Annotated in this window: 55 protein-coding genes, 1 tRNA gene and 1 pseudogene (2 of these 57 cut by a window edge); 31 read left to right on the forward strand and 26 right to left on the reverse strand. The window is 59.5% G+C overall.

The genetic code is table 11. The features are described from left to right. Positions 1-50 carry the final stretch of a phenylacetate-CoA oxygenase subunit PaaJ gene (paaJ, locus tag IPJ76_17990; GenBank protein ID QQR86452.1) on the forward strand. It extends 436 nt beyond the left edge of the window, so the window shows 50 of its 486 coding nt (coding positions 437-486); its start codon lies off the left edge, out of view; it ends in the stop codon at positions 48-50. Between the two features lie 13 nt (positions 51-63). Here the strand turns inward: paaJ and IPJ76_17995 are convergent, their stop codons facing one another. Continuing rightward, a complete protein-coding gene (locus IPJ76_17995) occupies positions 64-426 on the reverse strand; it encodes a T9SS type A sorting domain-containing protein (GenBank protein ID QQR86453.1) in 363 nt (120 codons plus the stop codon). Between the two features lie 72 nt (positions 427-498). Next, a tRNA-Ala gene (locus IPJ76_18000) sits at positions 499-572 on the reverse strand. Positions 573-669: 97 nt separating this feature from the next. Between IPJ76_18000 and IPJ76_18005 the strand changes: the two genes are divergently transcribed. Continuing rightward, complete coding sequence (locus tag IPJ76_18005) at positions 670-1,350, forward strand: hypothetical protein (protein ID QQR86454.1); 681 nt, start codon at positions 670-672, stop codon at positions 1,348-1,350. A 119-nt stretch (positions 1,351-1,469) separates the two neighbouring features. On the opposite strand, the pseudogene IPJ76_18010 reads toward IPJ76_18005, so the two are convergent. Next, positions 1,470-2,666: pseudogene (locus tag IPJ76_18010) on the reverse strand (IS256 family transposase). A gap of 288 nt (positions 2,667-2,954) precedes the next feature. Here IPJ76_18010 and IPJ76_18015 point away from each other — a divergent pair. The 3 genes from IPJ76_18015 (at position 2,955) to IPJ76_18025 (ending at position 7,570) form a co-directional block, all read left to right on the forward strand. Continuing rightward, the gene (locus IPJ76_18015; GenBank protein QQR88503.1) at positions 2,955-4,175 is read left to right on the forward strand and encodes an RHS repeat-associated core domain-containing protein; all 1,221 of its coding nucleotides are present in this window, start codon (positions 2,955-2,957) and stop codon (positions 4,173-4,175) included. Positions 4,176-4,892: 717 nt separating this feature from the next. Continuing rightward, positions 4,893-6,902, forward strand: coding sequence for a hypothetical protein (locus IPJ76_18020; protein ID QQR86455.1), 2,010 nt, complete (start codon positions 4,893-4,895; stop codon positions 6,900-6,902). A gap of 557 nt (positions 6,903-7,459) precedes the next feature. After that, complete coding sequence (locus IPJ76_18025) at positions 7,460-7,570, forward strand: hypothetical protein (GenBank protein ID QQR86456.1); 111 nt, start codon at positions 7,460-7,462, stop codon at positions 7,568-7,570. Positions 7,571-7,769: 199 nt separating this feature from the next. Here the strand turns inward: IPJ76_18025 and IPJ76_18030 are convergent, their stop codons facing one another. Continuing rightward, the gene (locus tag IPJ76_18030) at positions 7,770-9,287 is read right to left on the reverse strand and encodes a T9SS type A sorting domain-containing protein (GenBank protein QQR86457.1); all 1,518 of its coding nucleotides are present in this window, start codon (positions 9,285-9,287) and stop codon (positions 7,770-7,772) included. 242 nt (positions 9,288-9,529) lie between these two features. Between IPJ76_18030 and IPJ76_18035 the strand changes: the two genes are divergently transcribed. Beyond that, positions 9,530-11,068, forward strand: coding sequence for a hypothetical protein (locus tag IPJ76_18035; GenBank protein ID QQR86458.1), 1,539 nt, complete (start codon positions 9,530-9,532; stop codon positions 11,066-11,068). A gap of 127 nt (positions 11,069-11,195) precedes the next feature. Continuing rightward, positions 11,196-11,660 (forward strand): helix-turn-helix transcriptional regulator, encoded by a 465-nt coding sequence (locus IPJ76_18040; protein QQR86459.1) that lies wholly within the window; start codon positions 11,196-11,198, stop codon positions 11,658-11,660. On the opposite strand, the gene IPJ76_18045 is transcribed toward IPJ76_18040, so the two are convergent. The 7 genes from IPJ76_18045 to IPJ76_18075 all read right to left on the reverse strand — a co-directional run bounded on the left by IPJ76_18045 (position 11,632) and on the right by IPJ76_18075 (position 17,954). Next, complete coding sequence (locus IPJ76_18045; protein ID QQR86460.1) at positions 11,632-12,051, reverse strand: hypothetical protein; 420 nt, start codon at positions 12,049-12,051, stop codon at positions 11,632-11,634. The two genes, IPJ76_18040 and IPJ76_18045, sit on opposite strands and share 29 nt — an antisense overlap. A 229-nt stretch (positions 12,052-12,280) precedes the next feature. Beyond that, on the reverse strand, positions 12,281-12,625 hold the full coding sequence (gene rplT, locus IPJ76_18050; protein QQR86461.1) for a 50S ribosomal protein L20: 345 nt from the start codon (positions 12,623-12,625) through the stop codon (positions 12,281-12,283). A gap of 86 nt (positions 12,626-12,711) precedes the next feature. Continuing rightward, a complete protein-coding gene (gene rpmI / locus IPJ76_18055) occupies positions 12,712-12,903 on the reverse strand; it encodes a 50S ribosomal protein L35 (GenBank protein ID QQR86462.1) in 192 nt (63 codons plus the stop codon). A gap of 75 nt (positions 12,904-12,978) precedes the next feature. Further along, the gene (locus tag IPJ76_18060) at positions 12,979-13,500 is read right to left on the reverse strand and encodes a translation initiation factor IF-3 (protein QQR86463.1); all 522 of its coding nucleotides are present in this window, start codon (positions 13,498-13,500) and stop codon (positions 12,979-12,981) included. Positions 13,501-13,612: 112 nt separating this feature from the next. Then, on the reverse strand, positions 13,613-15,556 hold the full coding sequence (gene thrS, locus IPJ76_18065; GenBank protein ID QQR86464.1) for a threonine--tRNA ligase: 1,944 nt from the start codon (positions 15,554-15,556) through the stop codon (positions 13,613-13,615). 70 nt (positions 15,557-15,626) lie between these two features. Then, the gene (locus IPJ76_18070) at positions 15,627-16,004 is read right to left on the reverse strand and encodes a PUR family DNA/RNA-binding protein (protein ID QQR86465.1); all 378 of its coding nucleotides are present in this window, start codon (positions 16,002-16,004) and stop codon (positions 15,627-15,629) included. Between the two features lie 75 nt (positions 16,005-16,079). Continuing rightward, the gene (locus IPJ76_18075; protein ID QQR86466.1) at positions 16,080-17,954 is read right to left on the reverse strand and encodes an ABC transporter ATP-binding protein; all 1,875 of its coding nucleotides are present in this window, start codon (positions 17,952-17,954) and stop codon (positions 16,080-16,082) included. Between the two features lie 161 nt (positions 17,955-18,115). On the opposite strand from IPJ76_18075, the gene IPJ76_18080 reads away from it, so the two are divergent. From IPJ76_18080 to IPJ76_18105, 6 genes are read left to right on the forward strand one after another with little or no spacing between them, the layout of a single operon-like run. After that, a complete protein-coding gene (locus IPJ76_18080) occupies positions 18,116-19,216 on the forward strand; it encodes a Glu/Leu/Phe/Val dehydrogenase (GenBank protein ID QQR86467.1) in 1,101 nt (366 codons plus the stop codon). Positions 19,217-19,222: 6 nt separating this feature from the next. Beyond that, on the forward strand, positions 19,223-20,173 hold the full coding sequence (locus IPJ76_18085; protein ID QQR86468.1) for a transcription antitermination protein NusB: 951 nt from the start codon (positions 19,223-19,225) through the stop codon (positions 20,171-20,173). Between the two features lie 2 nt (positions 20,174-20,175). Then, complete coding sequence (locus tag IPJ76_18090; GenBank protein QQR86469.1) at positions 20,176-20,652, forward strand: DUF1573 domain-containing protein; 477 nt, start codon at positions 20,176-20,178, stop codon at positions 20,650-20,652. A 15-nt stretch (positions 20,653-20,667) separates the two neighbouring features. Further along, positions 20,668-20,994, forward strand: a complete 327-nt coding sequence (gene yajC, locus IPJ76_18095; GenBank protein QQR86470.1) for a preprotein translocase subunit YajC — start codon at positions 20,668-20,670, stop codon at positions 20,992-20,994. A gap of 5 nt (positions 20,995-20,999) precedes the next feature. Beyond that, positions 21,000-21,596 (forward strand): dephospho-CoA kinase, encoded by a 597-nt coding sequence (locus tag IPJ76_18100; GenBank protein QQR86471.1) that lies wholly within the window; start codon positions 21,000-21,002, stop codon positions 21,594-21,596. Beyond that, on the forward strand, positions 21,593-21,871 hold the full coding sequence (locus IPJ76_18105; protein ID QQR86472.1) for a hypothetical protein: 279 nt from the start codon (positions 21,593-21,595) through the stop codon (positions 21,869-21,871). Before IPJ76_18100 ends, IPJ76_18105 begins: the two co-directional genes overlap by 4 nt. On the opposite strand, the gene IPJ76_18110 is transcribed toward IPJ76_18105, so the two are convergent. Next, positions 21,872-22,435 (reverse strand): 3'-5' exonuclease, encoded by a 564-nt coding sequence (locus tag IPJ76_18110; GenBank protein QQR86473.1) that lies wholly within the window; start codon positions 22,433-22,435, stop codon positions 21,872-21,874. Positions 22,436-22,596: 161 nt separating this feature from the next. Here IPJ76_18110 and IPJ76_18115 point away from each other — a divergent pair, with 161 nt between their 5' ends. From IPJ76_18115 to IPJ76_18130, 4 genes are all read left to right on the forward strand, one after another. Further along, positions 22,597-22,995: a hypothetical protein gene (locus tag IPJ76_18115; protein QQR86474.1), complete on the forward strand. Its 399-nt coding sequence runs from the start codon at positions 22,597-22,599 to the stop codon at positions 22,993-22,995. Positions 22,996-23,191: 196 nt separating this feature from the next. Continuing rightward, on the forward strand, positions 23,192-23,740 hold the full coding sequence (locus IPJ76_18120; protein ID QQR86475.1) for a 1-acyl-sn-glycerol-3-phosphate acyltransferase: 549 nt from the start codon (positions 23,192-23,194) through the stop codon (positions 23,738-23,740). 40 nt (positions 23,741-23,780) lie between these two features. Next, the gene (locus IPJ76_18125; GenBank protein ID QQR86476.1) at positions 23,781-24,305 is read left to right on the forward strand and encodes a hypothetical protein; all 525 of its coding nucleotides are present in this window, start codon (positions 23,781-23,783) and stop codon (positions 24,303-24,305) included. A gap of 183 nt (positions 24,306-24,488) precedes the next feature. Next, positions 24,489-25,055 carry a peptidylprolyl isomerase gene (locus tag IPJ76_18130; protein ID QQR88504.1) on the forward strand — a complete coding sequence of 189 codons (567 nt, stop codon included), beginning with the start codon at positions 24,489-24,491 and terminating at the stop codon, positions 25,053-25,055. A gap of 48 nt (positions 25,056-25,103) precedes the next feature. Here the strand turns inward: IPJ76_18130 and IPJ76_18135 are convergent, their stop codons facing one another. Next, a complete protein-coding gene (locus IPJ76_18135; protein QQR86477.1) occupies positions 25,104-26,375 on the reverse strand; it encodes a DEAD/DEAH box helicase in 1,272 nt (423 codons plus the stop codon). Positions 26,376-26,429: 54 nt separating this feature from the next. Then, the gene (locus tag IPJ76_18140) at positions 26,430-28,337 is read right to left on the reverse strand and encodes a tetratricopeptide repeat protein (GenBank protein QQR86478.1); all 1,908 of its coding nucleotides are present in this window, start codon (positions 28,335-28,337) and stop codon (positions 26,430-26,432) included. Positions 28,338-28,403: 66 nt separating this feature from the next. Here IPJ76_18140 and IPJ76_18145 point away from each other — a divergent pair, with 66 nt between their 5' ends. Beyond that, positions 28,404-29,678 (forward strand): replication-associated recombination protein A, encoded by a 1,275-nt coding sequence (locus tag IPJ76_18145; GenBank protein ID QQR86479.1) that lies wholly within the window; start codon positions 28,404-28,406, stop codon positions 29,676-29,678. A 3-nt stretch (positions 29,679-29,681) separates the two neighbouring features. On the opposite strand, the gene IPJ76_18150 is transcribed toward IPJ76_18145, so the two are convergent. Beyond that, positions 29,682-30,122, reverse strand: a complete 441-nt coding sequence (locus IPJ76_18150) for a hypothetical protein (protein QQR86480.1) — start codon at positions 30,120-30,122, stop codon at positions 29,682-29,684. Between the two features lie 75 nt (positions 30,123-30,197). Here IPJ76_18150 and IPJ76_18155 point away from each other — a divergent pair, with 75 nt between their 5' ends. The 3 genes from IPJ76_18155 to IPJ76_18165 are packed head-to-tail and all read left to right on the forward strand — an operon-like array spanning position 30,198 to position 34,149. Next, positions 30,198-31,802, forward strand: coding sequence for a hypothetical protein (locus IPJ76_18155; GenBank protein ID QQR86481.1), 1,605 nt, complete (start codon positions 30,198-30,200; stop codon positions 31,800-31,802). Beyond that, complete coding sequence (locus tag IPJ76_18160; protein QQR86482.1) at positions 31,795-33,033, forward strand: hypothetical protein; 1,239 nt, start codon at positions 31,795-31,797, stop codon at positions 33,031-33,033. Before IPJ76_18155 ends, IPJ76_18160 begins: the two co-directional genes overlap by 8 nt. An 18-nt stretch (positions 33,034-33,051) precedes the next feature. Continuing rightward, entirely contained in the window at positions 33,052-34,149 is a 1,098-nt protein-coding gene (locus IPJ76_18165) for a hypothetical protein (protein ID QQR86483.1), read from the forward strand. On the opposite strand, the gene IPJ76_18170 is transcribed toward IPJ76_18165, so the two are convergent. The 5 genes from IPJ76_18170 to IPJ76_18190 form a co-directional block, all read right to left on the reverse strand. Further along, positions 34,136-36,151, reverse strand: coding sequence for an OmpA family protein (locus IPJ76_18170; GenBank protein QQR86484.1), 2,016 nt, complete (start codon positions 36,149-36,151; stop codon positions 34,136-34,138). The genes IPJ76_18165 and IPJ76_18170 overlap by 14 nt on opposite strands. Next, positions 36,148-36,729 carry a 7-carboxy-7-deazaguanine synthase QueE gene (locus IPJ76_18175; protein QQR88505.1) on the reverse strand — a complete coding sequence of 194 codons (582 nt, stop codon included), beginning with the start codon at positions 36,727-36,729 and terminating at the stop codon, positions 36,148-36,150. Before IPJ76_18175 ends, IPJ76_18170 begins: the two co-directional genes overlap by 4 nt. Before the next feature lie 667 nt (positions 36,730-37,396). After that, positions 37,397-37,939: a hypothetical protein gene (locus IPJ76_18180; GenBank protein QQR88506.1), complete on the reverse strand. Its 543-nt coding sequence runs from the start codon at positions 37,937-37,939 to the stop codon at positions 37,397-37,399. 14 nt (positions 37,940-37,953) lie between these two features. After that, positions 37,954-38,910, reverse strand: coding sequence for a hypothetical protein (locus tag IPJ76_18185; GenBank protein ID QQR86485.1), 957 nt, complete (start codon positions 38,908-38,910; stop codon positions 37,954-37,956). A 24-nt stretch (positions 38,911-38,934) separates the two neighbouring features. Beyond that, the gene (locus IPJ76_18190; GenBank protein ID QQR86486.1) at positions 38,935-40,662 is read right to left on the reverse strand and encodes a hypothetical protein; all 1,728 of its coding nucleotides are present in this window, start codon (positions 40,660-40,662) and stop codon (positions 38,935-38,937) included. Positions 40,663-40,778: 116 nt separating this feature from the next. On the opposite strand from IPJ76_18190, the gene IPJ76_18195 reads away from it, so the two are divergent. Then, complete coding sequence (locus IPJ76_18195) at positions 40,779-41,288, forward strand: hypothetical protein (GenBank protein ID QQR86487.1); 510 nt, start codon at positions 40,779-40,781, stop codon at positions 41,286-41,288. Positions 41,289-41,351: 63 nt separating this feature from the next. On the opposite strand, the gene IPJ76_18200 is transcribed toward IPJ76_18195, so the two are convergent. Genes IPJ76_18200 through IPJ76_18215 form a run of 4 tightly spaced genes read right to left on the reverse strand, consistent with a single transcriptional unit; the run spans position 41,352 to position 44,724 of the window. Next, entirely contained in the window at positions 41,352-42,242 is an 891-nt protein-coding gene (locus IPJ76_18200; GenBank protein ID QQR86488.1) for a bifunctional 5,10-methylenetetrahydrofolate dehydrogenase/5,10-methenyltetrahydrofolate cyclohydrolase, read from the reverse strand. Positions 42,243-42,266: 24 nt separating this feature from the next. After that, positions 42,267-42,827, reverse strand: coding sequence for a putative metal-dependent hydrolase (locus tag IPJ76_18205; protein QQR86489.1), 561 nt, complete (start codon positions 42,825-42,827; stop codon positions 42,267-42,269). Between the two features lie 29 nt (positions 42,828-42,856). Beyond that, positions 42,857-43,783: an amidinotransferase gene (locus IPJ76_18210; GenBank protein QQR86490.1), complete on the reverse strand. Its 927-nt coding sequence runs from the start codon at positions 43,781-43,783 to the stop codon at positions 42,857-42,859. Continuing rightward, positions 43,780-44,724: an arginase gene (locus tag IPJ76_18215; GenBank protein ID QQR86491.1), complete on the reverse strand. Its 945-nt coding sequence runs from the start codon at positions 44,722-44,724 to the stop codon at positions 43,780-43,782. Before IPJ76_18215 ends, IPJ76_18210 begins: the two co-directional genes overlap by 4 nt. A gap of 170 nt (positions 44,725-44,894) precedes the next feature. Here IPJ76_18215 and IPJ76_18220 point away from each other — a divergent pair, with 170 nt between their 5' ends. From IPJ76_18220 to IPJ76_18235, 4 genes are all read left to right on the forward strand, one after another. Further along, positions 44,895-45,611 (forward strand): hypothetical protein, encoded by a 717-nt coding sequence (locus tag IPJ76_18220; GenBank protein QQR86492.1) that lies wholly within the window; start codon positions 44,895-44,897, stop codon positions 45,609-45,611. 384 nt (positions 45,612-45,995) lie between these two features. Next, positions 45,996-48,452, forward strand: coding sequence for a DNA translocase FtsK 4TM domain-containing protein (locus tag IPJ76_18225; protein QQR88507.1), 2,457 nt, complete (start codon positions 45,996-45,998; stop codon positions 48,450-48,452). 48 nt (positions 48,453-48,500) lie between these two features. Then, positions 48,501-48,731, forward strand: coding sequence for a DUF433 domain-containing protein (locus IPJ76_18230; GenBank protein ID QQR86493.1), 231 nt, complete (start codon positions 48,501-48,503; stop codon positions 48,729-48,731). Continuing rightward, on the forward strand, positions 48,728-49,066 hold the full coding sequence (locus tag IPJ76_18235; GenBank protein QQR86494.1) for a DUF5615 family PIN-like protein: 339 nt from the start codon (positions 48,728-48,730) through the stop codon (positions 49,064-49,066). Before IPJ76_18230 ends, IPJ76_18235 begins: the two co-directional genes overlap by 4 nt. Before the next feature lie 393 nt (positions 49,067-49,459). On the opposite strand, the gene IPJ76_18240 is transcribed toward IPJ76_18235, so the two are convergent. Continuing rightward, positions 49,460-50,026 (reverse strand): hypothetical protein, encoded by a 567-nt coding sequence (locus IPJ76_18240; GenBank protein ID QQR86495.1) that lies wholly within the window; start codon positions 50,024-50,026, stop codon positions 49,460-49,462. Between the two features lie 254 nt (positions 50,027-50,280). On the opposite strand from IPJ76_18240, the gene IPJ76_18245 reads away from it, so the two are divergent. Further along, positions 50,281-50,952 (forward strand): hypothetical protein, encoded by a 672-nt coding sequence (locus tag IPJ76_18245; GenBank protein ID QQR86496.1) that lies wholly within the window; start codon positions 50,281-50,283, stop codon positions 50,950-50,952. Positions 50,953-50,970: 18 nt separating this feature from the next. Here the strand turns inward: IPJ76_18245 and IPJ76_18250 are convergent, their stop codons facing one another. Further along, complete coding sequence (locus IPJ76_18250; GenBank protein ID QQR86497.1) at positions 50,971-52,485, reverse strand: sulfatase-like hydrolase/transferase; 1,515 nt, start codon at positions 52,483-52,485, stop codon at positions 50,971-50,973. A gap of 247 nt (positions 52,486-52,732) precedes the next feature. Between IPJ76_18250 and IPJ76_18255 the strand changes: the two genes are divergently transcribed. From IPJ76_18255 to IPJ76_18270, 4 genes are all read left to right on the forward strand, one after another. Further along, complete coding sequence (locus IPJ76_18255; protein QQR86498.1) at positions 52,733-53,728, forward strand: NAD(P)-dependent alcohol dehydrogenase; 996 nt, start codon at positions 52,733-52,735, stop codon at positions 53,726-53,728. 84 nt (positions 53,729-53,812) lie between these two features. Then, positions 53,813-54,136 (forward strand): hypothetical protein, encoded by a 324-nt coding sequence (locus IPJ76_18260; GenBank protein ID QQR86499.1) that lies wholly within the window; start codon positions 53,813-53,815, stop codon positions 54,134-54,136. Positions 54,137-54,321: 185 nt separating this feature from the next. After that, positions 54,322-55,428 (forward strand): efflux RND transporter periplasmic adaptor subunit, encoded by a 1,107-nt coding sequence (locus IPJ76_18265; protein QQR86500.1) that lies wholly within the window; start codon positions 54,322-54,324, stop codon positions 55,426-55,428. 113 nt (positions 55,429-55,541) lie between these two features. Continuing rightward, positions 55,542-56,768, forward strand: partial view of an efflux RND transporter permease subunit gene (locus IPJ76_18270; GenBank protein QQR86501.1) — the 5' portion only. Its footprint extends 2,010 nt past the window's final position; the window shows 1,227 of its 3,237 coding nt (coding positions 1-1,227); its start codon is at positions 55,542-55,544; its stop codon lies beyond the right edge, outside the window.

Raw genomic sequence — 56,768 nt, forward strand, 5'->3', positions numbered from 1 at the left:
GGAAGTGCAACGACTGCCTGGAGCCCTTCGACCAGTTCAAGTGCTTGTAGCGACTTTGCTGTATCACCACGCGGGTGAACGACGACCATTGCGCAACACACCGATACGGCGCACCAGCACACCATCGGTGGTGAATGCCCGTACGGTGTACACACCCGGGCGAAGACCGCGCAGATCCAACAAACCGTCCGTGCTCAGAGGCACCACCTTCAAGCGTCTGCCGCGAGCATTGAGCATGTCCACCCTGGTGACGGCAGCCGGTAACGAAAGCCGGTAGAGCCCGGGCGCATCCGAGCCGATCAATGCGATCAGGTCCGAATCGGCTGTGCGGCGCACGGGACGGTCGGGCACATAGGCCAAGGGCTCTTGCTGGGCCAACGCATTGGCGGCGAAGCTGACCAGAATGATGAGAGGAAGAACGCGCATGCAGAAGGTTCGGGCCTTCTACGCGTATGCGGCGCAACTGTTCAACGGCGACCTGACCTGTCCGTGGTCCGGTGGAGCGAAAGGGAGTCGAACCCTCGACCTCCGCATTGCGAACGCGGCGCTCTGGCCATCTGAGCTATCGCCCCGGTAGGGCGAATATGGGCGCTAGAAGCGATCCAGAGCGCATGGCCGGCATCCGTTCGATATCATACTTATTATATATTTAGCACATTAACAAAAGTCATGCTCGGCAGAGTAGTTCGTCTTCTGTTCCTGACGGTGATGTGCGCGCCAGCATTAGCCACCGAGGCCAAACCCACCCGCACCCGCATCCGGGCCGTGCTGCCGGACCGCACGGTAGAGACCTTCGCATTGGAGAAGTACCGGGTGAAGCCGCAACCCGGTCTGGAATACCACTGGTGGAAGGGGCAACGGCTGCAAAGCACGGTGGGCGGATTGGCCGGTGCGCTGCTCGATGGGCCCTATGCCGAGTACGCCACCACCGGCCAGCTGATCACGCAAGGGGAAATGCGCAAGGGGCTGCGCCATGGCGAGTGGCGTAGCTGGGACGCACAGGGCAAATTGCGCGACATCACGGTGTGGCGCAGCGGCCGGGTCCATTCGAAGCAGCTTGCCATGGGCGGGGATGGCATAACGGAGAAGAAGATGGAACGCCGGATGCGCAAGGAGCAGCGCAAAACGGATCGGGCTTCGCGCGAGGCTGAACGGGAGAAGAAGGAGGCCGACAAACCCAAGGGCGTGAAGCGCGTGAAAAAGGGCAAGCGGGTGAAGAGCGAGGATGTGCACGAACGCGACCTGGAGAAGGAGAAGGAGAAGGAGAAGAAGAAGGAACAACCGAAAGACAAACCGGCCAAGGAGAAGAAACGGAAAGACAAGAACGAAGGCCCGGGTCTGTTAGATTAAGTGTGTCACGATCTTGATCACTGATGTTGTTGATGTAGTTGGGTTTTCAACGAGGGGGTCTGGGGGAGACTGATAACGTGTTGATCGGTGTTGGCCAGTTGTGGATCGAAGCGCGGTCCGAAGAGCAAGCGTAACTCGGCTGCGATCTCACGCCAGGCGAAGATGGGCTTTGCGGCCATCTTCTCCACGATGCGCTGCTGGGCCAAGAAGAGCAGTTTGAGCAGGGCCATGTCGTTCTCGAAGACGCGCTTGGTCTTGGTGTATTTGCGCAACTGGGCATGGAAGCCCTCGATGGGGTTGGTGGTGTAGATCAGCCGCCGGATACGCTCGCTGTACCGGTATTGGCTGGCCAGAAGCGGCCAGTTGATGCGCCAGGAGTTCACCGCTTGCGGATAGCGCTCGCCCCATTTGTCGCTGAACACTTCCAGTGCTTGCAGGGCACGCTCCTCGTTGGGTGCCCGGTAGATGGCCCGCATGTCCTTGACCACTTCCTTGTAGTGCTTGTAGCTCACGTACTTCAAGGTGTTGCGCACCTGATGCACAATGCACAGCTGGATGTCGCTCTGCGGGTACACCAGCGCGATGGCCTCGGAGAAGCCGCTGAGGTTGTCGATGCACGCGATCAGCATGTCCTCCACCCCGCGCTGGCGTAGGTCGTGCAGCACGCTCAGCCAGAACTTGGCGCCTTCGTGCTGGCCAACGTAGAGGCCAAGCAGGTCCTTGTGGCCATCGGGGCCCACGCCAAGGGCGGTGTAAACGGCTTTGTTCACCACGCGACCCTCTTCCTTCACCTTGAAATGGATGGCATCGAGCCATACGATGGCGTAACGCGCTTCCAAGGGGCGCTGCCGCCATGCCTGCACATCGGCGACCACCTGGTCGGTCACCGCGCTGATGGTGGCTTCGCTCACTTCGATGCCGTAGAGGTCGCGCACATGGTCGCTGATGTCGCGCTGGCTCATCCCCAGTCCATAGAGCTTGATGATCTTCAGGTCCAGCTCGGCGTTCAGAACCCGTTCCCGTTTAGGCAGCAGCAGTGGGTCGAAGGTCCCGTTCCGGTCCCGCGGGGTGGCGATGTCCACCTCCCCGTGTGCGGTCTTCACCCGCTTGCGGCCGTGCCCGTTGCGCCGGTTGGCCTTGCCGGTGTCCTCTTCCAGATGCGCGCTCAGCTCTCCCCGTAGGGTGGCTTCCATCAGCCGTTTTACCAAGGGCGTCAGCACCCCTTCGCTGCCGCTGAGCGGCTTGCCCAGAAGCAATTGCTTCATGGCCTCCTTCTCGAAGGCTTCGTAATCGAACTTGTCCGTCTTGTCTTCCATGGGTCAGGGTTTGAAGTTCGCAACTCCGGCCTGACACACTTTACTGAACAGTCTCATTGGCAGTGGTATGTGTTCGGCACCACCCGCTTTGCCCGCATAAGACCATCATGCACCCAGCAACCTGCGCTGTACACCAGCGACCTTGCCCGCAACGAACAGGCCGCGCAAGAGTTGAGCTTCGCTAGCCTGCGCAGCGTGCTGATATCCCTTTACGACCCGGCTACTGGAACGTTTCCGAACAATGTTACCATATACGCGCTTGATCCGCCGTACAATGGTCAGTGGTACATGACCGATGGCACCTACCGCACAGCAGTTGAAACCGTTCCGCACTTCGAAGACGAGCACCACCCACAGGATATCACTATCAGCGGCAAGAACTTCCAGTTCAGCGTGCCTCGTGCAGGTCTGAAAGAGAACCTGGTGATCAGCGTGCACGAGATCATTGATATGGGCCCGCCCAACACCCGTGGCGGGAGTACCATTTGGACCTATACCTTCATGGCCGATCCCACCCTGCCCCCCGTGACCTATTACGAGCACGACCACTTGGGCAACACCCGCGTTACCTACACGCCCGTGGTAACGGATTGCGGGGGTGTGGGCGGACCACCGAGCATCGATTACACCTTGGAGCACGTTGCGGATTATTATCCATACGGGAAGATCCTGCGCGAATACGACGGCGTGCCCGAGAAATACCTGAGCACCCACCATGAGCGCGATGCCGAGACAGGGTTGGACTACCGGGGGGCGAGGTACTATGACAGCGATGTGGCCCGGTTCGTGAGCTTGGATCCGTTGGCGGCAAAATACGTGAACTGGTCACCATACTGCTACGTATTAGGTAACCCTATCAGCTTGATCGATCCTACAGGCGCGGAGAGTGAGGATGTCGGTCCCGGTAACGATAACAGAAGTAAGTTCGAACGAAAATTCGATAAATGGAAGGAGAGAAATTCTACTAATTTAGTGGGGATGGATCAGCAACAGATATATGAAACATTCAGAAATTCTCGGAATATTCTGGGGCAACGTCGTGGAGACAAGAACTGGTTCCGCAGCCATGAGGCCCAGACACAAAATAGCGACGCCACGAACTGGGATATTACCACATCGAATCGCACTCAGGTTCTCCGTGGTCAAGGAGGAACAGGCGTGGGATCGCTGAACATTGTTCAAAATTTGGGTACCAGCCAGGGTACCCTTACTGTGCGCTACAACATGTATGGGATACCGGACAGAATGCAGATCGTCGACGTTGCGAGCGGTAACACCCTCTTTGATACTGCGACGAACACACGATCCGACGCAAACGGAGCTGTACTAAGACGTGATGGATCAGGTACTCGTATCAATTTCAACCTCGGTCAAGGTAATACTCAGGTGCAGGTCCTCATTAACGGTGGTGTCGCCCCAGCTGGGGTCATTACCAACTTTAGATATGCCCTTCGAGTTAACCCAGCTGATGGTCAACAGTCAATTACGGACTATAATGCTGTGCCATAGTTACCTGCTCAAAACGATCAAATGGATATGTCCAGCGCTTCTTGTATTGTGCCATTACGCTGTCTGCAAAGGCCAGGTGATGACATTGAACGAAACCGACTCGTTAGGACTTCGACAGGGCAAGTGGATATTCCCGTATGGGGTCATTGATGAATCCTGGCCCAGTGAATTCTCCTCTGGCTGGATGGTGGAATGCACATACTCGAATGACACACTCGTTGGTGAGTATTTCATCACCGATAGTACCGATCGTATTCGATACGAAGTGCTTTACGAACATGGCTACCGCAATGGGCCTGGCACTTTCTGGGATACCGATGGACGCTTATTTCGACGGTGTGAGTACGTGAACGACAGCATCGTGACGGTGGAGAATTTTATTGATGGTCGACTATCCGAGGTGTTGCGCTTCAATAGTGGAAAGCTCCATGGTGGTTGCTGGAATCTTCAGAAAGGAAGTCTGAGGAGTGAGCGAATTTACATCCATGGCCGACTTTCACGTGAACACATTTTTTATCCGGACCAGTCGATCAGACAGGATATCGTGTACAGTCCAAAGGGTATCGTCTTGAAATCTTCGCGTTACCCCAAGGGAGAGTTTTGGAGAAACGCCCTCCCAAGCGAAAATGTTCCCTAGCGATAAACACCCAGCAGCAGCTCGCGTGAGAACACAGGGTTGACGCTTGCCTTCGGCGAGCGTCCATCGGTCGCGGGCCTTTGGCCCAACTAATAACATTCACCACCTACGGCTACACCTACGACCGCCTTGGCCGCCTGCTCTACGCGGACGGCATACAAGGCGACGCCGTCTTCGGCCACCAGCCCAACGACGACGAGCGCTACGCCTTTGACCGCATCGGCAACTTCCAGTGGCTGCAGCGCAGCTTGCTCAACGACAACGGCGATGTGGAGAAACATGCCTGGGACTACGACTACGCCACGGCCAACAACCGCCTGCTGCGTGTGCTGGCACAGCCCGGCACACAGGCCCCCGACCGCGTGTACACCTACGACCACCTGGGCAACCTGCTCAGCGACGACTTCCGTGGGCTCGACCACACCACCTATGGCCGCGCCAACCTGCCCTTCCACATTGCCCGCAACCTGCCCGGCAACCCCAAGGACCACTACCTCTATAACGCCGCCGACATGCGCATCCATAAGATGGAAGACCCCGGCGATATCAATGAGTTCTATTTGCGTGATGTCCTAGGCCGCGAACTGGGCGTGCTCAACCTCAACGGCGTGAAGTGCGAGGAGCTCGAAGACCTTACCGTGGCCGATTGGCAGTGGTACGTCTTCGGCACCACCCGCTTCGCCCGCATCAAGCCCCTCTGCACCCAGCAAGCCGCCCTCTACACCAGCGACCTGGCCCGCAACGAACAGGCCGCCCAAGAACTGCGCTTCGCCAACCTGCGCAACGTGCTGCTCTCCCTCAACCACCCGCAGAACGGATTCCCTGCAGATGTCACCATTTACTACTTCGACCCGCCCTACAACGGCCAGTGGTACATGACCGAAGCCGGATACAACGCCGCACGCCTTGAGTACCCCGATATCGATGCCGAGCACAACACGTTGGACATCCTGATCCCAAGCACGGCCTACCAGTTCAGCGTGCCCCGCGTGGGCCTCAAGAGCGATCTGCTGATCAGCGTGGAGGAGATCCTCAACCTGGGCCCGCCCAATACCCGTGGTGGAAGTACCATTTGGACCTATACCTTCATGGCCGATCTCACCCTGCCCCCCGTGACCTATTACGAGCACGACCACTTGGGCAACACCCGCGTTACCTACACGCCCGTGGTAACGGATTGCGGGGGTGTGGGCGGACCACCGAGCATCGATTACACCTTGGAGCACGTTGCGGATTATTATCCATACGGGAAGATCCTGCGCGAATACGACGGCGCACCTGAGAAGTACCTCAGCACCCACCATGAGCGCGACCAGGAGACCGGGCTCGATTACCGCGGCGCGCGCTACTACGACAGCGACGCGGCCAGATTCTTGAACTTGGATCCACTGGCGGATGAGTTCGCCAACTGGTCGGCGTACAACTACGTCCTTGGAAACCCCATTAGTTTGCTCGACCCTGATGGACGCAGTGCGGGTGACTTCCTCCGACAAGATGGAACGCTCGCCTACACAGATGGACAGAATGATGGCAGGGTCTATGTGCTTGCCGATAACAAGGAGGCAGATGCACTCAACAAGCGGTGGCTCTCAGGCGAGAACCTCACACGGGATGATGCGAAGTCCGCAGTAGAGCTACCGTCATACTATGTAAGGAGTAAGATGGGAAAGGCTGTCACTGCGTCACAAAGCCCAAGCGCAGATGCTGGGGATCGACGTGGCGGCTATCACGAAGAGGGAGGGCAGTATGGTACCACAGGAGGTTTGGACCTTGTTGTTCCAGCAGCTCCCGGCAAGGCTTTTGTACCGCCTGAAATTCCCTCGATAGATGTTGGTAAGCACGCGAATCCAGAATTGGTTCCGGATGACTTCCTTGTTGCAGGAGACTTCCACACGCACCCCGATGTTTTCTACAGGCAGTTCGTTTCCGACCCAGAACCGAGCGATGTTGACATCCGAAACGCCCGAACCGACCGAGCTCACTACGTCCTGGCAGTCCGAAACAACACGGTTTACAAATACAACAACAAAGGCATACAGGTTACCTTGCCACTAGACGTGTTCACAACCTACAAGGCATCTAATCGATGATCAGGGGCTCTCTGCTACTTTCATTTCTAAGTTGCATCGTGCTTATTTCCTGTGGGTCAAGTCCAGATTCTTCTAGCGCCACAATGCCAACTTGTTCCACCTACAAATGGATTAAGTGCAGAACCCTGAATTCGGATAGGTCCTTGCGCGGGATCAGTCTATCCATGAAGCACTTTCGATCGGGTCAGGTGCAATTCTCAAATGCTGCCGGTGATTCCATTGGAGTTTGCGAAGATGTACTGATTGGATACGTGGACAGTTCCTACGTGAATTATGAATCAATAACATATGTCATGAAGGTGGATAGCATAGCTCTTATGATTCCACTTGATATTCTGTACTGGAAAATACAACGTCACTCGGAAGAACTGTACTTAGTAATCGTTCGCAAGGAACATGAAGGATTCATGACAAAGCTCCACCCGATTTCTGTGAACTGAGAGGATGGCACTGTGAGGTGGTAGGGTAAATCACGACAGGTGGGCTGTCAGTACATTTCTGAACGACACCATGAAGAAGACCTACCGAAGCATAGCCCCGCCTCCAAGACGAAAGTGGTGCTGGAAGCGCTCAAGGAGCGCGAGACGTTGAGCGAGTCGGCACAACGCCACGGGCTGCACCCCACCCAGATCACTGTTTGGAAGAAGGAGTCCCAGCATCAGCCCTAGCACCACCCCTACACCAGTTCGCGTGGTAACACCGAGATGACGCTTGCCTTCGGCGAGTGTCCATCGGTCGCGGGCCTTTGGCCCTCCAAAACAATCCCTTTCAACTACGCGCTGCTTCGGGAATAGTCTTCAACACAGGCGGCAGCACCGTACGGAAGCCTGCGCTCGTGCGCGCACAATGTTCAAACACGGATCGTGTTCACTCCTTCACCAAGCGCTGCACAACCACGCCCTTCGGTGCTTGAACGGTAAGCATGTAAACACCAGCTCGCAGGTTGCTCAGGTCCAGTGCGCAGGTTGTGCCCACCAGTGCTTGCCGATGCACGATCGAACCCAGTGCATCGCTGACCTCAACATGGCCGGTTATTGCAGCCTCAAGGGTCAGCATGGTCCAACCGCTCGTGGGGTTCGGCGCGCAGGTGAATTGCGGTATTCCCGTCTCAGTAAGCCCGGTGCCATCGGCGGCCAACTTCACCACCCAGAAGTCATCCTGCCCGTGGTTGCCGCTCACATCACCGTCGTTGCTCGCAGTGCTTCCGCCGAGGATGAATCCGTTATCGGCGGTTACGGCGACCGCGTAGCCGTCCTCATAATCCTGTCCGCCGAGCGGTTGCTGCCATGGCGATACACCAGCTGCATCGAGTTTCATCGCCCACATATCCTCCAACCCATTGATGCCGAAGGACGCCGTGGTACCCACCACGACCACCTGACCATCAGGACAAGGCGCAAGGGCCAACCCCAGGTCAGTATAAGCACCGCCAATTGCCGTTTGCCACTGCAGGTCGCCTACCGCGTCAAGATGTACCACCCATGCATCCCAACCACCTTGGTTCCCACTGACATCAAAGTCGTTCGATCGTGAATAACCAGCCACGGTGCATCCACCGTTGTCTGTGAATGTCACACCAGCAGCATGGTCCTCGTCGCTCCCCCCATACGTATTGGCCCAAAGCACATTGCCATTGGGATCCGTGCGGACCACCCATTGATCCCTTACGCCCAGAAACCCGACCACATCGCCATCGGCCGAGTTGGTCGTACCCACTGCGACAAATCCTCCATCGCTTGCAACGTCCACGGCGGTACCTAGATCTGAGCCACTACCGCCCAAGGGCTTCTGCCATTGCAGCGTGCCACTGGCATCGAGCTTGATCAACCACAGATCGAACCCACCATGGCCGCCAACGACATCGCCATCGATGGAGTTGGAGCGCCCAACCACGACACAGCCCCCATCAGCCGTGATGTGCAGGTCCGAGGACCAGTCGCTGTAGCCCCCGCCGAATGTCTTTTGCCAGAGCAAAGAACCAGCGGCGGAGAGTTTCACCACCCACACATCGTCACCACCGTGGAAGCCGGTGACATCGCCGTCATCGCTTTTCGTGTTGCCGCAGATGAGATAGCCGCCATCGGTGGTCTGCACCACACCCGAGGCCTTGTCCTCATCCGATCCACCCAACGCCACTTGCCATTGAAGCGCCCCGAGGCCGTCCAGCTTCACGACCCAATAGTCCTCGTCGCCGTGGTTGCCGGAAACATCTCCATCGTTGGACAACGTGTGGCCCGCGAGGATGAAACCACCATCCGTGGTGGGCTTCACGCTCCGCAACAGATCATCGTTGCTTCCACCCAGGCATTTCTGCCATTCGATGGCCGGACCTGGTTGACCCTGCATCAAACTGCAAGGGAGAAGCACTGCGATCAAAACGATCATCAATTTCCTGCACATAGTAGCTACGGTTGATCAGTGGTATTGCCCCGGGACACGCTGGCCGGAGTCCCCCAAACTTAGTTCGTTCGTTCCAAGTCAAGGCGACCGTCGGGCGAGCGGCATCTGCAGAACGTACAACGGTTGCCGGCATGCGACCCACAGCCCGGGTCAAACGCAATCAACCCTAGCGGTTAGTGACCCTATGTCGGACAACCTCCTATTTTTCCATCATCACATCCGTACCCATGAAGCTGACGCTCCACACCATCGGTTGCTTGGCCTTTGCCACGTTGTTGCACACCGCCATGTTCGCCCAGGACGGCCTGCCCGACCCCACCTTCGGCAACAACGGTGTGGTGCAACACGACTTGGATGGCAAGGCCGATGTGGCCTTGGGCATGGCACTGCAGCCGGATGGGAAAGTGGTTGTGTGCGGCAGCAAGCGCGACTATCCGGCTGAAGAGGACCTCTTCGTTGCGCGGTTCAATAGTGATGGTTCGCTGGACACCGATTTTGCGAGCAATGGCTGGTTCGAGTACGACCATGCGGGCGGATCCGATGTAGCCTGGTCGATCACTGTGAGGCCCGATGGTCGTCTTGTGGTGGTTGGCACCGCATTGAGCGGCTCGAACTATCAAGGCTTTGTCTTGCAGCTTGATGGGAACGGCACTCTTGACCCTGGCTTCGGCCAAGGGGGGCTTTTCGTTGCCCAACACCCGTTCGGTTCCGGTTTGGGCAGCATTGTATTGCTTTCGGATGGTTCGTTGGTCGGAGCAGGGTCTGTGATGGACTCGTCCAACTACTACTATCCATTGATCGTTAAGCTCGACGCCGCCGGGGAGTTGGACACGTCATTCGGTACAGGGGGCGCAACGACCACTAGCGAAGCTGGCACGCAACTGATCCATGTGAGTTCCGGACCTGGCGGATCGCTGGTCGCTTCTGGCAATCATCAAGTTAACGAACTAAGGATCTTCAAGCTATCCGCCGATGGCACGTTGGATCCCGCATTCGGTACCAATGGGGTTTTCATGGAGAGTGTTTCCTTGCCGGAAGGAGAGCATGCCCTACTGCCCAGTGGCAAGGTCCTGATCAGTGGGCAAAGCGGGAACGACCTTCGTTCGGTAAGATTGCTACCAGATGGTACGTTGGACGCGAATTATGGCACGGGCGGTGTTGTTAACGAGATCGTGCCGAACATTCAGGCATCCCGGACCATGGTCGCATTGCCGGACGGGCGTTTCATTGTTGGAGGAAGGCACTACTCGGGCAATGCATGGTCGCATATGGTGGTGCGGTTCCTATCGGATGGCAGTCCCGATCCTTCCTTTGGCACGAACGGATATGCCTATTTGAACTTTTCACCTGCGCAACACCACGCCAATGACATAGCTGCGCTGTCTGATGGGAAAGTGGTTTGTGTCTTTGGCAGGACCACTGTCTTGAACAACGACGCGGATATCGTGTTGGTACGCTTGACCGGTACCCCTATCGGTATTCAAGAGACACTTTCCATGCAAGTTGGATCATTGCGCTGTTCAGCCGCGCAAGGTGATCTGTTGGTCTTCGGCCCGATGTTTCCGGATGCCCAGGGCTATTCCGTTGCCGTTTCGGATATGAGCGGGCGGTCCGTCAATACCTCTGGGGCCACTTTCACCGCGTCAGGCAATTGCACGCCCTGCGCAGCGCCGCTCCCAAGGGCGTTGGCGGCCGGCGTCTATGTGGCTTCGGTTGCCGATCCTGAAGGCAGGTCGCGCACGTGCCGTTTCGTGTTGGCGGATTAGGACCGTCATTCTTGGCAGACAAGGGTGTTAACAACCCTTGGTGGAGCGTTGTAGATGCCCGGTCGCCCATCGCCTTTGCCTGGGCCTAGTTTTGTCCGGCCTATCCGTTGTAAAGGCCTTGGTTATCGTGTCGACCGCTGCACTGGAAAAGAATGTCGAGGCCCTGAACGACAGGTTCATACGGGCCATGGAAGGCTTGGGCTATACGGGCTATAGCCTGAGCAAGGAACTGGGGACCTCGGAAGCAGTGATCAGCAACATACGCAACCGCAAGAATCCGCCCAATATCCTGCTCGTGCGCGACCTGCTGGACCGGCATTTGGACCTGAACCCGGATTGGCTGCTGTTCGGCCGTGGGGAGATGATGCGGACCCAACCGCTGCCGCGCAAAGGCCAACCTGTGCCGGATGAGATGCTCACGAAAGTGTATGACCGTCTGACCAGTCTGGAAGACCTGTTCAAACGTTCGCTGCACGCCCAACTGGAACGGAGCACGATAGAAGAAGAGAGCGTTTCCGCCTTGGCGGAACGCGTGAAGAGCTTGGAGCGCGAGGTGGCGGCCGTCAAGAAGACCGCAAGTACCAAGCGTTGACCGAGTCGACCACTTCGCGGTGCATGGCTTCCACCCGGTTCACGTAGTTGAGCACCTCAAGGTCAGTGTAGCGCGCTTCGGCGAGCTCGATCGAAAACCGAAGGGCCTCGGTCTGCGAACGGAGCCGGTCCGGGCAACGCTGGCCCAACGCAAAGACATCCCGGTCCTGCAATGGTTCAAGCATGCGCAGCGTGTTGATGAGTCCTTGCAGCATCAGGTAATTCCACTTCAGTTGGCGATCGAGCAGGGCCGGCCGGTCGCTATATACTTGTTGGGAAAGTCGTGTTAGCGCCAGGACGGCCTCGTTCAGCACAATGCCATTGCGATCGGTCCAATGCCTCAAGGAGGGATGACCGATCGCGATCATCTCCGTCCGTTCTCCTTCGCTCATGGGGTCAGGGTTTAGAAGGAACTCGCCGTGGAAAATAAGGCACTCGTCGAATATCCCAAGGTTTCAATGCTCAAGACGAGCAATGGTTGCCTAACGCTCATGAGCGGTTGGCATTGTCCAACGCACGGAGGGGTCAGGCACTGGTTTCCCACCCCTGTAATGCTGGTGGGGCAGCACAAAACGAAAAGGCCCGCTCATCGCGGGCCTTTCCACACACTGACTTGGATGGTTACTTCACCTTGTCCACGATGGCCTTGAAGGCCGCCATGTCCGTGTAGGCGATCTCGGCGAGCGCCTTGCGGTCCAGGTTGATGTTGTTCTTCTTCAAGCCGTTCATGAACACGCTGTAGCTCATGCCATTGATGCGTGTGGCGGCGTTGATGCGCTGGATCCACAGCGCACGGAAATCGCGCTTCTTCAGGCGGCGGCCATCGAAGGCGTGCGTGAGGCCTTTCTCCACGCTGTTCTTCGCAACGGTCCAAACGTTCTTGCGTTTGCCGAAGCTGCCTTTGGCCAGTTTGAGGACTTTCTTCTTTCGGGCCCGGCTGGCCGGGCTGTTGGTTGCTCTTGGCATCTTTCGTTGGTTTTCGGTCCTGAGCGCCCCTGCGGTGAGGAGACTTTTGTGCTGGCAGGCCCTGGTTTAACGTTACCGTCCCGGCCTCAGGCGATGAGGGCCAGGATGTTCTTCTTCTCGGTGGGGTGCACCGTGGCGAACTTGCGCAGACCGCGCTTCCGCTTCTTCTCCTTCTTGGTGAGGATGTGGTTCTTGAATGCGTGCTTGCGTTTGATCTCACCGGTGCCGGTGAGCTTGAAACGCTTCTTCGCGCCGCTGTTGCTCTTTTGTTTTGGCATGGCCTCTCGTGTTGTCGTCGTCAGTGTGTGCCTTGTGGGGTGCTTGTCATCCCGGCTTGACCCGGGATCGCGCCCTTACTTTTTCTTCTTGGGGATGATGAACATCATCATGCGTTTGCCCTCCAGCTTGGGCATGCTCTCCACCACGCCGTGCTCCTCCAGGTCCTGTGCGAACTTGAGCAGAAGGATCTCGCCCCGCTCCTTGAACACGATGCTGCGGCCGCGGAAGAACACGAAGGCCTTCACCTTGTGCCCTTCGGCCAGGAACTTCTTGGCGTGCGCCAGCTTGAAGTTCAGGTCGTGCTCGTCGGTGTTGGGCCCGAAGCGGATCTCCTTCAGTTCAACAACGCTCTGCTTGCTCTTGATCTCCTTCTGCTTCTTCTTGAGGTCGTACAGGAACTTCTTGTAATCCACGATGCGGCAGACCGGTGGATCGGCCGTGGGGCTGATCTCCACCAGGTCCAAACCCAGTTCCTGCGCCATCCGCAGGGCATCGGCAAATGGGAAAACGCCTTGTTCAACGTTCTCGCCAACCACGCGCACCTGGTTCACACCATAAATGCGGTCGTTCGTGCGGTGCGGGTCTTCCTTGCGCACACGGCCCCTGAACGGGGGCCTGCCACCACCTGGGCGAGGGCCGCTGAACGGCGGCCGGGGTTTATTGAACGGGGGTCCTGCCACTGAAGGGTTGTTGGTTCCTGCTACTGCCTCAGAGGCTGCCGAGCTGCGCCGCGATGCGTTCCTGCACCAGTGCGGTGAAGGCTTGCGGGGACATGCTGCCCAGGTCGCCCTGGCCCTGTTCCCTTACGCTCACGGTGCCGTCGCCGGCCTCTTTCTCTCCGATGATGAGCATGAACGGGATCTTGCTGAGCTCCGCATCGCGGATCTTCTTCCCGATCTTTTCGTTCCGCTCGTCAACGAGGGCGCGAATATCAGAATCTTTCAGGCTCGCGGCGATGGCCTTGCACTGGTCGATGTACTTGTCCGAAATGGGCAGCAGGATGGCCTGTTCGGGCGTGAGCCACAGGGGGAACTTCCCGGCCGTGTGTTCTATGATGACCGCGATGAACCGTTCGAGGCTGCCGAACGGGGCACGGTGGATCATCACCGGGCGGTGCCGACCGTTGTCGCTGCCAACGTATTCCAGTTCGAACCGCTCTGGCAGGTTGTAGTCCACTTGGATGGTGCCCAACTGCCACTTACGACCCAAGGCATCCTTCACCATGAAGTCGAGCTTGGGGCCATAGAAGGCCGCCTCCCCGTATTCCACCGTGGTTTTCATGCCGCACTCGGCCGCCGCATCGATGATCGCCTGCTCAGCCTTTGCCCAGTTCTCCTCGCTACCGATGTATTTGCTGCGGTCTTCTTTGTCCCTCAGGCTGACCTGCGCCTCGAACTTCTCGAAGTTCAAGGCCCTGAGGACCAGAAGGACAAGGTCGATGACCTTAAGGAATTCTTCCTTCACCTGGTCGGGTCGGCAAAACAGGTGAGCATCGTCCTGGGTGAAGCCGCGGACCCGGGCAAGACCATGCAGCTCGCCGCTCTGTTCATAGCGGTAAACAGTCCCGAATTCTGCCAAGCGAAGAGGCAGATCCTTGTAGCTGCGCGGACGGCTGGCGAAGATCTCGCAGTGGTGCGGGCAGTTCATGGGCTTCAGCATGAAGAGCTCGCCCTCCTGCGGGGTGCTGATCGGCTGGAAGCTGTCCTTGCCGTATTTCTCCCAGTGGCCGCTGGTCTCGTAAAGCGCCTTGCTCCCGATGTGCGGCGTGGCCACTTGCACATAACCGGCCTTTTCCTGGGCCGTTTTCATGAAGTTGATGAGCCGTTCACGGAGGGCGGCTCCCTTCGGCAACCAAAGGGGTAACCCCGCTCCCACTCTCTCGCTGAAGGTGAACAGGTCGAGTTCTTTGCCCACTTTCCGGTGGTCGCGCTTCTTGGCCTCCTCCAGCATCACCAAGTACTCGTCCAGTTCCTTCTGTTTGGGGAAGGTGATGGCGTAGAGGCGGGTGAGCTGCTTGCGCTTCTCATCTCCGCGCCAGTAGGCCCCGGCCACGTTCAACACCTTGAAGGCCTTGATGAACGACGTGTCGGGGATGTGCGGCCCACGGCAGAGGTCAGTGAAATTGCCTTGCGTGTAGAAGGTGATCTGGCCGTCCTGCAGACCTTCGATGAGTTCCAGTTTGTACTCGTCGCCCTTTTCGGTGAAGTACTTCACCGCGTCGGCCTTGGAAACCTCTTTCCGATCGAAGACCAGCTTCTTGGCCACCAGCTCCTTGAACTTGGCCTCGATGGCGGCAAAGTCGCCTTCGCCCACGCTCCGGTCGCCGAAATCCACATCGTAGTAGAAGCCGTTCTCGATGGGCGGTCCAATGCCGAATTTGGTTCCGGGGAACAGTGCTTCCAATGCTTCGGCCATCACGTGCGCGCTGCTGTGCCACATTGTGGACTTTCCCTCGGTGTCGTTCCAGGTCAGCAATGCGAGGGTGCACGTTTCCGGCAACACGCGGTTCGCATCGCGCACTTCCCCGTTCACCTTCGCACTAAGGACGTTGCGGGCCAAGCCTTCGCTGATGCTCTTGGCCACGTCCATGGCCGTCACTTGGCCATCATAGCTGCGGACACTTCCGTCCGGCAGGGTCACATTGGTCTTCATAGGTTCGCTTCCGCCACCCTACGAACGGTGGACGAAAGGGCCGCGAATGTAGCGGCGCAGGCACTGCCGTTCAGACGTCCTTGCGGTCCAGGTCCTCGAAATTCACATCCGTGAACGGCGCATCATGCGGCGCGTTCGAGGGTTGCTCAGGCTGCGCGGGGCGGTCGTGCCGTTGGTTGTCGTGCTGCATGTATTGGCCGGTGGCTTTCAACCGGTCGATCTCCGCGAAAACATCGTGCAAGCCGTCCGCGAACTTCTCGAAGTCCTCTTTGTAGAGGAAGATCTTGTGCTTCTCGTAGCTGGCCGAACCGTCCTCGTGCGTGTGCTTCTTGCTCTCCGTTATCGTGAGGTAGAGATCCTTGCCACGCGTGCTCTTCACGTCGAAGAAGTACGTCCTCTTTCCCGCGCGCACCGGCTTGCTGTACACATCCTCGCGATCGTCCGCCATGGTCAGGGTCCGTTAGGTTGGCCAACCAAATATATCGGCGTCCCTTGGATACACAAGCCCCTAATGCGGGCGGCGTCATTCCGGTGCGACTTCCTCCTGGAGCAATTGCTCGTGATAAAGAGCTGCGTAGATGCCCTCTTGCGCCATCAACTGTGCATGAGTGCCGGTCTGGGCCACGGTTCCGTGTTCCAGGACCACGATCCGGTCCGCCCCTTTCACCGCGCTGATGCGATGGCTGATGATGACCGCGGTCCGGCCCACCATCACTTCCTTGAGCCCTGTTAAGATGGCCTCCTCCGTGGCCGTGTCAACAGCGCTCAACGGGTCGTCGAAGACGAGGATCCTCGGCGAGCGGATGATGGCACGGGCAATGGACACGCGCTGCTTTTGGCCGCCACTGAGGGTGATCCCGCGTTCTCCGAGCTGGGTCGCATAGCCTTCCGGAAAGGCGATGATGTTCTCGTGCACCTGCGCCCGCCTCGCTGCACCTTCAACGGCTCCGTTCCCAGTTGGGCCTTGCGCGCCGAATGCGATGTTGTTGCCCACGGTATCGCTGAACAGGAACACATCCTGCGGAACGAAACCGAGCTGGCTGCGCAGGTCGTGGAGCGGGATATCGCGGATAGGGCTACCGTCGATGAGCACTTCACCGCTCGTTGCATCATACTGCCGACCGATAAGATCAGCGATGGTGCTCTTACCACTACCCGTATGGCCCACGAAAGCGATGGTGCCGCCCGCAGGTACATGGAACGACACGTTGTCCAGCGCGAGAATGCCTGTGTCGGGGTATCTGAAACTGACGTTGCGGAATTCGATCTCACCGCGCACCTCGATGCTGCTTGCGCCGTGCGGAGAGGTAATGGACGGTTCGGTGGCCAGGAATTCATTGATCCGTTCCTGGCTCACGGCCGCTTGTTGCACCAGTGATGTTACCCAACCCACGCTGGCGAAAGGCCAGGTGAGCATGTTCACGTAGAGCACGAATTGGGCTATGGTCCCCACGGTGACCCCCGGGTCGCCGTTCACCAGCATACGCCCGCCGATGTAGATGACCACCACCGTACTGAGGCCGATGAGCAAGCCGATGGCCGGCATGAAGAGGGCATCGACCCGTGCCTGTGCCAAGCTACGGCGCCTGTATTCGCGCGCTGCCTTTCCGAATTGGTCCGCGACCATGCCCTCTTTCACGTAGGCCTTCAGCACCCGGATGCCGCTGAAACTCTCTTGGGCGAGGGTGCTCAGCCGGCTCTGCTGTTCCTGCACCGCCATGCCGCGCCGGTTCATCACATCGCTCACGTAGTAGATGATGACGCTCATCACCGGCAACGGGGCCAAGGAATAGAGCGCCAGCTCGGCGTTCTTGTTGAACATGATCGCAATGCACAACACGAACAGCACGACGAGGCCCAGGGTGTACATGATGGCGGGCCCCAGGTACATGCGGACCTTCCCGACATCCTCGCTGATCCTGTTCATCAGGTCCCCGGTACTGTTGCGTTTGTAGAAGGCCCGGTCGAGCCTCTGGTAATGCTCGAACACTTCGTTCTTCATGTCGCGCTCGATGAGCCGGCTCACCACAATGATGGTCTGCCGCATGTAGAACATGAAGAGGCCCTTCAGCAATGCCAGTACGATGTAGAGCAACGCGAGCATCCCGCCCAGCTTCAGCACGAAGCCGGAGATCTCCGACGGGGGAACCTGAGCTGCCGCAGCATTATTGAACCCGACCCACCCAAGCACCCGGTCCAACGTGTCGATGGTACCCACGGGTTGGGGGTTCCCGGTGCGGGCAACTTCCAAACCGGCCATCACCGCATCAAAAGCCTTCTTCACCACCTCGGGGCTGAGCACGGCGAAGAGGTTGCTGAGGACGATGAACCCCACCCCGGCCAGCAGGCGCCAACGGTACTTGAGCAAGTACCGGTTCAAGGTCATCAACGCGCGCATTTCCGCTGGGGATCCTTTCTACTTTCGCCCCCGCTTTCCGGAAGCCTCTCCGCGTTGCAACTCATCAGTCGCACGGGGCGCCGAAGGTAGAGCCCGCTCAACGAGCCACCGTACTGAACCGCAACGCGCAACACGTCAGCCGACGTCAGACCACGAAACGCATGTCCTTGACCAGCACCTCAGCAAGCACCGGCATGGCCGTCATCGGCCGTATGGAAGAACACGACCACGAGGAAGTCCTCTTCTGTTTCGACCGCGCCACGGGCTTGCGGGCCATCATCGCCGTGCATGACACCACGCTGGGACCCGCCTTGGGCGGCACACGGATGTGGCAGTACGCAAGCGAGCAGGAAGCACTCACGGACGTGCTCCGCTTGAGCCGTGGCATGACCTACAAGAGCGCGCTCGCTGGTTTGGACCTTGGTGGCGGTAAGGCTGTCATCATCGGCAACTCACGCACGGACAAGAGCACAGCGCTCTTCGAACGCTTCGGCCAGTTCGTCGACAGCCTCAACGGACGGTACATCACCGCTGAGGATGTGGGCATCAACACGCAGGACATCAAAACCGTGCGCTCCAGGACAAAGCACGCTGCAGGCCTTCCCGAGGCCGACGGTGGAAGCGGCGACCCGAGCCCGGTGACAGCCTATGGTGTTTACATGGGCATGAAGGCTGCCGCCAAACATGCTTATGGAACGGACGACCTGAACGGGCGCAAGGTTGCAGTGCAGGGCGCGGGCCATGTTGGAGCGCACTTGGTGGCCTTGCTCGTGAAAGAAGGTGCCCGGGTGATGCTCACCGACATCCACGACGACAAACTTCAAGCGATCAAGTCGCAGCACAACGGGGTTGAGCTGATCGCACCCGATGCCATCTACGACGTGGACATGGACATCTACAGTCCGTGCGCGCTCGGTGCCACGGTGAACGACGACACCCTGAAGCGCTTGAAATGTTCAGTGATCGCCGGGGCGGCAAACAACCAACTGGCCAACGAACAAGTGCACGGCAAGGCCGTCATGGAGAAGGGCATACTCTACGCGCCTGACTTCCTCATCAATGCCGGTGGGATCATCAACTGCTTCAGCGAACTGCACGGTTACGACCGCGACAAGGCGCTGGCCCAGACGCGTGGTATCTACGACACGGCCCTGGCCTGCTTCAAACGCAGTGCGACGGAGAACATCCCCACCTACAAGGCGGCCAATGAAAGGGCCGAACAACGGATCCGCGATGCGCGCGCGGCCGGCAAGCGGTTCTGACCCATCATGGTGAACCGCCGCTACCTGCGCATCAAGGTCTTCAACGCGTTGTACTCGTTCCATCAGAGCGAAGGCGCCAGTGGTGCCAAACTGGAGAAGGAACTGTTCGTCAGCATCGACCGCACCTTCGATCTCTATGTGTCGCTGCTGCTGCTCTTCGGTGAACTGCGCGAGCAGGCCGAGCGCCACATGGCCGAGCGCAAACTGAAACGGCTTCCAACGGCTTCGGACCTCAACCCCGACCGCCGCTTCGTGGACGGCCCCATCCTTACAGCACTGGCCAACAGTCCGCGGCTTCAGAAGGAAGCCGAGGCGCGCAAAGTGAACTGGGTGGGACACGGCGAGTGGTTGCAGGGGCTCTTCCGCACCATTGAACAGAGCGAACTGTACAAGGCCCACATGACGAGTCCGACGGTCGGGTTCAACGAGGAGCGCGCCTTTCTGGCGGCCATCTTCGAGGAGTACATCGCGAACGGCGAAGGCTTGCACGATATGCTCGAGGGTCGCACCATCCATTGGATGGAAGACCTGGACATGGCCTGTAGCATGCTGAAGCGCAAACTCGACCAACTGAGGCCTGCCGATCTGGAGGGCGACCGCGTGGCCGAGATGGAAAAGATGGACCCGGACGAGATCGAGTTCGTGCAGGTGCTCTTCCGTCGCAGCATCGAATTGAACGATGAGAACGAAGCGCTGATCGGTCAGCGCGCGAGCAACTGGGAAAGCGAGCGCATTGCGGTGGCCGACATGCTGCTGATGAAGATGGCGCTTACCGAGGCCCGTGAGCTGGACCAGATCCCCGTGAAAGTGACACTGAACGAGTACATCGAGATCGCCAAGGCTTACAGCACACCCAAGAGCAAGAACTTCATCAACGGCATCCTCGACTCGCTCTTCACCGAAATGCGCAAGGACGGCCGCATCGTGAAGGTGGGCCGTGGCCTCATCGAGAACTGAAGATGACGCGCATCACACCGCTCCTGTCCTTCTTCGTGTTGCTGGCCGCGGCCATGGGGGGCTGCCGCATCACTGACCAGGAAGGTGAAGGCACCATCTCCCCTGCCGACATCCATGTGGCCGCAAGTGGATATGCGGAGACCGACCCGGCCAAGCTGCCCCGGATGGAGTTCGTAGAGGACACCATTGACGTAGGCAAGCTGGCTCAAGGCAGCATTGCGGAGCGCACCTATGAATTCACCAACACCGGTGGCAGCGAACTTGTCATCGCTGACGTGCGCAGCACCTGCGGTTGCACCGTAGGGAAGGACTGGCCGAAGCATCCGATGAAACCCGGCGAGAAGGGCACCATCACCGTATCGTTCGATAGCGAAGGCCGCAACGGCGCGCAGACCAAGAGCATCACCATCGTTTCCAACGCGGTACCAAGCACGTATTCACTCATCCTGAAAGCCGAGGTGATCGCACCTGGCCAGTAACCTGCAAGACCTGACATGAACATTCTCCTCCAAGCCGCCCCTGGCCAAGAACCCAGCATGCTGCGCACTATCCTGATGATGGGCGCCATCTTTCTCGTGTTCTACTTCTTCATGATGCGCCCGCAACAGAAGAAGATGAAGGACGCCAAGAAGTTCCGCGAAGCACTGCAGAAAGGCACCCGAGTGGTGACCATCGGGGGCATCCACGGCAAGGTGGTGGAGGTGGACGACAAGACCGTGCTGCTGGAAGTTGATAGCAACGTGAAGCTGCGGTTCGAGAAGAGCGCCGTGAGCATGGACAGCAGCACGCAGCTCACCGAGGAGACGAAGAAGCAAGCTTAGTTGCCATGGCCACCCGACCGCTCAAGCTGGGTGTGACCGGGGGCATGGGCAGCGGCAAAACCACCGTTTGCCGGGTGCTGGAGGTGCTGGGTGCACCGATCTTCAGTGCCGATCTGTGCGGAAGAGAATTGCTTGATACCGACCCCGTACTAAGGGCCGCTGTGGCTAAGCGTTTCGGTGATGGGCTTTACCGGACCGGGAGCCTGGACCGCAAGGCTTTGGCGGAGATCGTCTTCAATGATGCATCAGCGCTGGCTGAATTGAACGCCATGGTGCATCCGCGCGTGATCGCAGCCTTTACCACCTGGTGCGATGAACAACAGGCCCCCTACGTGGTGATGGAATCAGCCTTGATGCCGCGCAGCGGTTCAGCGAAGCTCATGGATCATTTGGTGGTTGTGCAGGCCCCTTACGAACTGCGGCTACGACGCGTGATGATGCGCGACGGCTCGGATGAAGCCCAGGTGCGTGCCCGGATGGCCCGACAGGCCGGTGATGCGGAACTCGCATCGCTTGCCGGAACCGTGATCGACAACAGCGGGGCTGTGCTGGTGATCCCTCAGGTCCTTGAACTGCACCAAGCACTTTTGAAAGGACGATGAACGCGGAGAAGCACCTGCCGTTGTCGATGGTCACACTGATCTTCGGCGTGTTGTCAGTGCTGCTGGCTTTTGCGGTGCATCTGGTTTCCTTGGCCGTGGTGCTTGCGCTAATGGCAGTGGCTTTCGGTTTTTGGGGTCGCTTCAGGGCGAAAGGCCGCAGCTATTCGCAGATGAGCCTCAAACGTTCGCGTTGGGGACTTCGCGCGGGCTTGGTAGGCCTTGCTTGCAGTGCAGTGATGTGGTGGCTATGGGCCAGCAACATCCTGTTGGGCTGATCAAGCGCGCAGCAATGCACCGTGCACTGTTGTGCTGCCCAGTACTGCTTCTTCTCCGAAGCGATCGACCAACTGCGTGAAGGCATCGGCGCAGGCCAGGGCATCTTCCAAAGCCCTATGTCGGGCCTTCCGCTCAACCCTCAAATGACCGCAAAGGCTGTTCAGATTGTGGAACCTGAGGTGCGGGAAGAAGCGTCGGCTCAACTGCTCGGTGCATAGAGCTTGCCGCTCGAACCCCAGTTCCAACCGCCGGAACGCGGAACCAAGGGCCACCATGTCGAAACGAGCGTTGTGGGCCACTACGACCGCACCTTCCGTCATCCGGTCCACGTGACCTGCAACATCCCTGAATGTCGGTGCCCCGTCGAGCATGTTCTTATTGATACCAGTGAGCATACCAACGAAAGGATCCGGGGCCGAACCCGATCTCACCAGCGAACTCCACCTTGTCACTTCACCCCGCCCGTCCAAGAGCACAACGGCTACCTCCATGATGGCCGCCCGCTCGGGATCACCGAACGTTGTCTCCACGTCCACCACGGCATAGCGCTGTACAAAAGCCATTCGGCCCCCTCCTACGCTCGACCGGTCGCAAGGTTCTGTCCCTGAAAGGCGGTATGTGAACGTTTTTTGGGGCAGTACTCTCCAAGGAGAGCATTTCTATGGTGTCCTTTGTGACCTTATGCATGCATAACGTATAAAGCTCCGAACCCACTCCTTAGAAGATGCTCATTGAAACCAAGCTGGCCACCATTGAAAAGGTCGGCTCCGAACGGTTGGAAGTCCGCTTCAAACTGAACGAACATGTTACCCGCGAAGGGATCTGCGAGATCCTCAGCGAAAGGCAACGCCTTTGCCCGGAAGGTCCCCGGGACATTCTTGCCGTCATCCCCGGTGACCCCGACTTCGACCTGGACGTGGTGACCACCAACCACTACGACGGCCTCGGGCTGGACAACTGTACGCGTGCCCTGGCCATTGCGGCAGCGAGCCCCATCAACGAACGTATGGCCGGCTTGTTCTTCGCCTATTTCCCGCAGGGTTTCCCGGCTAGGGTGTTCGCCACTGAGGAAGATGCCAAGGGCTGGTTGGCCAGTCGGGCAGCCACGGCATCCCTCTCCTAAGAGCCTGTTTGGGATCTCTTGAACGAAGGGCTCCGAGGCTATTTTTCGTTCAGGCGCATCCGGAAAATCATCGCGTAGCGCTGCCTACGGGATTATTTTCCGGCGAAGCATGGGCGGAAAAGAGACCGGAGCGCGAGTTTGAAGAGATCCCGAACAGGCTCTAAGACCGATAAGTCCGGCCGGATACATTGCGCCGATGATGCGCCGTGTAAACCAAGTGCTGTTGCGCTGGCTGGGCTGGAAGATCGTGGGTGATAGACCGCATGACCGGGACCAGTACATCGTGGTGGTCGCTCCTCACACCAGCAATTGGGATTTCCTGATTGGTGTAATGGTGCGCAGTGCGATGGCCATGACCGACGTGCGCTACCTGGCCAAGAAAGAGCTCTTCCGAGCACCCTTCGGCTGGTTGTTCCGCGCGCTCGGTGGCTACCCGGTGGACCGGAGCAAGCACAGCAACATGACCGATGCTGTGGTGGAATTGTTCCGGACCATACCCGACTTCAAGATCGCCATCACCCCGGAAGGCACCCGCAAGTACGTGGCGGAATGGAAGACCGGGTTCCACCGGATAGCGTCGAAGGCCCATGTGGCCATTGTCCCCTGCGTGTTCGACTATGGCCGCAAGACCGTGTCGTTCCTGCCGGTTTTCCCGCTCACGGACGATGTGGACGGGGATGTGGCGCGCCTGAAGGCCTTGTATGTGCATGCCCGCGGCCACAACCCCGAAGACGGTGTGCATTGAACGGCACGATGATGGCTAAGCGCGCTGAACACTGAACCGTATGAGGACCCTTTTCTTTCTGGCAATGCTCCTTGGCCCCATTGGCCTCCAAGCTCAACAGGTGTTCCCCGAACTGGCTGGCGAAACGCCCACATCGAAACAGATAAGGCTACCGAAGGACGCCAAAGGCAAGTACACCATTCTCTGCCTGGCCTATGACCGCAGCGCCAATGACGCGCTCACCCAATGGATGGAACCCGCCTATCTGCGTTTCGTGGCGAAACATGGGCTCTTCGCGGGCGACCATGACGTGAACATCTGGTTCGTGCCCATGTTCACCGGCACGGACAAAGCGGCCTACGGGCCCGTGATGAAGAAGCTCCAAAAAAGCGAGGATCCCGAGGTGCTGGATCATATCCTGTTCTTCAAAGGCGACATCGACCTTTATGTGCGCGAGTTGTCCATGACGGACAAGTCCTTGCCCTACATCTTTGTCTTGGATGAGCAGGGGCGCATCGTGCACAGCACCTCCGGCGCCTTCAGCGACGACAAACTGGACGCCCTTGAGGAAGTCCTTCCACTGTAACCCCGCGGATATCTTCGCCGCCCCAAAACACAGCACATGAACTTTGCGCGTACCGCACCGATCGTTGCAGCGCTCCCGTTGATCTTCGCCATGTGCGCTTCCGGCCCAGCTGGCAAGCGCGAGGCCGCACAACAAACCAACGAGGCACCTGCCAACACCCAAACCCAACAACCCAGCACCCCCATGACCACCGGCGACGGACTCTTCGCAACGTTCAACACCACCAAAGGCAAGATCGTTTGCCAACTCGAGTTCGAGAAGACGCCAATGACCGTGGCCAACTTCGTGGGCCTGGCAGAAGGCACGGTGAACAACACCGCCAAGGGTGCGGGCCAGCCTTACTACGACGGCATTGTGTTCCACCGCGTGATCCCCAACTTCATGATCCAATGCGGCGACCCGACCGGGACGGGTATGGGCGGCCCTGGCTACATGTTCCCCGATGAGATCGTGGCCGACCTGAAGCATACGGGCCCCGGCATCCTGAGCATGGCCAACGCTGGTCCGGGCAACCCTCCCGGCTCAGGTACCAACGGCAGCCAGTTCTTCATCACGCACGTGCCGACACCCTGGCTCGACGGCAAGCACACCGTGTTCGGTCACGTAGTTGAAGGGCAGGACGTGGTGAACGCCATTGGCCAAGGCGACAAGATCGAGACCTTGACGATCACGCGTAAAGGCAAAGCCGCCGAGGCGTTCGATGCGGCCAAAGTGCTGGCCAACTACAAGGACAAGTTCAAGCAGCGCTAGTTGTGAGCGAGCAATGTGAACAAGGCCTCCGCAAGGGGGCCTTGTTCGTTAGTGAGCGTGCGCGGGTCGTGATGCGCCGCCGCCAGGCCGACCACCGCGGCGGCGGTTATTGCCACCACGGCCACGACTACGATCCGCACCACCACCTTCGCGCTTGCCCTCTGGACGGTATTCCGGGCCGCGTGCGAACCCTTCAGGCATGGGCTGCTTGGCAACTTCATAGCCGATCAACTTCTCGATGCGGCCGAATTCGCGCATCTCCTTCTCGTTGATGAAGGTGATGGCCTGGCCCTTCCGAGCGGCTCGCGCAGTGCGACCGACCCGGTGCACGTAATCCTCCGGATCGCGGGGAACATCGTAGTTCACCACCAGGTCGATGTCATCAATGTCAATGCCGCGGCTTACAACGTTCGTAGCCACAAGGATGCGCAGTTTACGGTTCCGGAAAGCCAGCATCACCTCTTCGCGTTCGCCCTGCTCCAGGTCGCTGTGCATCCCTTTGGCGTTGAATCCCCGCCGTGCCAAATGCCTTGCGAGATTCCGCACTTCGACTTTTTTGCCCGCGAACACGATGATGCAACTAGCCTCGTTCGTTTTCAGGATGTGCTCCAGGATATCGGCCTTCTGAGCGTCGTAAATAACATACGCCTCTTGCTTCACACCTTCCGCGGGTTTGCTCAGTGCGATCGAGATCTCCAGGGGATCGTGCAGGACCTCCTTGGCCAGCCCGCGGATCTCAGGGGCCATGGTGGCGCTGAACATGAGCGTTTGGCGCTCCTTGGGCAGGAAGCCGATGATGCGCTTGATGTCGTCGATGAAGCCCATGTCGAACATGCGATCGGCTTCATCAAGGACCAGGAATTCAAGGCCCTGTGTGGGCACATAGCCAAGATTCAAATGGCTGAGCAGCTTGCCAGGCGTGGCCACGATGACCTCGGTGCCGCTGGTGAGCGCCAGTTTCTGCTGATCGAAGGAAGCTGCATCGCTTCCGCCGTACACGGGTACCGAAGTGATGGGCGTATAATAGGCGATGGCCTGTATCTGCTGATCGATCTGCAAAGCCAGTTCACGTGTGGGCACCACGATGAGCGCTCGGATGCTCTTCGGATCGCGCGGTGCGTAACTAGTGATGACATCGATGAGCGGCAGCAGGAACGCCGCCGTTTTGCCGGTGCCCGTTTGCGCGCAAGCGATGAGGTCGCGGCCGTCAAGAGCGGCGGGAATGGCCTGCTGCTGAATGGGCGTGGGTTTGCGGATGCCCATGTCCGCGATGCCTGCGATCAGATCGTGGTGCAGGCCGAGCGAGTTGAAATCGTCCAAAGGAAAAGGTGCCTTGAAAGGCCGTCGAATATAACCGGACGCGATCGGGCAGCCTCAGCTCGCCTTGCGGAGCACGCGTTGCTGGGCCACATGGAAGGTCAGAACGAGTTCATCCCGTTCACCTTGATAGCGCTGCAAACGGCCATCGAGCTGTTGGGCCAGCAGGCGCACCAGTTCCAACCCGAACGATCCGTTGCCAAGGAACCGCTCAGCTGAAGGGCGCGAGCCGCTGTCCGAATAGCGCAGCTCGAACCGGTCGTCGCATTGGTCAATGGCCACGCGCACAATGCCCTGCTCTTCGGCCGCAAAGGCGTGCTTGACTGAGTTGGTGATCAGCTCATTCAGGATAAGGCCCAAAGGAGTCAGCGTATCAATGGGCATGTCCGCGGACATTGCCCTCAACTCCAGTTGAACGCGTCCCGTGCTGCCGAACGTGCTGAACACACCTTCTGCAATGGCCTTCACCTGGTCCGCCAACCTCACCTTGCCGACATTGCTCGCTTTGTAGAGCAGCTCGTGCACGCTGGCCATGGAAGCAATGCGGCCCTGGCTCTCGATCAACGCCTGCTCCAAGCGCGGATCGCCCATGTGGAAGGCCTGGGCACGGAGCAGCGCCGAGATGATCTGCAGGTTGTTCTTCACACGGTGATGGATCTCGCGGAGGAGCACGTCCTTCTCTTCCTCGCTGATAAGGGTCTCAGCGAGGCGCAGGTTCTGCCGTTGCAGTTCAAGGTTCTGCTTCTGGATCTCCTGGGCTTGCGCCTGGATCAGCTGGGTGCGCATGCGGCTTCTCACCGCCGCCCTGCGGTTGCGCAACCAGCCCAGCGCCAGGAACACGCTCGCAACGAGCAATAAACCGATCAGCGCAAGCCACCATATGCCCCGGGCCTTTGCGCTGTCGATCAACGACTCGTTCAATTGGTTCACCTTCCGGAGTTCCTCGATCTGTGCTTCGCTGGAGGCCAGTTCGTACTGAACGGCAAGTCCGGCCATGCGTTCCCTGGCCTGTTCGTTCACCAACGAGTCCTTCAAGACGGTGCTTTCGCGGAGCAGCGCCAACGCTGCTTCGGGGTCGCCCTGCCCTTGCGCCAACCTGCTCCTAAGCTGAAGATCGTGCGGTGTGCGTCCCGTCGTTCCCGTCCCTTTACGGAGCGCGCGCGCGTTGTCCAAGTGGCGGGCAGCATCAGCAAAGCGCCCCAGACCGAGAAAGGCCTCCGCGAGGAGCGTTTGCACGTGAGGTGCATCATCCTTTTGATCTGAAGCAGCAAGCACCTCAGCTGATCGGTGCAACAGGGGTAGCGCATCGGCAAAACGCCCTTGGGTGATCAGTGCTTCGCCATTGACGATCTGTACGCGGCAGTGGCCCACGGAGTCATTGGCACGGTCAAAGTGGGCAAGTGCTTCCTCGCCGAACCGAATGACCTCATTGAACCGGCCCGCCCCAACGAGGGCGTTCATTACATCAATGATACCCTCCCCAATGGCCGCATCATCGTTGGTGGTCTTCAGGAACACCAAGGCGCGCTTGCTCATTTCGAGCGCACTTCCGTGGTCGCCAAGCTGTTCATAGGCAATGGACATCCATCGCAGGTCCTGGGCCATGGCCTTTGCATCGCCCAGATCGCGACCAAGGGCCGAGGCCTTGATGGCAGCCGCAAGCAGGTCGTCGTATGCGGCCAATTGGAACAATGAAGCGCATTGGCTTCCATACGCGCGGTGCTGCAGTTCTTTGTCCCGGGCTTGACCAGCGAACTCGAACGCCGACCGTGCGTGGGCCAAGCTCTCCTGTGGACGGGTGCTCCGGAACCTATCGGCCAATTCGAGGAGCGCATTCGCCCGCTCAACAGTTCCGGAGTTGCCATGCAAGGCTGCATGCAAACTGTCTTCACCGCGCGATGCACGAACGTGCGCGCTCAGCATGGTGACGAAGACCAGGAAGGGCAGAACGGAACGGTGGGGCATTTTCATCGCGGACCCTCCTACGGACGGACCATGGGCGCGGTTGCGCAACGTGCGTTCCTTTGTTGCATGGAAAGCACCCCGCTCGCCGAACGCATGCGGCCGAAGGACCTCGATGAGGTAGTCGGCCAGCAGCACTTGGTGGGGCCCGACGGCATCCTGCGCAAAGCACTCAACAGCGGCTCGCTGCCCAGCATGATCTTGTGGGGGCCGCCGGGTGTGGGCAAGACCACTATGGCGCGTTTGGTGGCCGAGCGGCTCAAACGGCCCCTGCACATGCTCAGCGCGATCAATAGTGGCGTGAAGGATGTACGCGACGTGATCGAGCAAGCGAGCGGTGGTGGATTGTTCCAGCGGAGCTCCATCCTCTTCATCGACGAGATACACCGCTTCAGCAAGGCGCAACAGGATTCACTCCTCGGCGCGGTGGAAAAGGGCACGGTGACGCTGATCGGCGCCACCACCGAGAACCCCAGCTTCGAGGTGATCAGCGCGCTCCTCTCCCGCTGCCAGGTCTATACGCTCTGTTCGCTGACCGAGACCGATCTGCGGCTGTTGCTGGAACGGGCCATGGCCCAGGACGAACAACTGAAGGGCAAACAGATCCAGTTGAAAGAGACCGCGGCGTTGTTCCGTGCCGGAGGAGGCGATGCACGCCGCATCCTCAACACCTTCGAGTGGTGCGTGCGGGCGGCTGCCAGCGACAACGTGACCATCACGGACGAACTGGTGAAGAGCGTGGTGCAGGGCCCTGCCGCGCGCTACGACAAACAAGGCGAGCAGCACTACGACATCATCAGCGCCTTCATCAAAAGCGTGCGGGGCAGCGATCCCGATGCAGCGGTGTACTGGCTGGCGCGGATGGTGGAAGGCGGCGAGGACCCCATGTTCATAGCCCGGCGTTTGGTCATCCTGGCCAGCGAGGATATCGGCTTGGCCAATCCTGCGGCATTGCCCATGGCCGTTGCGGTCATGCAAGCCACCAACCTCGTCGGTTGGCCCGAGAGCCGCATCATGCTCAGCGAATGCACCATTTACCTGGCGTGCTCGCCGAAGAGCAACAGCGCCTACGCAGCCATTGGCGCCGCACAGGCCGAGGTGGCCCGCAGCGGGGACCTGCCTGTTCCGCTGCACCTGCGCAACGCGCCGACCCGGTTGATGAAGGACCTGGGATATGGTAGCGGCTATGTGTACAGCCACGACGACAAGGACAACGAGGCCGGGCAACAGTTCCTGCCGGATGCCGCCAAGGACAAGCGTTTCTATGTGCCCGGCGCGAACCGCAAGGAAATCGAGTTCAACGACTTTCTGACCCGCTTACGCCCCGAACGCAAAGACAACTGAAGCTCAGTTCTCGGCTTCGATAAAGGCGCGGTGCATATCGTAGATGATGCCGAGGCTCACGGCCAACCCGCCCATGCCCTGCTCGAACATCTGCCACAATACGTCAACTGCTATGTGCACAGCGCCGTGATCGGCGAAGCTCATGCCCATGATGAGCACCATGAGATAAACCAGGAAACCCGCCACGGCCGCAAGGCCCATCGACTTGAACGGGAATCCAGCTTTCATCTCGATGACCTTGTAAATGATGGCCCGGTCGATGCCGATGGTGAGCACCGCTGCGATGACCAGGTACACCACACCGGCCAGCACCAGATACAAGGAAAGCGGTATCCGCAATTGTTCAAGGTCGCGCAAAGCCCAGCCATGCCACGCGTAGCTCAGGCCGAACATCAGCAGGGCGCTGGGCAGCCAACAGACCAGGAAACGGCGTCTCGGCATCATGAACTGCGAACGCTTCTGAGAATGGGACAAAAGTATCGGACCAACCTTGCCGGTTACCTTGCCCGCACCTGTTCCATGAACGTGACTTCCACCGCACGGGTTGCCTGCCTTTTTTCAACCGCCTTGTTGCTCGCAGGGTGCCGGAAGGAACGCCCGGCCGCCCAGTGGGATGTGGACATCACCGCGCCACTGGTCACCAGTTCGCTCACGGTGGGTGACGCCCTGGGTGAAGACAACATCAGCGTGGCCTCTGACGGGGTGGTGACTGCGCTCTTCACCGAACAGCTCTTCGCGCTCAGCTTGGACACGGTGCTGGACATCCCCGACACGGTCTTTCAATACGGCGAGCCGTTCCCGTTCTCTTCGCTGTCCCTGCCTCCCGGCTACCCGTTATCGAGCAACGATGAGGTGAACCGCTTCGATCTGGAGGATGTGCAGCTAAGCCGCTTGGACATCCGCGAAGGCACTGTGCTGGTCACCGTCATCAGTTCCATCGAAGCTCCCATCATCATGACGTTCGGGCTGCCGGGCGCCACGCGCAATGGCCAACAGCTCGAAGTGACGGCGACGGTGCCGGCTGCCGCCCCGAACGGGACGATGAGCGTTACAGTGCCTGCCGACATCAGCGGCTACAGCTTCGACCTGCGTGGGCCTGCTTTCGATGATGTGAACACCCTGGCCACGGAGTTCGGCGGCATGATCGATCCAGCGTTCGGTTCCAACGTAACCGTAACCGACAACGACAGTGTGGTAGCCTTGGTGAGCTACACCGGCATGGTGCCGCAATACGCCAAGGGCTATTTCGGGCAACAAGAGGTGCACATCGGACCCGACACCAACGCGCTGGCGAGCGACCTCGGCATCACCGCGAACTCGCTCGACATTTCCAGCATCGATGTGCGCCTGAAGCTCACCAATGGTATCGGCGTGGACGGGCAGGCTCGGCTTGATCCGCTCACCAGCCAGAACAGTTCGGCCGGTACCGATGTGGATCTCGACCATTCGATCACCAATGGCACCGTGCAGATCAACCGGGCGCTCGATCTCGGCTACGGTCACCAACCCGCCGTGAGTACCTACCACCTCGATGAGAACAACAGCAACATCGACCTCTTCATAGAGAACCTTCCCAACGCCATCGCCTTCGAAGCCGACCTGACGCTGAACCCGTTGGGTGACATCAGCAATGGCAATGACTTCCTGTACTACGACAGCAAGCTGAGCGCCGACCTTGAGGTGGAAGTGCCCCTTTGCCTCGCGGTGAACGGCCTCCAGCTGCAAACCACCAGCGACCCAGACCTCCCCGGCACACCGGAGAACCATGGCCTCCGTGAAGGCGAATTGATGCTCTTTGCCCGCAACGGCTTCCCCTTCGATGCCACGTTGCAACTGGACATTGTGGATGCTGAAGGCAACGTGTTGAGCGGCATCCCTGTCAGCGGCAGCATTGCCAGCGGTATTCTGGATGCTGCCTACATGGTGCAGACGGCGGTGGAGAGCAAGCTCACCGCGTTCATCTCCGAAGCGCAAGTGGACCTTTTGTACAATGGTGGCTTGGTACGCATCACCTCCATCTACAACACCGCTGGTGCTCCTCAGCAAGTGAAGATCCTCGACCACTACCGTCTGGATGTGCAGATCACCGTGCAGGGCACATACATCGTGAACGGGGATGAGTAGAGGTTGGTTGGTCGTTGTTGGATGTTCGTTGTTCGGCGTGGTGGTCGGCACCAAGAACTGTCTTGCTCAAACGAAGGGGAAGCTCGACGTCGAAGCCTCCGGCCTTTACGACTCCAACGCCTTGCGCAATGACCTCATCCTTGGTCTCTGGCGCGGCGATGTGCTCAGCGAAGACCTGCGACGGTCAACACAGGATCAGCTCAAGGGCAACAACCGGGCAGGCTACGCGCTCGACTTCCGGGCGACGTATTCCTGGGACGATTCCCTGTTCGGCAACCGCGGCCTGAAGCCCGTCATCAGCGTTGCGCACCACAGTGTGCTTGGTCTGCGCTTCAGCGACGATCTCTACAACCTGACGTTCTTCGGCAACACGCCCTACGAGAACCGCACCGCCTCCTTGGGCGGCACGGCCTTCAGCCAGATCACCTACCAAACGTTCGGTTTCGGTTTCCAGGACAGTGGATCATCGAGCTATTTGCAGGTGCAACTCGTCAACGGCCAGCGCGGCAGCAGCGCTGCGTTGCGGCAAGCCGATCTGTTCACCGCCACCGACGGCCGTTACCTGCAACTCGACTTCGACGGCAGCTATCTGCGCAGCGATACTTCACAAGGCGGCTTCGGCACCAGCAGCGGTTTGGGCCTGGCCATGAGCATGGCAGTGGAGAAAGCTGTTCCGCGATTGGGCGCGGGCTCAACAGTGCAATTGAGCATCACCGACCTTGGCTTCGTGGTTTGGAACGGCGATAGCGAGCGGCTCGTCAACAACTCCGTCATCAACTACGATGGCATCACCGTTCAGAACGTGTTCGATCTGGACGGTGTGGTGGTGGACCAAGCTGCTTTGCAGGACACCCTCGGACTGAACTACAACCAAGGCCGATACGCGCAACTTCTGCCCACCGTTGCCCAGGTGCGGCTGCGAACCGCCCGGACCCAACATCACAAGATGCTCTACCCCGGCAGCTACCTGTGGGAGGTGAGCGTCGACCAGCGCAACCTGCCGGGCTACGTGCCGCACGTCTCCATCACTCGGTCCTTCCTTGGTGCGCGGAAGTTCAAGCCCGAGGTGAACGTCTCGTACGGCGGTTTCGGTGGATTGCGCGTGGGTGCGGGCGCGCAGTGGCTTATGCAACGCGGTGCCCTCATGTTGCGCGCGCCGAACGTGCTGGGCATGGTGTCTGGCGCGGCGAGCGGGGCGGGATTGATGATCGGTGCGGAGTTCAGTCTGTAGAATTACATATCGCCTTTCATGTACGCATACCTGATCATCGTAATACCGGGGGCACTGGTGGCGCTCGATTTTATCGGTTACCTGTTGCTGGGTCGGCATCTGTTCCCAAGATGGATACGGCGGATTTGCGAGTACCTCTGCCTCATCGTATTGCCATTCTTCTATCTCTTCCCTCTGGACGATTCAACACCGTCCTGCTGCAACCCTATCGGGTTGAACCCTGATCACTTGGCCGCCTTCATGGTGCTTACCACAGGTTGCATTATGGGCTATGGCATATCCGTCTTCCGTGAACAAGTGTTCCCTCCCGTTGCAGAGATGGTCCTTCAACTGAGCCTCTTGACCGCGTTGCTCCTGAACCTTGTCCTGGGATACCATTTGCTGGGAGCAACCGATGGCGATCTCCTGGGCGAACCTCTTGCTTTGATAGGCAATGGCCCCATCATTCTGCTCTTCTTGATGCGCCTCGCCGATGACCACAAGAAGCACATGGCAGAAATCCGTCTGCCTTCTGATGACGACCCATGGCACCTTCACGTCCTTCGGGCCGTTCTGATGTCGAAAGCGCTGGCAAAGTACCCTGTGCTCACACTGCTGTGCCTGCCCTTCCTGGTACTTTTCTCCTTGCTGATGCTGCTCTTCGGCCAGCAGCCCGATGCGCTGATCAGGGTCTTCACCGAAACCTACAAGCACGGTTTTTCACAACTGGACGACCAATGCATCAATGTGGTTTGTGGCGGCCACTACCTCTGCACCGTGGCGGCCCATGGCGACGCGGGACTTGTCAAGCCGCAGCGCTACGGTGTTCGTGGCGACCGACGGATCATCTGCAACCGGCAATTGCTTGTGGCCAACGCCTTCGAACAGGTTTTGGAAGAACGCACTCCTCGGCTGCACCGCGCCATCCGCAAGCGTTACGATCGTGTCGGCGACTTCATCATCGGCAATGGCGGGATCTTCCGCCACAAGGCCGTGAGCAACATCACCTACGTGCTGATGAAGCCGCTGGAGTGGTGCTTCCTCCTTGTCCTCTATAGCGTGGACAAGCGCCCCGAAGACCGGATCGCGCTCCAGTACACATCACGCAAGTTCAAGGACGCAGTCACAGCACAGTGATCTCCGTCCTCCTGTTCTGGGCCCTACCCTGCTCGGTCGTATTGTCGGCCACTGGCTTCGTTTCGCCGTAGCCCTTGGCGGTAATGCGCGCCGCCTCGATGCCCGCTGCGATGAGGTGGTCGCGCACGGCGTTCGCACGCGCATCGCTGAGTTTCTGGTTGCTGGCGTCGTCGCCGGCGTTGTCGGTGTGGCCGCCTACTTCAACCTTCAATGTCAGGTTGGTTTCGAGCAGGCGTTGGAGCTTCAGCAGTTCGGCGTTGCTGGCGGGCAACAATGCTGCGCTGGCGGTGTTGAAGAAGATGTTGCGCAACGCAATGGTCTGCCCGGTCCCAAGCGGGCTCAGCGGCACCGGCAGTTCGATGGGCTTGGTGGCGGATCCTTCCTTGGCGATAGAGTAGTTCTCCGAGAAGAAGAGGTAACCCTCGGCGCTCGCGTTCAACGCATAGTCCTTGCCCGCTGGTAGGCATACGAGGAATTCGCCTGTCTTGGGATCGCTGTATGCACCGGTCACCAGTTTGCCGGTGGCTAGATCATAGAGTTCAACATCGGCCTCCACCGGTGCGCTGCTGGTCTTGTCCGTGACTTTCCCACGGATGTAGCTCACCGCATTGGGGCGAAGCGGGCCCGGCAACGTGAAGCTGTACAGGTCCAAGTCCCCGTGCCCTCCCTTACGGTCGCTGCCGAAGTATGCGATGTCACCCACAGCGTTCACCAGCAGGCTGTTCTCATCGCCGCTGGTGTTGATGGGATACCCGAGGTTGGCGGCCTTGGTCCACGAACCATCGGGCTGCTTGCGGCTCACGAAGATGTCCAGACCGCCCATGCCGGGGTGGCCATTGCTGCTGAAGTACAAGGTGCTCCCGTCCGGGTGGATCTGCACGCTCTCTTCCACGGAAGTGGAGTTCACGGCGTCCGGCAGACGCTCGGGTTTGCTCCAAGAGCCATCGTCCTGCAGGGTGCTCGTGTAGATGTCCTGCACGCGTGTGCCTTCGGCGGTGTTCAACCCGCGGATGAAGTACAGGGTGCGCCCATCGCTGCCCAGGCTCGGCTGGCTCTCCCAATTGCGGCTGTTCACCGGAGCGCCGAGGTTCTGCGGCGCCGTCCACTTCTCACCGATGCGCCGGCTGATGAACAGGTCGCAGCTGCCCATGCCTTTGCGGCCTGGACCGTAGTCGCCCATGTACTCGCATGCGGTGAAGATCAGGAACCGGCCATCCGGGCTCAGTGTACCGGCGCCCTCGTTCAGCGGTGTGTTGATGATGGGCACGCGTGTGGCATTGCCCCATGCCCCGTCAGCGCCGCGGCGGCTCACATAGAAGTCTTCCTGCGGCCCGTTCTCGGCTTGTATCACCCGGGTGAACATGATCGTCTGGTCATCGGCTGTGATGCACGGATAGTACTCCGGACCGCTTCCATTCACGCCTGTGCCCAAGTTCTTCGGGTCGAAGGGCCAAGGGCTGGCCGTGGCCTGGCGCGCGAAGGCACAGCTCTCCAACCCCAACTGCGCGCGGCCCTGCAACGTGGGCGCCGCTTCGCGCAGGTCGAGGAACGCGCGGTAGTTGCTTTCGGCAGCGTCGTACTTGCCCTGCGCGAACTGCACTTCCGCCAAGTGGAAGCGCGCGTTCGGGAAGAACATCGGGTTCTTGTCCATGGCCCATTGGTACTCCTTCTCCGCCTCGGGCAATCGTTGTTCGCTCTCGAAGAACTCGCCCAAAAGCAGCCGTGCCTCCATGAAATCCGGGTCGGCCTCGGCGCTCTTCTTCAGCTTCTCTTCAATGCACGCCTTGTCGCGCATGGGCATGCACGCGCGCGCCTCCTCGTACAGCTTGATGGCCTTCTTGTTCTCCGTGCTGTAGCGCCCGGGCTGGGCGTGTGCCGATGCGGAGACCAGTGCGATGGTCATCAGGACCAGCAATATCGTGCCCGATCGTTTTCCACCTTCTTTGATCCTTGACACTTGCCACTTGGACTTTGACACTTGCACATTCGTCGTTCTCCTCATGGTATGTTCAAGTACTTGTGTGTTTGCAGGGAGATGCTCCACCGGGGATGCCGTTTTACATGCTCCACGATCAGCGGCATCATCGCTTCGCGTTTGTCCCATTCGGGCTGGAGCGACAGTTTACAAGTTGGGGTCACGTTCGCGGCTTGCTCCTCCGCCCACGACAGGTCGTGCTTGTTGAAGACGATCACCTTCAGTTCATGGGCAGCTGCAAAGACGTCCGGCAAGGCAGGCTTGAATTTCTTCGGGCTTAGGCAGATATGGTGCCATGCGCCGCTGAGCGGATGCGCCCCACTCGTCTCGATGTGCGTACGGAAACCAGCAGTCCGCAGGGCGTTGGTGAGTTCATCGAGGTTGTGCATCAACGGTTCGCCACCGGTCACCACGGTGATACGCGCGGGGAACGCCGAGGCTTCCACCACCAATTCCTCCACGCTGCGCAACGGATGCTTGCTGGCATCCCAGCTATCCTTCACATCGCACCAGATGCAGCCCACGTCGCAACCGGCCAATCGGATGAAGTGCGCGGCATGCCCGGCGAAGGTCCCTTCGCCCTGCACGGTACTGAAGGACTCCATCACGGGCAATCGCTCGGCCATCGACAGCAAATGAACGGGCTACTTCGGAATCCGCTCACCTGAGCACGGCAACTCTTCCAACTATCGTCACGGTACTTCCGAAGTTCGATGGCGCACATGCAAGTGGGGCCTCGCACAGAGGCACAGAGCCACGGAGAAAAGCCGACCTGGTCAGCGTTGCTCCACTCCGTGCCTCTGTGGCTCCGTGTGAGATCCTATCTCATCACTGGACCGACGATCCCTACCGCTCGCCATTGCCTCTTCCCCTCCTTTGCGCCCTTTGCGTCTTTGCGGTAAAAATCCCTAGCGTTCCTCCCCTCCAGAACACAAAAAGCCCACGAGGCCACGTTCATAGAACCCATGAGGATCACATGGGCGGGACCGCGATGATGGCTTCCGTAATCCTCGCTGTCCTTCCGAAGAAGGAACCCCTGCCGAAGCCGGGGCCGAGGCCCGCCGTACACCACCGAGGATGCAGTCCCTGATGGATATTGTTGGTTCCGATGAACTGTTGGCCCACGTGGGCTTGCTGTTGTTCCCGAACGGGTCGGGATGAAGCATCAAAGAACGAAGGCGAGGGCTAAACTAGATCACGTGCAAGGGATCGGTGCTGGCGGTTGAAAACTCATGGCCCGCTGAGCTTGTGACCTTTCGGCCAATAGCCCCCTCACCCCTCCCCCTTCTGCCCCACGAACTCATCGTCCTTGTCATCGAACAGGACGTTGAAGCTGGTGAAGCTGCCATAGCAGCGGGTGATGTACTGCTGCAGTTCCACCTTGTCGGTCTCGCTCAGCACGGTGTGCGCATTGATCTTCTGTTCCATCACGCGCAAGCGATCGCGCACCATGGTGATCTTGTGGAAGAAGGTCTCAATGGGCACCTCCTTCGTCTGCAACCCGGCCGTGCCCGGCTTCATCACAAGTGTTCCTTTCTCCCACTTGCGCGCCAGAGGGATGGGACGCTGCGGGCCCATCATGTCCGTGAGCACCTCCTCCAAACCTTGGCGCACGGCGTCCATGTCCAGGCGCGCTTCGGGAACCTGGATCTCCGGGCCTTGCGCGATCAGGTGCAGGCCTTCGAACGAGCGGGCGATGGTTTGCTCGCCGTGGTCCTTGAAGAAGATGTGCAGCGTGCGGGCGTCCTCCGCGAAAACAACGCCCACGCCGAAGGTGGGGTGGTTTACACGGGCGCCGAGCGAAATGTGTTCGATCTCCATGTGATGGGTCAGTCTTGAGGTAATCGTTCCGGGGCTTCCACTGCGGTGTGGTCGCTCAGTTTATCGATGTCGAGGTGCATGATGCCGTTGCGTGCGCTGAACGGACGGGTGAAGCGGCCGCCCCACACGATCTCATCGAAGCGGAAGGAACGGCGGGTGTACACCTGCTGCATGTAGCCTTCGTCCACGCCTTTCAGGATCAGCAGCGCTTCGGCTTTGCGCTTCACCAAGTCATCATAGCTCAGCCCGGCCAGCGGGCTATCCCCGTTCACCGGATGAACGATGGTCCAGCTGAGCGGCATGAAGTTCACGCGCTCCAGTTGCAATTTCAGGTTGTAGTAGTTGAGCCGCTCGCCCTGGTCATCCACATCGGCCATCACCAGGATCATGCGCGCTTCAAGGTCCATGAGGAGCGTGCTGCGCCGGTTGGCCACACGCACCTGCAGGCTCCAACCATCGCGGAAGGGCGCAACGAGCGCTTGCTCGCCATAGGCCAATTGGGTGGTGGGCCTTGCGAACCGCGCATAGATGACGGCACTTATGAGCGAGAACCCCAAGATGCCGAAGACGCCCTCCACGGCCGCTACCAACCATGTTGCCGCGCTGGCCGGGTACAACGAACCGTAACCCACGGTGGTGAGCGTTTGTACGCTCATACCAATGGCGCTCAACCAGCGCGTGCCCATGTCGGTGAGATCGGCGTTGCCGAGTTGCTCCACACCGATGGTCATGTAGATCGAACCGAAAAAGAGGTTCATCATCAGGTAGGCGATAACGAACGTGATCACCAAGCGCCACAGCGGCATGGTGGCCAGCGCTATGAAGCCCTCGCGCAAGCCGGAGATGCCACCGATACGATAGACCCTGAAGCTGCCGTCCTTCGCCATCAGCCGGTCCAGCGGCCGCTCGAACGAACTACCGATACCGGGATCCTCGGCTTTGATCGCCTTGCTGCGGAACACCATGGGGCGAAGGTCGCACGCGATCCTTCAATGTTCAATGCGAAGGATCGGATGGCGCGGGAACCAGCCCTCGGCGTAGGGCGAGTGCTGCAGGATGAAATTGTACTGCCGCCAGGGATCACTGGCGAACTCCGGCGATCTCCGTTCCTCGTTGAAGCGCGCGCGGAGCCCAGGATCGCGCTCCAGGATGCCTTGGGCAATGGTATCAAAGGCGTACGGCGTGAACCATTCCTTCTGGGAGACCACGGCGTCGAAGAAGTTCCAGGTGAGGTAGCTGTCGTTCGGCTCCGGCTCCAATACGCTCATCACGAACCGGTCGGTGGTGCGGCCCATGGGAACGAGCACATCGCCCCGTCGGGCCACGACGTCATTGAACACCGGTTCCACGGAAGCGCTCTTCCACAGGAAGTGGCTTTCGTAAGGTGCCTTCGAGACATCGTGATGGACCACGTCGTAACGCACGCAACGAAAGGTCATGGTGGTGTCGAGCACATCCACCGCCACACCGTTCGCTTTCAAGCAGGCGATCACCTCGTGCCATTGCTGCGGCACCAGGTAGGCCTTTGGTTTGTTGATGAACACACTGCTTTTGTAGGAGCCGTACCAAGGAACGCTGTCGTTCGTGGGTTGGTGGTGATCGTAGTACAGCACTTCCAGGCCGGTTACCGGGCTGATCCGGTTGGTGGCTTTGTATCCGCGCCACGGGGTCATTTCCGATGTGCTGTCCAGCACCCAATTGAAGGCCGCACCGGTGGATGTGCGCGTTGCTTCCTTGGCCTTTTCCCGGGCGGTCTTCAGTTCGTCGCCGTGTTCGTTCATGCTCGCGAGCGTGGCGAACATCAATTGCAGGGTGGCGTTCACTCGATCGGCATACGGTTTCAGCATGTGGCTCTCGGCCAATATCCCTATGCGGTCGAACAAGGCGTTGTACCCAGTGCTGTAGCGCGGCCCGTCGTTGAAGGCCATCAGCCCCTCCTCCGGAGTGTCCTTCACTGTTTCGAAGTACGGGCACATGGGGATCGTCCTGCGGTCCATCCAAGCGTAGAGGTCGGGCACCATGGTCCCGAGCATGAACGCCGAGAGCGTGGGGTCCAGCTTGTCCTTCTGCGTGGTCAATAGTTCCATCACGTACTGATGGTCGGCGCCATCGCTTACGTGGGTTTCCAGATACACATCGGGGTCCCATCGCGTGAGCGCCTCCACCATGGCCCACGTGTTCCGCGCGTCCATTTTGATGAAGTCGCGATTGAGATCGAGGTTGCGCGCATTGGCCCTGATGCCGTGCACCTTGGGGCCGTTCTGGTCGGGCCGGGAAGAACGTTGACGTTGCTTCGCACCCCAAACATTGTACACGGGCACAATACAAACCGCCGTATTGGCCAGGAGGCCCATGTATTGATCTCCCTCCAATAGTGCCTGCGCAAGGAGAAGGCTCGCATCGATGCCGTCCGGCTCGCCGGGGTGGATCCCATTGGTGATCCACAGGATGTTCTTACCCGCTGCCCGGACACTGTCCTGGGTGAAGCCACTGCCGTCACTCACAACGAACAGGTGGATGGGTGAGCCATCGTCGTCCTCGCCAATGGTCAGGAGGCGCGCGCCAACGTGCGAACGGTCAAGTTCCTCGTACCGGGCAATGGCCTGCTCCCATGTCAGCGTGGTGTTGCCAGTGAACGTCCAGGCCGATTGACCTGGGCATGGGCCGGCAACCATGACCAAGCACAGGGTGAAGAAGCAGTAGATGGCCTTCAGCATCGGGGCAAAATAACCCCATCAACAGCGACTGGTCGGGAACCCTTCCGATTCGATGACGGGGGTAAGCGTTTACGATTAGTTTCGCACGGTCCCCACAAGAAGGGACGCCCAAAACGATGAGAACCACTGTTCTGCTCTCAACCGCCATGGTGTTCCTTTGGAGCGGCTGCACCAAGCACGAATGCGATGGATCGAGCGCTGCTGTCGACCCAGCAGAAGGCTCGGCCAAGACCACCAGCCCATTCGTTTATGCGGTTGATGGTGGCCAACCGGTTACCGGCTACCAGTTCTCCATCCATTGCGGCCCGCTCGCCACCACGGATGGCAGCGGCAAACTGATGTTCGGCGGTTCTTGCACGAACACCAATCAGGTCGGTGCTGCGGGTTCTTGTTTCGAACGCAACCAGTATTACTGGCTCATTCCTCCCGGTACAAGCACCAGCCGTCAGTTCTTGCGCTTCAAGTTCCTGTCGGCGTTCGACCCGACCACTTTTACCACACCGCTTGTGCGGTACGAGCCCAGCACGTTCACTTGGTCCGTCCCCAATGGCGATCCCAATTTCGAATGGGCCATCTACGACACACGTAAGCGCTTGCCTGCATGCCAAGGCGCAGTGCGGCAGTAAGATCATCACACACCTTTCAAGAACCCCGGACCACCGGGGTTCTTTGTTTCTGGGCGGTCTTGTTCAACGTTGCGCCGCCCGCAGGGTGTTCAACAGCAAACTCGTAATGGTCATGGGCCCAACGCCGCCTGGCACCGGTGCGATCCATGAGCACTTGGGTGCCACATCATCGAACTTCACGTCGCCTACCAAGCGGAAGCCGCTCTTCTTCGAGGTATCGGCAATGCGGTGTATGCCGACATCGACGACCACCGCTCCCTCCTTCACCATATCCGCGGTGACGAATTCCGGCTTGCCCACGGCCGCCACAAGGATGTCTGCTTGGCGAGCAATGGCCGCAAGGTCCCTCGTGCGGCTGTGTGCCAGCGTAACGGTGCAGTTGCCTGGCTCAGTGTTCCGGCTGAGCAGGATGCTCATCGGTGTGCCCACGATGTGGCTGCGGCCGATAACTACCGCATGCTTGCCCGCAGTGGGCACCCCGTAATGCTTCAATAGCTCCATGATACCGGCCGGTGTGGCAGGCAGGTAGCACGGCAAGCCCAGCACCATCCGACCGAGGTTCTCAGGGTGAAAGCCGTCCACATCCTTGGTGGGCGATATGGCCAGTGTCACACGCTCCTCGTCAATGTGCCCAGGCAAAGGCAACTGCACGATGAACCCATCGAGGTCCTGCTGCATGTTCAGCTGCTCGATGAGCCCGAGGAGTTCTGCTTCAGTGGTGGACGCGGGCCGTTCGATCAGCGAACTGCGGAAGCCGACGCTCTCGCAGGCCTTCACTTTGCTTTCCACGTAGGTGCGGCTGGCGCCGTCGTTGCCCACTAGTACGGCTGCCAGGTGCGGTGCGCGGCCCCGTTTCGCTGTCACTTCCGCGGCGCCCTTGGCTATCTCGGCCCTCACCGCGTCACCACAGCGCTTTCCATCGAGCAGTTGATAGGTTGTCACTTCGGATGTCATGGCCGGTGAAGATACCGGAAGCGGCTACCGGTCGAAGCCCCGATCGCGCAAACCAGTGATGTGGGCCAAGTGATGCCCACTGTGCCACACGTAGAGTTCCAACGCCTCGGACAGTTGGATCTCGCGTTGTTGCTCGGGATGGACGAAGCACCGTGCCCACTGCGCATCGTCCATGGACCGCATAAGGTGCACCCACCTCGCGTGCGCACCTGCAACGATGCTGAACGAGGGCTCCAGTGGCATTGTACGGGCATCACTGTGCTCCGCCCACAGGGCTTCCTTGTAGGGTTTGATCACCGGCTTCTCCTCGGTCAGTGCCAGCTTGAAGCGATGCAAGGTTTGGCCATGGCTATCGGCCACGTGGTGCACCAGTTGGCGGACGGTCCACCCTCCGGGCCGGTAAGGCGTGTCGACATGCTCATTGGTCCAGCCCTCCAGGGCTTTGCGCAGCTGCTCTGGGAATGCCTCGACGACCACGATGCACGCCATACGCCGCTCGGTGCTGTCGGCCTTCGTTCCTCGAACGAACTTGCCCGTCGGGTACTTCAATTGTTCGAGCTGCTGCTCGGTGATCGTCTTTTGCATGCGTTGGTGGTGTGCATGCAAAGATGCCATCAACGCCTGGGCAGGAAGTTCTCGGCGATCATGCAACGCACGCTCCCACCGCCCACTTCTTCGATCGTTGGTATATCCACCGGCACCAATCGTCCTTGGCGCTCCAGCGCTTGGCGTTGCTCGGGCTTCAGCAGGTTGAAGGCCGTGCGCGAGAGGAAGATGAAGGCATCGCCCTTGGTGTTCTTCAGTTGCAGCAGGTTGGCCACGTAGCCCATCATCTGCTCGCGTGTTATGGCGATGATCTCCTTGCCACCACGTCCCAGTTCGTCGCGCACATCGTCGCGTTCCACCGGATAAGGGATCGCATCCAGGCACACCACGGCGAACTTCTCCCCGATGCTCATGAGCACGTTGGTGTGGTACACGGGCGTACCGGTGAGCGTTCCGTCCATGGTGGCCAGGAAGGGCACCGGACCGCAGCGCAGCGCACCGCACCAGAAGTTGATGGCGCGCTCAGTGGTCCGTGGACCCATGGCGGCATAGGCGACACCACGCATGCGGTCGATGACCAAACTGCCCGTGCCTTCCAGGAACCGGTCGTCCGCCTCCAATGTGGTGAGGTCGATCATGCGGCGCACACGGAAGCCGAGCGCCTCCAGCGATTCATCGAGCATGCGGTCGCGCTCGCGGCGGCGGCTCGGTGTGCACATGGGGTAGAGCACCACCGTGCCATCCTCATGGGTACTGAACCAGTTGTTCGGGAAAACCGCGTTCGGCGCTGTTGGGTCCACGGGGTCGAGCACCGTGATGCCGATGCCGGCATTGTCCAGCGCAGAAAGCAACCCATCGAACTCCCGCTCGGCAGCAGCGCGTACCTCGGGGTCGTTCCGCTGGCGCTGGAAGGGATTGGTGGCGGCGGTCTCAGGGTCGTAACCGAAACCCACCGGGCGGATGAGGATCACATCGCTCGCAAGCTGCTTGCTCATCGGTTGCGCAAGATGTGGTACAACGGCTCGAGGATACTGAGCGTGGCTTCAGCCATGGCGTTACCGGTATCCAGTGCCGGGTTGATCTCCACCACATCGAGGGTGGCTACCTTCGTATCGGCGCACAAACCGGCCAGTAGATCCTTGGCTTCCTGGAGGAAGAGGCCGTCCGGGACCGGCGTTCCCGTTCCGATGGAGATCGTGGGATCCAAGCTGTCCACATCGAAGCTCACATGGATGCGTTCGCAAGTGGTGAGGTGCGCCAGCGTCTCCTGCACAATGGCCATTGCGCCCTTCGCGCGTAGGTCGGCCACGGTGATCACCTTGATGCCGAACTCCTTGATGATGGCTTCCTCTTCCTTTTCGTAGTCGCGCAAAGCGATGAACACCAGGTCGCTCGGCACCAGCTTGGGTCCATTAACACCGATCTTCCGCAAGCGGTCCCACACATCGAGCGTGTACACCCTGGGCTTGTTCCGCCGCTGCTTCTTGTTCTCGATGTCCATGAGCAGGGCCAGGGGCATACCGTGCACGTTGCCGCTGGGTGTGGTGAAGGGACTGTGCAGGTCGGCGTGTGCGTCGACCCAGATAACCCCGAGACGCTCATTGGGGTAGGCCATCTTGGTGCCGCTCACAGAGCCGATAGCGATGGAATGGTCACCACCGACCACAATTGGAAATACATTGTTCCTAAGGTACTTGTACACCTCGAAAGCCAAGTCGCTTTCAAAGCGGATCAACCCATCGATGTGGTGGGCGTTGGGGCTGCGGTCGTCCTCGTAGAGCACGTCGTTCTCATCACGTAGAATGCTCTCCTCGGCGTGGCCGAAAAGTTCACTGCCGTTCTTCCATGCCGCCACCCGGAGGGCGCTCATGCCCATGCTGGCGCCTCGCTTGCCTGCCCCGATCTCGCTGGCCGCCTCTATCAATCGTAATTCCATAGGTCTTCCCAAAGGCCACCGGGCCCACTTGGGGTGACGAAGGTATCCGTGCCCTCTTGGACGGATCACCGGATCGGTGCGACCTGCCAAGGATCGACCGTGGATATCCGGTCCGTGGAACCTATCCAAGGGTTCGTCCGTTCAAAACAATGATCCATCGCCCCATTCCCATGCGCAGAATCGTCCTTCGACACGGTACCCTGGTCTTCGGCGCAGCGGCCGTACTCCTGCTCACCAACGGTTGTGGCACCGGGCTGCTACAGCAGAAGATCACTGAAGGCGTCATCGAGTACGCCCTCTCCTTCCCGGATTACGACCCTGATGGACTGATGGCCGGCATGCTGCCCGACAAGACGACGCTCAGCTTCACTGAAACGCAGCAGACAGCGGAACTTTCCGCAGGTATGGGCGTGTTCCGTACCAGCATGATGGTGAACAACGAGAAGAAGAACATGGACTATCACCTGAGCGTGATGAGCAAGAAGCTCGTGAGCCACCTGCAGGAAAAGGACATGGCCATGTTCAACAAGGATGAGCGCGCCATGACGTTCATCTGGACCGATGAAACGGACACCATTGCGGGCTATCCCTGCAAAAAGGCCATCGCCATCTACGGAGGGGTGGACAAGCCCGAAGCCGAGCTCTGGTACACGGACCGTATCCAAGTGAAGGACCCCAACTGGTTCGGCCCTTACAGCCAGATCCCCGGCGTGCTGCTGCGATACAGCATCGAACAGTACGGCATGCGCATGCACCTCGACGCTGTACAGGTGATCCCCGGCAAGGTGGACGCCAGCAAATTCCAGGTCCGCCAAGACCACGATGCCGTGCCGCCCGCCGTGCTGCACCACGAGCTGAACGAGGTGCTGAGCACCTTCAGCATCTGAGCTGGAAACAGGTCCACGGATCAATGCGGATGGGGAGGATGACCACCCATCCGTTCAGGCAGTATGCTTTCCAACATCCTCCTCATCCGCAATTATCCGTGGATGAACCTACCTGCCCTCCACGATCCCCTGTTCATGATCGGCCAGCGCCGATGAGGAAGCCGCCACGGCCCTCCTGCACTTTTGAACGGTTCCGCGCATGCACGCACGCGCGGCTTTGCCGTTCACTATACAGACCCCGCACCCGTGGCCACCAAGAATTCCCTCCGCGATACCGTAGCTGACGAAACCGAGGACACCCCGGCACCCGCACCAAAGCGTGCGCGCAACACCAAGAAGACCGCCCCGGCCGGTGAAAGCAAGTTCGCCCGCTTCAAGGCCTTCCTGGCCGACGAGCGCACCCACAAGGCGTTCGGGCTCTTCCTCATCGTCACTTCGTGCTTGTTGCTAACGGCCTTCACCAGCTATCTCTTCACGTGGAAGACCGACCAAGACCTGATGGCACGTCCGTGGAGCGAGTTCTTCAGCAAGGACGTGCAGGTGGACAACTGGCTGGGCAAGCTCGGTGCACTGCTCGCGCACAAGTTCATGCACGGTTGGTTCGGCATCGCCGCGTTCACGTTCGTGCTGTGGAGCTTCCTCGGCGGCGTGCGCATCCTGTTGGGCACCTGGCTGCTGCCCAAGGGCAAGACCCTGCGCTATTCGCTCATGGCATTGCTGTGGCTGCCCGCCCTGCTGGGCTTCGCTTTCCGTGGTGAACTCGGCTTCATGGGCGGTGGCATCGGGGCCACCATCAACGCGCACATGCAAAGCATGCTGGGCCAGGTGGGCGCCGGCGCGGTGCTGCTGCTGGCGGCCGGTGCCTTCAGCATGTACATGTTCAACCCATCGTTCGGCTGGGTGATGCGGTTGTTCGAAAAGAAAGCTGTTGCTGTGGGTGAAGAAGTTGAGGTGGAAGCAGCTCCTGTTGTTGAGGAACCGATACTGGCCGCTACCGGCAAGAACTCCTTGAAGATGGAAGTGGTGGATAACGAGGAGCCGGTGGTTGCTGCGAACCCTGCGGTGGTGGAACCCGTCGCTGCTGAAGAAGCGATCGAACTGGACGTGGAGACCGCCAAGGAGGAAGCGGAAGAAGAGGATGAAGCTTTGGAACTGGAATTGGAAACCACCGAAGCAGAAGACCTTGCCATCGACCCGATCATCCCCGCAGTGCCCATTGTAGTGGATGGCATGGCAGTAGTGGCCAACGCCGAGGAGAAGACCCTCAGCGATGAAGAGATCGAGAACAAACTGCAGGAGTTCGGCGAGTACGACCCGACGCTGGACCTGAGCGACTACGAACTGCCGCCGTTGGACCTTCTCGTGGACCATGGCAGCGGCGAGCTCACTGTGAGCAAGGAGGAACTGGAGGCGAACAAGGACCGCATCGTTGAGACCCTCTCCCACTACAACATCGCCATCGCCAAGATCAAAGCGACCATCGGACCAACGGTGACGCTGTACGAGATCGTGCCGGAAGCGGGCGTGCGCATCAGCAAGATCAAGAACCTGGAAGACGACATCGCCCTGAGCCTCGCCGCACTGGGCATCCGCATCATAGCGCCGATCCCCGGCAAGGGCACCATTGGTATTGAAGTGCCCAACAGCAAGCCGCAGGTGGTGGGCATGCGCGCCGTGGTGGCCAGCGAGAAGTTCCAGAACAGCAGTGCCGACCTGCCTATCGTACTGGGCAAGACCATCAGCAACGAGACGTTCGTCACCGACCTCACCAAGATGCCGCACTTGCTCATGGCCGGTGCGACCGGTCAGGGCAAGTCAGTAGGCTTGAACGCGATCCTCGTGAGCCTGCTCTACAAAAAGCATCCGAGCCAGATCAAGTTCGTGCTGGTGGATCCGAAGAAGGTGGAACTGACCCTCTTCAACAAGATCGAGCGCCACTTCCTGGCCAAGCTGCCGGGCGACAGCGACGCCATCATCACCGACACCAAGAAGGTAGTGGCCACGCTTAACAGCCTTTGTATCGAAATGGACGAGCGTTACGAGTTGCTGAAGAACGCGCAGGTCCGCAACATCAAGGAGTACAACGCCAAGTTCGTGAGCCGCCGGTTGAACCCGGAGAACGGCCACCGCTTCCTCCCCTACATCGTTCTGGTGGTGGACGAGTTCGCCGATCTGATCATGACGGCCGGCCGCGAGGTGGAAACGCCCATCGCCCGCCTGGCCCAGTTGGCGCGCGCCATCGGCATCCACCTGATCATCGCCACGCAGCGCCCGAGCGTCAACATCATCACCGGTACCATCAAGGCCAACTTCCCGGCGCGCATCGCCTTCCGCGTGACGAGCAAGGTGGACAGCCGCACCATCCTGGACAGCGGCGGCGCCGAGCAGCTCATCGGTCGTGGCGACATGCTGCTGAGCACCGGCAACGACCTGATCCGTATCCAGTGCGCCTTTGTGGATACGCCCGAGGTGGAGAGCATTACCGAGTTCATCGGTGCGCAACGCGGCTACCCCGAGGCGCTGCAACTGCCCGAGGTGCCCACCGAGGAGGGCGAGGGCGGTGGCGACATCGACGAGGGCGATCGCGACAGCATGTTCGAGGAGGCCGCGCGACTGGTGGTGCAGACGCAGCAGGGCAGCACCTCGCTCATCCAGCGCAAACTGAAGCTCGGTTACAACCGCGCTGGCCGCATTGTGGACCAATTGGAGAGCGCTGGAATCTTGGGGCCCTTCGAGGGCAGTAAGGCCCGCCGGGTGATGATCCCGAACGAGGCCGCATTGCATGCGCACCTGAATGCTGGGATGACGGAGAGCGCTGGACCGGGGATGGGGGGGTATTAAGATCGGCCGTTGGGTCGATGACCTACATTTGAACAACGCACTTGTCCAATGGACTACTTGAAGATCATTACGGTGGACCCCGCTATCCGCAGTGGGAAACCATGCATCAGGGGCATGCGCATCACGGTGGGCGATGTCTTGGAGTACCTCGGCGGGGGCATGACCACCCAAGAGATCCTTAACGATTTCCCTTACCTCACCGAAGAGGATATTCGCGCGTGCCTAGCCTACGCCGGTGACCGCGAACGCCGTTTGCACACCATTCCGCCTGCGGCGTGAAGTTCCTGATCGATCACAACCTCTCTCCTATTCTGGTCCATCACCTGAAGGACCATTATCCTGGCTCAGTTCATACCTCAACACTTGGCTTTGATCGTACGCCTGACCATGACCTGTGGCGGTACGCAAAGGATAACGGCTTCAGCATTCTTACCAAAGACACCGACTTCGAGCAGCTCAGTTTGTTGCACGGGGCACCCCCGAAGGTGATCTGGTTGCGCATCGGTAATGCACCGACCAAAGTGGTCCGCGAGCTGATCGATGCACATCGTGATGACATACAAGCCTTTCTGCAAGATGAGGAGCGCTCGTTCATGGCTCTCGGGCCTGGTTGATCCCGAACGAGGCCGCGCTGCATGCGCACCTGAACACGGGTATGACGGAGAGCGCTGGACCGGGGATGGGGGGGTATTAACGACAACAACAACGGAGCGCAATGCAATACAGAATCAACCGTCTCCAACTTGTCGTCGTCTTCCTTACGGTCGTCTTGCTTGTGGCAGCCTTGGCTTATCCACCTTGGGTCGGCGCTTCGATCGAGATGACAACAATCGGGGATACGGCCGTTTACTCACCTGTGAGGGAGAGTTTCGCAGGCTGGGCGTCTTACGCTGAACGGATAGATAAGTATGGTCGTGTGGAGCTTGGCCTCCTCCTCTTTGAGTGGGCTGCGATAGTGGCAATCGGGCTCGTCAGCTTTTTGTCCGTGCGAAGCAAGACGCTGGAGACTAGAGGATAGTCGCGGGCGTCTGATAATGCAGAGCCTCAGCAGCGCGCACCAATTGCATTGCGTCCCTCTTCGTTTTTGCCAAGACACGAAACAGGAAGGAGTCCGAGGGCAATCGCGTGTGTTCAACTTGTCCGACAAGAACCGGAGCCATGAATGGGATATCCCCATCGCGATCAATCGTCCCCTCTTCGACGTTGATACGCTTGATGCCTGACCATACTACCAACCCGGAGATGACGGTCGATGCTAGAAGGTCCAGAATTCCGTCGCACGAACCCGAGGCTTCCTCATAGTAATTCACAAACGGCCGGTATGCCGTATCTCTAGTTCTAAGGGAGTGGAAGACCCTAGTCAACTGCCTTGACTCGTGACAACGGAGGAAGTAGTAGTTCGGGCTTTCTTCAAAACCGACGGCTGGCAGGCCCTCGACGTGCAGTTCACGGACATGCGCGCATCGGTCTAGGCCATAGAGGATCACGTACTTGTCCGCAAGCTCTGGCTGGGAGAAAAAGGGCACTCGGGAGCAAGCGCTGTCCCCCAAGTCCACTGCATACACTTTGTTCATTCGGCAAAGATAACACCCTGAACGACAGCGGAGTGATACGACCTAGACGCAGTCGCGAGTGGAACTTAACGGGGAGCGAGCTGTAGGCTTCGACTAGGTGGTGGCGTCGGTTGATGGCTTGCGGAAGCGGTCGGTGAGTTCGGTGGAAAGCATGAGGACGTCTTCTGGTGAAAGTCCACGGCAGAGGGCGCATGGCCGCACGGAAACCCCTGTTTGAAGCGTTACGTAAACACCCCGCCAACGCATGAAGCGCCATGATCCGCTCAGGAATGACACCCGTTCAGGTGGCTTCGGCCGCCCGGAAGGACGTTGGTCAGCTGAAGCAGCATGTGCTGGAGAAGCACGCTGACCTAGCGCTGGCCTCCGGGAAGGAGGAGACGGAGCGCGGTGGTGCCTTCCAATCGGACAAGGGCCTGCAATGGGTGTACGTGGTCACCGCGGCAAAAGGACGCGTTACGCTCTACCCGTTGCTGTGGTGGGCCACTACTGATGGGATCTGTGCCCTGCAGATCGACGCTGAGGGTCCGGCGCAGTACTTCCAGCCGCATGTGCTTGACCGCTACCTGAAGCGATACCTGCACCGGAAGGGCGGCCGCATCGGGGCGATCCGGCAGTTCCACAAGAACAACTACGACAAGGTGTTCCATCCGGACACCTACAAGAACGATCGGGACAGCTATGTGGCTGCGGTGGACAACGGCTACGTGGTGGGCGAGAACCTGAAGGCCCATGCCATCGTGTACTTCCGCACCTTCTACGATGCCGTGACCGGGCGACGGCGGTTCGGTCACCTGCGGGCTTCGCTGCGGTGGCGCTCGGCCATCAAGAACTTGACCTTCGAGCGCAAAGGGCGCTGCGATACGCCGCACACAGCCTGGGGCCTTGGCTACGACCTGCAATGGCCGACGTGGCGCGCTGCTGCGTGAGCGTGGCTTCTGGTCAGTTCACTCCTTCACCAGCCTTACCATGGTTCTCCGGTCAGCTTGCACCAGATCCAAGAAGTAAAGGCCCGGCGCCAAGGCTCGCAGATCCAGCTCATTCGTGATGGATCGGGAGAACAGAGACCTTCCAAGCGCGTCACACACCCGCACGGTGATGGGCAGCGGTAGTGGCGCCTGAACGGACACCATATCCTGCGCCGGGTTGGGATGAACAACGAACAAGCCTTGCTGACCAGGTCCGTCAATGAGCAGCGGTGAAGCACAATCAGCGGCGAGCGCGTCGTAGGCCAGCTGTTCATCGATGGAGAGACCACCGCTCAAGAGGTTGGTGCTTTCCCACGGATCGTTCAGCAGATCGAAGAAGAGCTGCGAGCCGTTGTCCTGGTCGATGAGCTTCCAGCGTTCATCGCGGACGGCATAACCGCTCACTGCACCCTGCGACACATCGGCGCGCAAGCAAGAGCGCACGGAAATACCTGATTGTGTGAACATCGGTAGAAGGCTTCGGCTGTCCTCGTAGACCGGTAACACGGCACCCGTCACTTCAACGATCGTTGCGAACAGATCGGTGCTGTTCACAAGGGCGCCTTCACGCTCAGCGGCTCGTGTGATCCCCGGCCCTGCCATGACCAACGGTGCCCGAACGCCCCCTTCGAACAACGTGCCTTTGGCGTGACCGGGCGTGTACGGTGATTGGATCACGTCCATATCGGTGCCGTTGTCGCCGATGAAGATGACCAGTGTGTTGGCGAGTTCTGCCGGGGTAAGCGATCCCAGGAGCCTCCCCAGCTCGTAGTCCACGCTTTCCACCATGGCCAGGTAGTACGGCAGGGGGTTCGCTGCGATGCTGTCCGGGTCGGTAGGCAGTGGCCCTTGTTCATGCATGAAGAGCGGTGGCCGGTGCAGCGGGGTGTGCGGTGCGGTGTAGGCCAGCCAGCACAACCAGGGGGTGGTTTGCTGATCGATCCAGTCAATGGCACGATCGGTGAGGGCTGTGGTGATATAGTCGGTGGAAGGGGTTGTGGTGCCATCGATGGTGAGCGGCCACATGTTGTAGTTGCTCACCGCCCCGGTGAGGACCCCGGCAAAGTGCGGGACGCCCATGGTGTTGGGATAAGTGGCATCGGGCTGAAGGCCGCCCAAATGCCATTTGCCGATGATGCACGAGGCATAACCGCTGCCGTTGTTGGTGAGGTACTGGTGGAGCGTGACTTCGTTCGATGGCAGCAGAGACAGATCGCCGGGATTGAGCACGCCCGTGCGGAACCCGTAGCGGCCCGTAAGGATCGTGCTGCGCGTGGGAGAGCACAAGGGGTTCACCCAAACGTTGTCGAACGTGAGCCCTTGGGCCATGAGGGCCCCCAGGTTGGGCATGGCGGCCTTAACCGGTCCGGCCATGTACCCCGGAACAGGATCAAGCCCAAGGTCATCGGCGATGATGAGCAGGACATTGGGTTGCTGCGCCGCTCCATGACGGGCGACCCAGAACGCGATCAAGAACAGGATGGACCTGGACATGTGGCAAGGACTTGTGATCCGCTTTCTGGTTTGATCAAGAGCATTTTTCCATGCACGCGCCCACAAGATCACGGACCATGGAGGACAAGACCAATATAGATCAACATAACACGCGGCTGGTGCCCGTCGTTTCCCGCTGTGAGGCGCGAGCAGGGCCGATCCCGTTGCTCAGGTACCCAACCAACCGTCCTTCGCGCACCTCTCCTAACGCAGGATCACCGCTTGCCCTTCGGGCCTTCGTCGAGCGTTGGTATCGGCTTGGTTCGCGCGACCTCCATCGGCACACCATGAAAGCCATCATTGCGCCCGGTTCGGCCCGCCGGAGAACCTGGAACTCCGGGATGTGCCCGTACCCAAGCCCAGCGGTCGCCATGTGCTGGTGCGTGTGCACGCCACCACGGTGAACGACTACGACTGGAGCATGGTACGCGGTCGGCCTTACATCTACCGGCTCTTCTTCGGGTTGTTCCGGCCGTGGCAGACCGTTCCGGGCATGGAACTGTCGGGCGTGGTGGCGGCCTTGGGGACCAAAGCCACCAAGTGGCGCGTTGGTGACCTGGTCTATGGGGATACCTCGAACGGAGGTTTGGGCACCTTCGCCGAACTGGTGGCCGTGCCTGAGGATGAATTGCGGCGCATACCTGCTGGACTTCCTTTCACAACGGCTGCGGCCATACCGCATGCGTTGGAATTGGCTTACCAGGCAATTGTGGGCGTCGGCCAGCTGACCAATGGAGAACGTGTCCTGGTCAATGGTGCCGGTGGCGGAGTAGGCACCTTCGCTTTGCAATTGGCCAAGCACAAGGGCTGCACGGTGTGGGGCGTGGACAAGGGTGAAAAACTGGAAGCGATGACCGCCCTCGGTTTCGATCACGTCATCGACTACAAGCAACAGGACTTCACGCGCCTCGGGGAACGCTTCGACCTGGTGGTGGACACGAAGACGAAACGTGGACCGCGCAGCATCGCACGCGCGCTTTCACCTCGAGGCCGCTACGTTACCGTAGGTGGAGATCCCGGCCGATTGATCGTGGTGTTGTTCGCACGGGTGCTCGGTCGGAAGAACTTCCACATCGTCGCGCTGAAGTCGAACAAGAACCTAGATGCCCTGGCACCGCTCCTGAGCAACGGCACATTGAAACCCGTGGTGGACGGCCCTTACCCGCTGAGCGAAGCCCCACGGCTGGTGCGCTACTTCGGCGAAGGGAAGCACACGGGCAAGGTGGTGATGACGGTGCAGTGAACACTTCACCTTTCAAATGATGTGTTAATCCCGTTGCGGTCCGGTCGGGGTGCGTTCTACGTTCGTCGCCGTTTTTCACCCGGTATGTTCCCCAAAGCCCAACGATTGCTCCGCACCGGCCTCTTGGCGTGCGTGATGCTGTTGGGCTTCCAGTTCCTGTTGCCGCATGCACTGCATGCCATGGGCCATGTGGCCATGCTTGAAGAGGGCGTGGTACCACCATTGGTCCAGGAAGAAGAAGGGGCCGGTGCCGGGATCGATGAAGACCACTTGACCTTGGCCTTTGGCCCGGAGCATCTGCGCATTGTGCAGTTGCGGCAAGCGTGGTCCATTGTGCATAGCGGTAACGCGCAGCGGCCCTTGGTCGCCTTCCTGCACGCCAGCGGGCTTCAGCCTTCGGCTCCCTGAGCAGTTGTTGATCCGGGCATGGTCGCGGTAGGTGTCGCTTTCCGGTGATCGCCGAACGCGCATCGCCACCGCCTCGCTCCTCCCCCCCCTGCACGTCGTTCCGTTGCACCGCGTCCGGTCCGGCCGAAGACATCGGAACTCCCGCAAGGCCTCGTTCCTCTTTCCGCTCAGCAGCACAGAACCGTATGATCTACCTCCGTTCAACCCCATTCCCCTATGCGTCGTTGCTCCTCTTGGCTGCCTTGGCCACCGGCTGCAGCGTGCACCACGACGAGGAGCACGAAAGCCACGAGCACGGCCGCTATCCCGCGACCAGTCCGCTTCTGGCCGACACCGTGGTGGCCCGTGACTACGTGTGCCAGATCCACTCCGTGCAACACATTGAACTGCGCGCCTTGGAGAAGGGCTACCTCCAGGACATGCTGGTGGACGAAGGCGAGGAGGTGAAGGAAGGTCAGCTCATGTTCCGCATCCGGCCTGTGCTCTACCAGGCCGAAGTACAGCGGGCTCAAGCCGAAGCCGAGTTCGCGGAGATCGAATACCGGAACACCAAGAGCCTCGCCGATAGCAATGTGGTTTCGCCCAATGAGCTGGCACTGGCCAAGGCGCGGTTGGACAAGGCCAAAGCCGAACTGAACATGGCCCAAGCCCATTTGGGTTTCACGGAGATCACTGCTCCGTTCGATGGCATCGTGGGCCGCTTCCATGTGCGGAAGGGAAGCTTGCTCGATGAGGGTGAACTGCTGACGGAACTGTCGGACAACAGTGCAATGTGGGTGTACTTCAACGTGCCCGAAGCCGAATACCTGGCCTACAAGAAGAATGCGCTGGCCGACAACGGCACCAAGGTGATGTTGATGATGGCCAATGGCGAGTTCTTCGATCAGCCCGGCGAGATCACCGCCATCGAGAGCGACTTCAACAACACCACCGGCAACATCGCCTTCCGCGCGACATTCCCCAATCCGAAGGGCCTCCTGCGCCACGGCGGAACGGGCAACATCCTCATGGATTCGCACCTGAAGGGCGTGCTGCTGGTCCCGCAGAAAGCCACCTTCGAGGTGCTCGACCACCGCTACGTGTTCGTGATCGACAAGGGGGGCGTGCTGCACACGGCACGCATCGAGGTAGGCCCCGAACTGCAGCACCTATTCGTGGTGAACGCGGGCCTGAAGAAGGAGGACCGCATCCTGCTGGAAGGCCTGCGCAAAGTGAAGGACGCCGACAAGGTCGACGTGGAGTTCATCGCGCCGGACTCCGTGGTGAAGCACTTGGACCTGTACGCTGAATGAACCCATTGAGTGCTTCACCACAGAAGCACGGAGCACACAGAGCAAGGCAGGCGTTTCACTCCCTCCGTGCCCTCTGTGCCTCTGTGGTGAACTGACCCCAACCTCTTCGATCCATGTTCAGGAATTTCATCCAGCGGCCGGTACTGGCCATCGTCATCTCCGTGCTGATCCTCTTCGTTGGGGGGTTGGCCATGAAGCAACTGCCCACGGCGCAGTTCCCGGAGATCGCGCCCACCACGGTGAACATCTTCATCGCGTACCCCGGCGCCAGCGCCGACGTGCTCACCAAGAGCACCATCATCCAGCTCGAAACGGCGATCAACGGCGTGCAGGACATGCGCTACATCGCCAGCGATGCTACCAGTGCGGGCGAGGGCACCATCCGCGTGATCTTCGAGCCAGGCACCGATCCCAACGAAGCCGTGGTGCGCGTGAAGACGCGCGTGGACCAGGTGATGCCCAACCTGCCGCTGCTCGTGCAGCGCGAGGGTGTGATCATCACGCCGGTGCAGCCCAGCATGCTCATGTACGTGAACCTATACGGCAACGGCGAGGACGCGGACGAGCTCTTCCTGTACAACTACGCCTTCACGCAATTGATCCCGGAGATCCAGCGGATCCCCGGCGTGGCGCAGGCGCAGATCCTTGGCAGCCGCAAGTACGCCATGCGCGTGTGGATGAAGCCGGACCGCATGCGCGCCTACAACATCTCCGCCGAGGAGGTGATGAAGGCCATGGAGGAACAGAGCCTCATCGCACGGCCGGGCCGCTTGGGCCAGAGTTCCGGCATCAATGCGCAAGCACTCGAGTACGTGCTCATCTACCAAGGCCAGTTCAACGAGCCCGAGCAATACAGGAACATCATCATCCGTGCGAACGAGGAGGGGGAGATGATCAAGTTGCGCGACATCGCCGACGTGGAACTGGGCAGCGAGTTCTTCGACATCTATTCCAACCTCGATGGCAAACCCTCGGCTTCCATCGTACTGAAACAAACCCTGGGCAGCAATGCCAGCGAGGTGATCGCCCAGGTGAAGGAGAAGCTGAAGGAGCAGGCCGCCTTCATGCCGCCGGGTATCGATTACAAGGTAAGCTACGATGTGAGCACCTTTCTTGATGCGTCCATCGAACAAGTGCTGCACACCCTGTTGGAGGCCTTCCTCCTGGTCGCCTTGGTGGTGTTCATCTTCCTCGGTGACTGGCGCTCCACGCTGATCCCGATCATCGCGGTTCCGGTGTCGTTGATCGGTGCCTTCTTCGTGATGCAGGTGTTCGACCTGTCGATCAACCTGATCACGCTGTTCGCCTTGGTGCTCGCCATCGGCATCGTGGTGGACAAC

The organism is Flavobacteriales bacterium, from assembly GCA_016699575.1.
In the GTDB taxonomy this organism is placed as follows: Bacteria; Bacteroidota; Bacteroidia; order Flavobacteriales_F; family PHOS-HE28; genus PHOS-HE28.

What these genes read in the sequence shown, in the direction of transcription:
- IPJ76_18170 (QQR86484.1), bottom strand. Translation starts at nt 36,151, where the DNA reads ATGAGGAGAACGACGAATGTGCAAGTGTCAAAGTCCAAGTGGCAAGTG.
- IPJ76_18075 (QQR86466.1), bottom strand. Translation starts at nt 17,954, where the DNA reads ATGCGCGCGTTGATGACCTTGAACCGGTACTTGCTCAAGTACCGTTGG.
- IPJ76_18015 (QQR88503.1), top strand. Translation starts at nt 2,955, where the DNA reads ATGACCGATGGCACCTACCGCACAGCAGTTGAAACCGTTCCGCACTTC.
- yajC (QQR86470.1), top strand. Translation starts at nt 20,668, where the DNA reads ATGAACATTCTCCTCCAAGCCGCCCCTGGCCAAGAACCCAGCATGCTG.
- IPJ76_18045 (QQR86460.1), bottom strand. Translation starts at nt 12,051, where the DNA reads ATGAGCGAAGGAGAACGGACGGAGATGATCGCGATCGGTCATCCCTCC.
- IPJ76_18205 (QQR86489.1), bottom strand. Translation starts at nt 42,827, where the DNA reads ATGCAAAAGACGATCACCGAGCAGCAGCTCGAACAATTGAAGTACCCG.
- IPJ76_18230 (QQR86493.1), top strand. Translation starts at nt 48,501, where the DNA reads ATGGACTACTTGAAGATCATTACGGTGGACCCCGCTATCCGCAGTGGG.
- rpmI (QQR86462.1), bottom strand. Translation starts at nt 12,903, where the DNA reads ATGCCAAAACAAAAGAGCAACAGCGGCGCGAAGAAGCGTTTCAAGCTC.
- IPJ76_18105 (QQR86472.1), top strand. Translation starts at nt 21,593, where the DNA reads ATGAACGCGGAGAAGCACCTGCCGTTGTCGATGGTCACACTGATCTTC.
- IPJ76_18260 (QQR86499.1), top strand. Translation starts at nt 53,813, where the DNA reads ATGTTCCCCAAAGCCCAACGATTGCTCCGCACCGGCCTCTTGGCGTGC.
- IPJ76_18200 (QQR86488.1), bottom strand. Translation starts at nt 42,242, where the DNA reads ATGACATCCGAAGTGACAACCTATCAACTGCTCGATGGAAAGCGCTGT.
- IPJ76_18100 (QQR86471.1), top strand. Translation starts at nt 21,000, where the DNA reads ATGGCCACCCGACCGCTCAAGCTGGGTGTGACCGGGGGCATGGGCAGC.
- IPJ76_18150 (QQR86480.1), bottom strand. Translation starts at nt 30,122, where the DNA reads ATGATGCCGAGACGCCGTTTCCTGGTCTGTTGGCTGCCCAGCGCCCTG.
- IPJ76_18090 (QQR86469.1), top strand. Translation starts at nt 20,176, where the DNA reads ATGACGCGCATCACACCGCTCCTGTCCTTCTTCGTGTTGCTGGCCGCG.
- IPJ76_18210 (QQR86490.1), bottom strand. Translation starts at nt 43,783, where the DNA reads ATGAGCAAGCAGCTTGCGAGCGATGTGATCCTCATCCGCCCGGTGGGT.
- IPJ76_18185 (QQR86485.1), bottom strand. Translation starts at nt 38,910, where the DNA reads ATGGTGTTCCGCAGCAAGGCGATCAAAGCCGAGGATCCCGGTATCGGT.
- IPJ76_18005 (QQR86454.1), top strand. Translation starts at nt 670, where the DNA reads ATGCTCGGCAGAGTAGTTCGTCTTCTGTTCCTGACGGTGATGTGCGCG.
- rplT (QQR86461.1), bottom strand. Translation starts at nt 12,625, where the DNA reads ATGCCAAGAGCAACCAACAGCCCGGCCAGCCGGGCCCGAAAGAAGAAA.
- IPJ76_18120 (QQR86475.1), top strand. Translation starts at nt 23,192, where the DNA reads ATGATGCGCCGTGTAAACCAAGTGCTGTTGCGCTGGCTGGGCTGGAAG.
- IPJ76_18250 (QQR86497.1), bottom strand. Translation starts at nt 52,485, where the DNA reads ATGTCCAGGTCCATCCTGTTCTTGATCGCGTTCTGGGTCGCCCGTCAT.
- IPJ76_18125 (QQR86476.1), top strand. Translation starts at nt 23,781, where the DNA reads ATGAGGACCCTTTTCTTTCTGGCAATGCTCCTTGGCCCCATTGGCCTC.
- IPJ76_18240 (QQR86495.1), bottom strand. Translation starts at nt 50,026, where the DNA reads ATGAACAAAGTGTATGCAGTGGACTTGGGGGACAGCGCTTGCTCCCGA.
- IPJ76_18160 (QQR86482.1), top strand. Translation starts at nt 31,795, where the DNA reads ATGAGTAGAGGTTGGTTGGTCGTTGTTGGATGTTCGTTGTTCGGCGTG.
- IPJ76_18220 (QQR86492.1), top strand. Translation starts at nt 44,895, where the DNA reads ATGCGCAGAATCGTCCTTCGACACGGTACCCTGGTCTTCGGCGCAGCG.
- IPJ76_18030 (QQR86457.1), bottom strand. Translation starts at nt 9,287, where the DNA reads ATGATCGTTTTGATCGCAGTGCTTCTCCCTTGCAGTTTGATGCAGGGT.
- IPJ76_18080 (QQR86467.1), top strand. Translation starts at nt 18,116, where the DNA reads ATGTCCTTGACCAGCACCTCAGCAAGCACCGGCATGGCCGTCATCGGC.
- IPJ76_17995 (QQR86453.1), bottom strand. Translation starts at nt 426, where the DNA reads ATGCGCGTTCTTCCTCTCATCATTCTGGTCAGCTTCGCCGCCAATGCG.
- IPJ76_18085 (QQR86468.1), top strand. Translation starts at nt 19,223, where the DNA reads ATGGTGAACCGCCGCTACCTGCGCATCAAGGTCTTCAACGCGTTGTAC.
- IPJ76_18165 (QQR86483.1), top strand. Translation starts at nt 33,052, where the DNA reads ATGTACGCATACCTGATCATCGTAATACCGGGGGCACTGGTGGCGCTC.
- thrS (QQR86464.1), bottom strand. Translation starts at nt 15,556, where the DNA reads ATGAAGACCAATGTGACCCTGCCGGACGGAAGTGTCCGCAGCTATGAT.
- IPJ76_18035 (QQR86458.1), top strand. Translation starts at nt 9,530, where the DNA reads ATGAAGCTGACGCTCCACACCATCGGTTGCTTGGCCTTTGCCACGTTG.
- IPJ76_18175 (QQR88505.1), bottom strand. Translation starts at nt 36,729, where the DNA reads ATGGAGTCCTTCAGTACCGTGCAGGGCGAAGGGACCTTCGCCGGGCAT.
- IPJ76_18155 (QQR86481.1), top strand. Translation starts at nt 30,198, where the DNA reads ATGAACGTGACTTCCACCGCACGGGTTGCCTGCCTTTTTTCAACCGCC.
- IPJ76_18070 (QQR86465.1), bottom strand. Translation starts at nt 16,004, where the DNA reads ATGGCGGACGATCGCGAGGATGTGTACAGCAAGCCGGTGCGCGCGGGA.
- IPJ76_18245 (QQR86496.1), top strand. Translation starts at nt 50,281, where the DNA reads ATGATCCGCTCAGGAATGACACCCGTTCAGGTGGCTTCGGCCGCCCGG.
- IPJ76_18130 (QQR88504.1), top strand. Translation starts at nt 24,489, where the DNA reads ATGACCACCGGCGACGGACTCTTCGCAACGTTCAACACCACCAAAGGC.
- IPJ76_18265 (QQR86500.1), top strand. Translation starts at nt 54,322, where the DNA reads ATGATCTACCTCCGTTCAACCCCATTCCCCTATGCGTCGTTGCTCCTC.
- IPJ76_18140 (QQR86478.1), bottom strand. Translation starts at nt 28,337, where the DNA reads ATGCCCCACCGTTCCGTTCTGCCCTTCCTGGTCTTCGTCACCATGCTG.
- IPJ76_18115 (QQR86474.1), top strand. Translation starts at nt 22,597, where the DNA reads ATGCTCATTGAAACCAAGCTGGCCACCATTGAAAAGGTCGGCTCCGAA.
- IPJ76_18190 (QQR86486.1), bottom strand. Translation starts at nt 40,662, where the DNA reads ATGCTGAAGGCCATCTACTGCTTCTTCACCCTGTGCTTGGTCATGGTT.
- IPJ76_18110 (QQR86473.1), bottom strand. Translation starts at nt 22,435, where the DNA reads ATGGCTTTTGTACAGCGCTATGCCGTGGTGGACGTGGAGACAACGTTC.
- IPJ76_18195 (QQR86487.1), top strand. Translation starts at nt 40,779, where the DNA reads ATGAGAACCACTGTTCTGCTCTCAACCGCCATGGTGTTCCTTTGGAGC.
- IPJ76_18145 (QQR86479.1), top strand. Translation starts at nt 28,404, where the DNA reads ATGGAAAGCACCCCGCTCGCCGAACGCATGCGGCCGAAGGACCTCGAT.
- IPJ76_18215 (QQR86491.1), bottom strand. Translation starts at nt 44,724, where the DNA reads ATGGAATTACGATTGATAGAGGCGGCCAGCGAGATCGGGGCAGGCAAG.